General features: G+C 58.8%; 53 protein-coding genes (1 of these 53 running past the window's edge). 35 read left to right on the top strand and 18 right to left on the bottom strand.

Annotated elements, in window-relative coordinates:
- Both katE and BLO80_RS20180 read right to left on the bottom strand, forming a co-directional pair.
- Positions 1–757, bottom strand: the start of a protein-coding gene (gene katE / locus BLO80_RS20185) for a catalase HPII (protein ID WP_092333463.1). Its footprint begins 1,382 nt before the window's first position; the window shows 757 of its 2,139 coding nt (coding positions 1–757); it begins with the start codon at positions 755–757; its stop codon lies beyond the left edge, outside the window.
- Positions 758–959: 202 nt separating this feature from the next.
- Positions 960–2,846, bottom strand: a complete 1,887-nt coding sequence (locus tag BLO80_RS20180) for a ricin-type beta-trefoil lectin domain protein (RefSeq protein WP_139197066.1) — start codon at positions 2,844–2,846, stop codon at positions 960–962.
- 411 nt (positions 2,847–3,257) lie between these two features.
- Here BLO80_RS20180 and BLO80_RS20175 point away from each other — a divergent pair, with 411 nt between their 5' ends.
- The 4 genes from BLO80_RS20175 to BLO80_RS20160 all read left to right on the top strand — a co-directional run bounded on the left by BLO80_RS20175 (position 3,258) and on the right by BLO80_RS20160 (position 6,880).
- The gene (locus BLO80_RS20175) at positions 3,258–4,265 is read left to right on the top strand and encodes a methionine ABC transporter ATP-binding protein (RefSeq protein WP_092333467.1); all 1,008 of its coding nucleotides are present in this window, start codon (positions 3,258–3,260) and stop codon (positions 4,263–4,265) included.
- Entirely contained in the window at positions 4,265–4,939 is a 675-nt protein-coding gene (locus tag BLO80_RS20170; protein ID WP_003196204.1) for a methionine ABC transporter permease, read from the top strand. The genes BLO80_RS20175 and BLO80_RS20170 overlap by 1 nt, the downstream gene beginning before the upstream one ends.
- A gap of 79 nt (positions 4,940–5,018) precedes the next feature.
- Positions 5,019–5,792, top strand: a complete 774-nt coding sequence (locus BLO80_RS20165) for a MetQ/NlpA family ABC transporter substrate-binding protein (protein WP_092333469.1) — start codon at positions 5,019–5,021, stop codon at positions 5,790–5,792.
- A 248-nt stretch (positions 5,793–6,040) separates the two neighbouring features.
- On the top strand, positions 6,041–6,880 hold the full coding sequence (locus BLO80_RS20160) for a DUF3800 domain-containing protein (RefSeq protein ID WP_092333471.1): 840 nt from the start codon (positions 6,041–6,043) through the stop codon (positions 6,878–6,880).
- Positions 6,881–6,973: 93 nt separating this feature from the next.
- On the opposite strand, the gene BLO80_RS20155 is transcribed toward BLO80_RS20160, so the two are convergent.
- A complete protein-coding gene (locus BLO80_RS20155; RefSeq protein ID WP_092333473.1) occupies positions 6,974–7,333 on the bottom strand; it encodes a DUF6124 family protein in 360 nt (119 codons plus the stop codon).
- Between the two features lie 687 nt (positions 7,334–8,020).
- Between BLO80_RS20155 and BLO80_RS20150 the strand changes: the two genes are divergently transcribed.
- Positions 8,021–8,395 (top strand): lysozyme inhibitor LprI family protein, encoded by a 375-nt coding sequence (locus tag BLO80_RS20150; RefSeq protein WP_092333475.1) that lies wholly within the window; start codon positions 8,021–8,023, stop codon positions 8,393–8,395.
- Between the two features lie 224 nt (positions 8,396–8,619).
- Here BLO80_RS20150 and BLO80_RS20145 read toward each other — a convergent pair whose 3' ends face one another.
- Positions 8,620–9,315 (bottom strand): glutathione S-transferase, encoded by a 696-nt coding sequence (locus BLO80_RS20145; RefSeq protein WP_092333477.1) that lies wholly within the window; start codon positions 9,313–9,315, stop codon positions 8,620–8,622.
- A 150-nt stretch (positions 9,316–9,465) separates the two neighbouring features.
- Here BLO80_RS20145 and BLO80_RS20140 point away from each other — a divergent pair, with 150 nt between their 5' ends.
- The 4 genes from BLO80_RS20140 (at position 9,466) to BLO80_RS20125 (ending at position 12,548) form a co-directional block, all read left to right on the top strand.
- Positions 9,466–10,029: a TetR/AcrR family transcriptional regulator gene (locus tag BLO80_RS20140; RefSeq protein ID WP_092333479.1), complete on the top strand. Its 564-nt coding sequence runs from the start codon at positions 9,466–9,468 to the stop codon at positions 10,027–10,029.
- A 185-nt stretch (positions 10,030–10,214) separates the two neighbouring features.
- Positions 10,215–11,339, top strand: coding sequence for a GGDEF domain-containing protein (locus tag BLO80_RS20135; RefSeq protein ID WP_092333481.1), 1,125 nt, complete (start codon positions 10,215–10,217; stop codon positions 11,337–11,339).
- A 389-nt stretch (positions 11,340–11,728) separates the two neighbouring features.
- Complete coding sequence (locus tag BLO80_RS20130; RefSeq protein WP_003196182.1) at positions 11,729–12,148, top strand: organic hydroperoxide resistance protein; 420 nt, start codon at positions 11,729–11,731, stop codon at positions 12,146–12,148.
- A 31-nt stretch (positions 12,149–12,179) separates the two neighbouring features.
- Positions 12,180–12,548 carry a hypothetical protein gene (locus BLO80_RS20125; protein ID WP_092340967.1) on the top strand — a complete coding sequence of 123 codons (369 nt, stop codon included), beginning with the start codon at positions 12,180–12,182 and terminating at the stop codon, positions 12,546–12,548.
- A 115-nt stretch (positions 12,549–12,663) separates the two neighbouring features.
- On the opposite strand, the gene BLO80_RS20120 is transcribed toward BLO80_RS20125, so the two are convergent.
- The 4 genes from BLO80_RS20120 to BLO80_RS20105 form a co-directional block, all read right to left on the bottom strand.
- Complete coding sequence (locus BLO80_RS20120) at positions 12,664–13,452, bottom strand: SDR family NAD(P)-dependent oxidoreductase (RefSeq protein ID WP_092333861.1); 789 nt, start codon at positions 13,450–13,452, stop codon at positions 12,664–12,666.
- A gap of 271 nt (positions 13,453–13,723) precedes the next feature.
- Positions 13,724–14,449 carry a hypothetical protein gene (locus BLO80_RS20115; RefSeq protein WP_092333859.1) on the bottom strand — a complete coding sequence of 242 codons (726 nt, stop codon included), beginning with the start codon at positions 14,447–14,449 and terminating at the stop codon, positions 13,724–13,726.
- A 350-nt stretch (positions 14,450–14,799) separates the two neighbouring features.
- Positions 14,800–15,687 (bottom strand): lysophospholipid acyltransferase, encoded by an 888-nt coding sequence (locus tag BLO80_RS20110; RefSeq protein ID WP_092333857.1) that lies wholly within the window; start codon positions 15,685–15,687, stop codon positions 14,800–14,802.
- Positions 15,688–15,730: 43 nt separating this feature from the next.
- Positions 15,731–16,288, bottom strand: coding sequence for a DNA-3-methyladenine glycosylase I (locus BLO80_RS20105; protein WP_092333855.1), 558 nt, complete (start codon positions 16,286–16,288; stop codon positions 15,731–15,733).
- 81 nt (positions 16,289–16,369) lie between these two features.
- Here BLO80_RS20105 and glyQ point away from each other — a divergent pair, with 81 nt between their 5' ends.
- The 4 genes from glyQ (at position 16,370) to BLO80_RS20085 (ending at position 20,771) form a co-directional block, all read left to right on the top strand.
- Positions 16,370–17,323, top strand: coding sequence for a glycine--tRNA ligase subunit alpha (glyQ, locus tag BLO80_RS20100; RefSeq protein ID WP_003177094.1), 954 nt, complete (start codon positions 16,370–16,372; stop codon positions 17,321–17,323).
- Positions 17,320–19,374 carry a glycine--tRNA ligase subunit beta gene (glyS, locus tag BLO80_RS20095; protein ID WP_092333853.1) on the top strand — a complete coding sequence of 685 codons (2,055 nt, stop codon included), beginning with the start codon at positions 17,320–17,322 and terminating at the stop codon, positions 19,372–19,374. Before glyQ ends, glyS begins: the two co-directional genes overlap by 4 nt.
- A gap of 3 nt (positions 19,375–19,377) precedes the next feature.
- Positions 19,378–19,911: a D-glycero-beta-D-manno-heptose 1,7-bisphosphate 7-phosphatase gene (gmhB, locus tag BLO80_RS20090; RefSeq protein ID WP_060739901.1), complete on the top strand. Its 534-nt coding sequence runs from the start codon at positions 19,378–19,380 to the stop codon at positions 19,909–19,911.
- Between the two features lie 80 nt (positions 19,912–19,991).
- Positions 19,992–20,771, top strand: a complete 780-nt coding sequence (locus tag BLO80_RS20085; RefSeq protein ID WP_092200166.1) for a lysophospholipid acyltransferase family protein — start codon at positions 19,992–19,994, stop codon at positions 20,769–20,771.
- A 190-nt stretch (positions 20,772–20,961) separates the two neighbouring features.
- Here BLO80_RS20085 and BLO80_RS20080 read toward each other — a convergent pair whose 3' ends face one another.
- Positions 20,962–22,476 carry a sensor histidine kinase gene (locus BLO80_RS20080; protein WP_092333851.1) on the bottom strand — a complete coding sequence of 505 codons (1,515 nt, stop codon included), beginning with the start codon at positions 22,474–22,476 and terminating at the stop codon, positions 20,962–20,964.
- A gap of 232 nt (positions 22,477–22,708) precedes the next feature.
- Here BLO80_RS20080 and BLO80_RS20075 point away from each other — a divergent pair, with 232 nt between their 5' ends.
- Positions 22,709–23,443 carry a response regulator transcription factor gene (locus tag BLO80_RS20075; RefSeq protein WP_092333849.1) on the top strand — a complete coding sequence of 245 codons (735 nt, stop codon included), beginning with the start codon at positions 22,709–22,711 and terminating at the stop codon, positions 23,441–23,443.
- A 128-nt stretch (positions 23,444–23,571) separates the two neighbouring features.
- Here BLO80_RS20075 and gabP read toward each other — a convergent pair whose 3' ends face one another.
- The 5 genes from gabP to dnaA form a co-directional block, all read right to left on the bottom strand.
- Positions 23,572–24,966 carry a GABA permease gene (gene gabP / locus BLO80_RS20070; protein ID WP_092333847.1) on the bottom strand — a complete coding sequence of 465 codons (1,395 nt, stop codon included), beginning with the start codon at positions 24,964–24,966 and terminating at the stop codon, positions 23,572–23,574.
- A 302-nt stretch (positions 24,967–25,268) separates the two neighbouring features.
- Complete coding sequence (gene gyrB, locus BLO80_RS20065; protein ID WP_092333863.1) at positions 25,269–27,686, bottom strand: DNA topoisomerase (ATP-hydrolyzing) subunit B; 2,418 nt, start codon at positions 27,684–27,686, stop codon at positions 25,269–25,271.
- Between the two features lie 5 nt (positions 27,687–27,691).
- On the bottom strand, positions 27,692–28,795 hold the full coding sequence (recF, locus tag BLO80_RS20060) for a DNA replication/repair protein RecF (protein ID WP_003196148.1): 1,104 nt from the start codon (positions 28,793–28,795) through the stop codon (positions 27,692–27,694).
- A 20-nt stretch (positions 28,796–28,815) separates the two neighbouring features.
- A complete protein-coding gene (gene dnaN / locus BLO80_RS20055) occupies positions 28,816–29,919 on the bottom strand; it encodes a DNA polymerase III subunit beta (protein WP_092333845.1) in 1,104 nt (367 codons plus the stop codon).
- Positions 29,920–29,957: 38 nt separating this feature from the next.
- Positions 29,958–31,487, bottom strand: a complete 1,530-nt coding sequence (gene dnaA, locus BLO80_RS20050) for a chromosomal replication initiator protein DnaA (RefSeq protein ID WP_092257036.1) — start codon at positions 31,485–31,487, stop codon at positions 29,958–29,960.
- 567 nt (positions 31,488–32,054) lie between these two features.
- Here dnaA and rpmH point away from each other — a divergent pair.
- From rpmH to mnmE, 5 genes are all read left to right on the top strand, one after another.
- On the top strand, positions 32,055–32,189 hold the full coding sequence (rpmH, locus tag BLO80_RS20045) for a 50S ribosomal protein L34 (protein ID WP_003213577.1): 135 nt from the start codon (positions 32,055–32,057) through the stop codon (positions 32,187–32,189).
- 16 nt (positions 32,190–32,205) lie between these two features.
- Positions 32,206–32,607, top strand: a complete 402-nt coding sequence (rnpA, locus tag BLO80_RS20040) for a ribonuclease P protein component (protein WP_218130119.1) — start codon at positions 32,206–32,208, stop codon at positions 32,605–32,607.
- Entirely contained in the window at positions 32,600–32,845 is a 246-nt protein-coding gene (yidD, locus tag BLO80_RS20035; RefSeq protein WP_010465488.1) for a membrane protein insertion efficiency factor YidD, read from the top strand. Before rnpA ends, yidD begins: the two co-directional genes overlap by 8 nt.
- Positions 32,846–32,847: 2 nt before the next feature.
- Positions 32,848–34,530, top strand: a complete 1,683-nt coding sequence (yidC, locus tag BLO80_RS20030; protein ID WP_092333843.1) for a membrane protein insertase YidC — start codon at positions 32,848–32,850, stop codon at positions 34,528–34,530.
- Between the two features lie 79 nt (positions 34,531–34,609).
- Positions 34,610–35,980 carry a tRNA uridine-5-carboxymethylaminomethyl(34) synthesis GTPase MnmE gene (gene mnmE / locus BLO80_RS20025; RefSeq protein ID WP_092200186.1) on the top strand — a complete coding sequence of 457 codons (1,371 nt, stop codon included), beginning with the start codon at positions 34,610–34,612 and terminating at the stop codon, positions 35,978–35,980.
- Between the two features lie 36 nt (positions 35,981–36,016).
- Here mnmE and BLO80_RS20020 read toward each other — a convergent pair whose 3' ends face one another.
- The 3 genes from BLO80_RS20020 to BLO80_RS20010 form a co-directional block, all read right to left on the bottom strand.
- Entirely contained in the window at positions 36,017–38,452 is a 2,436-nt protein-coding gene (locus tag BLO80_RS20020) for a TonB-dependent siderophore receptor (RefSeq protein ID WP_092333841.1), read from the bottom strand.
- Positions 38,453–38,571: 119 nt separating this feature from the next.
- Positions 38,572–39,516 carry a FecR domain-containing protein gene (locus tag BLO80_RS20015; protein ID WP_092333839.1) on the bottom strand — a complete coding sequence of 315 codons (945 nt, stop codon included), beginning with the start codon at positions 39,514–39,516 and terminating at the stop codon, positions 38,572–38,574.
- On the bottom strand, positions 39,516–40,022 hold the full coding sequence (locus BLO80_RS20010; protein WP_092333837.1) for a sigma-70 family RNA polymerase sigma factor: 507 nt from the start codon (positions 40,020–40,022) through the stop codon (positions 39,516–39,518). The genes BLO80_RS20015 and BLO80_RS20010 overlap by 1 nt, the downstream gene beginning before the upstream one ends.
- Positions 40,023–40,576: 554 nt before the next feature.
- Here BLO80_RS20010 and mnmG point away from each other — a divergent pair.
- The 16 genes from mnmG (at position 40,577) to glmS (ending at position 56,374) form a co-directional block, all read left to right on the top strand.
- On the top strand, positions 40,577–42,475 hold the full coding sequence (gene mnmG / locus BLO80_RS20005) for a tRNA uridine-5-carboxymethylaminomethyl(34) synthesis enzyme MnmG (protein ID WP_092333835.1): 1,899 nt from the start codon (positions 40,577–40,579) through the stop codon (positions 42,473–42,475).
- Between the two features lie 5 nt (positions 42,476–42,480).
- On the top strand, positions 42,481–43,116 hold the full coding sequence (rsmG, locus tag BLO80_RS20000; protein WP_170842301.1) for a 16S rRNA (guanine(527)-N(7))-methyltransferase RsmG: 636 nt from the start codon (positions 42,481–42,483) through the stop codon (positions 43,114–43,116).
- 18 nt (positions 43,117–43,134) lie between these two features.
- The gene (locus BLO80_RS19995; protein WP_092333833.1) at positions 43,135–43,932 is read left to right on the top strand and encodes a ParA family protein; all 798 of its coding nucleotides are present in this window, start codon (positions 43,135–43,137) and stop codon (positions 43,930–43,932) included.
- Positions 43,933–43,941: 9 nt separating this feature from the next.
- Entirely contained in the window at positions 43,942–44,814 is an 873-nt protein-coding gene (locus BLO80_RS19990; RefSeq protein ID WP_092333831.1) for a ParB/RepB/Spo0J family partition protein, read from the top strand.
- 148 nt (positions 44,815–44,962) lie between these two features.
- On the top strand, positions 44,963–45,370 hold the full coding sequence (locus BLO80_RS19985; RefSeq protein ID WP_053126821.1) for a F0F1 ATP synthase subunit I: 408 nt from the start codon (positions 44,963–44,965) through the stop codon (positions 45,368–45,370).
- A 16-nt stretch (positions 45,371–45,386) separates the two neighbouring features.
- Positions 45,387–46,256, top strand: a complete 870-nt coding sequence (gene atpB / locus BLO80_RS19980) for a F0F1 ATP synthase subunit A (RefSeq protein ID WP_039593180.1) — start codon at positions 45,387–45,389, stop codon at positions 46,254–46,256.
- 131 nt (positions 46,257–46,387) lie between these two features.
- Complete coding sequence (atpE, locus tag BLO80_RS19975; protein ID WP_003097235.1) at positions 46,388–46,645, top strand: F0F1 ATP synthase subunit C; 258 nt, start codon at positions 46,388–46,390, stop codon at positions 46,643–46,645.
- A gap of 58 nt (positions 46,646–46,703) precedes the next feature.
- Positions 46,704–47,174: a F0F1 ATP synthase subunit B gene (locus BLO80_RS19970; protein WP_047230097.1), complete on the top strand. Its 471-nt coding sequence runs from the start codon at positions 46,704–46,706 to the stop codon at positions 47,172–47,174.
- Between the two features lie 12 nt (positions 47,175–47,186).
- Positions 47,187–47,723 (top strand): F0F1 ATP synthase subunit delta, encoded by a 537-nt coding sequence (locus BLO80_RS19965; RefSeq protein WP_060739913.1) that lies wholly within the window; start codon positions 47,187–47,189, stop codon positions 47,721–47,723.
- A 21-nt stretch (positions 47,724–47,744) separates the two neighbouring features.
- A complete protein-coding gene (atpA, locus tag BLO80_RS19960; RefSeq protein WP_053126819.1) occupies positions 47,745–49,289 on the top strand; it encodes a F0F1 ATP synthase subunit alpha in 1,545 nt (514 codons plus the stop codon).
- A gap of 50 nt (positions 49,290–49,339) precedes the next feature.
- Positions 49,340–50,200: a F0F1 ATP synthase subunit gamma gene (gene atpG / locus BLO80_RS19955; RefSeq protein ID WP_072343713.1), complete on the top strand. Its 861-nt coding sequence runs from the start codon at positions 49,340–49,342 to the stop codon at positions 50,198–50,200.
- 27 nt (positions 50,201–50,227) lie between these two features.
- Entirely contained in the window at positions 50,228–51,604 is a 1,377-nt protein-coding gene (atpD, locus tag BLO80_RS19950; protein WP_003187186.1) for a F0F1 ATP synthase subunit beta, read from the top strand.
- A 45-nt stretch (positions 51,605–51,649) separates the two neighbouring features.
- On the top strand, positions 51,650–52,075 hold the full coding sequence (locus tag BLO80_RS19945; RefSeq protein ID WP_072407653.1) for a F0F1 ATP synthase subunit epsilon: 426 nt from the start codon (positions 51,650–51,652) through the stop codon (positions 52,073–52,075).
- Positions 52,076–52,189: 114 nt separating this feature from the next.
- Entirely contained in the window at positions 52,190–53,557 is a 1,368-nt protein-coding gene (gene glmU, locus BLO80_RS19940) for a bifunctional UDP-N-acetylglucosamine diphosphorylase/glucosamine-1-phosphate N-acetyltransferase GlmU (protein ID WP_092333829.1), read from the top strand.
- Between the two features lie 206 nt (positions 53,558–53,763).
- Positions 53,764–54,540, top strand: coding sequence for a DeoR/GlpR family DNA-binding transcription regulator (locus BLO80_RS19935; protein WP_060739917.1), 777 nt, complete (start codon positions 53,764–53,766; stop codon positions 54,538–54,540).
- 1 nt (position 54,541) lies between these two features.
- Positions 54,542–56,374 (top strand): glutamine--fructose-6-phosphate transaminase (isomerizing), encoded by a 1,833-nt coding sequence (gene glmS, locus BLO80_RS19930; RefSeq protein WP_092333827.1) that lies wholly within the window; start codon positions 54,542–54,544, stop codon positions 56,372–56,374.
- Between the two features lie 439 nt (positions 56,375–56,813).
- Here glmS and gatB read toward each other — a convergent pair.
- Positions 56,814–57,671: Asp-tRNA(Asn)/Glu-tRNA(Gln) amidotransferase subunit GatB (gene gatB / locus BLO80_RS19925; RefSeq protein ID WP_092340922.1), on the bottom strand; the 858-nt coding region annotated here is incomplete at its 5' end.

Here is a 57,671-nt window from a genome sequence, read left to right as displayed (position 1 = left end):
TGACGAAGCTGCTTTTGCCTTCGGCGTTGATCATGCGGAAGGTGTGCACCCCAAAACCCTGCATGGTGCGTAGGCTTTTTGGAATGGCCCGGTCAGACATCGCCCAGATCACCATATGAGCCGATTCCGGCACCAGCGAGACAAAATCCCAGAACGTATCGTGGGCCGAGCCGCCTGTAGGAATTTCGTTATGGGGCTCGGGTTTTACCGCGTGGACAAAGTCCGGAAACTTCACCGCGTCCTGAATGAAAAACACCGGCATGTTGTTGCCCACCAGGTCGAAGTTGCCTTCGTCGGTGAAGAACTTCACCGCGAAGCCGCGCACGTCCCGCACGGTGTCGCCGGAACCCCGCGGACCTTGCACGGTGGAAAAGCGCACGAACACGGGGGTTTTCTTGCTCGGGTCCTGTAGGAAACCAGCCTTGGTCAGCGCCGAATGCGCTTCATAGCTCTGGAAGTAGCCATGGGCACCGGTCCCGCGGGCGTGCACGATGCGTTCCGGGATACGCTCATGGTCAAAGTGCGTGATTTTTTCACGCATGATGAAGTCTTCCAGCAGCGAGGGCCCACGGGGGCCGACGCGCAGGGTGTTCTGGTTATCGGCGATCTTCACGCCCTGGTTGGTGCGCAACGCCTGTTCGGTGGCATCGGAACGGAACTGTTCCAGGCTTTCGAGCTTGGCGTTGGTGTTGCCGCGATCCAGGGTGTCGGTCCCGGCCAGTTGGCTCTTGTTGGCCGGTGGCTTGTTGATACTCATCAGATAAGCTCCTCATTTCGGTCCTTTCCAGGCTGAGCCCTCCAGACGGGCTCGCCGGGCGGTGGCATCCAGGCGTTGGAAGTGGCTTATGTAGTGACTGATGAGGGTGCAAGCCGTTCCCTCGGAAATGCGCCCGGATTTTCAGGCCAGCGCCAACCCAGCGATGACGTGCCTCACCGTCGGGTTGGCGGAACTTCAGCGGTCAGATGCCATCGCGCAGAATCTCGATTCTCCACCTCTGGCGCGTATCCACGCCTCGATAGCGGTCGACCCATTCCGGGCTGATCTGAGGCGACGGGCCCAGGTGGTTGGGCATCACATCATGGATGGACGGTGCCCGTGGATAGCTGGCCCAAGGAATGTTCAGCGGGTTGAACACGTTCTTGGGCGTGTCCTGGAAGTGCATGGAGCCGTCCGGAATGACTTTCAGCCGGCTGTTATTGGCATAAAGGCGCCAGTCGCGGTTGTACAGCGAATGAATCCGATCCGCTTGCCACTCCCACTGCTGCCGGTTATCCAGGGCGCAGCGATCGGTGATCAGGGCGCCATCCGTTTCGCGCACGCTCAGGCACCGGTTCGACGCCCGATTGACGTACCGGTTCTCCGAATCCAGGCCCCACAGCTGATTGGCGTTCGAGGCCGCACAGGATTCAAGAGAAACACTTGAGTTGGCATTTTCAGACATGCATTTGCCGACGCCATCGGCGGAGCGAATCAGCACGGTCATCTCGCGTGTCAGGAAGGGACTATTCAAGTCCAGCGTGTAATGCTGGGTGGCATTGTAGACATCGGTGACATGAAGGGACTTGACCTGAGTCCGATCCCACCACCACTCACGCCGATTCAAATCATAGCCGCCTCCAATGCTCACTGTTGCCGCACCGGTATAATTGCCAGGCAACTCCCACAAGGTATAAGACTCAAGCGATGCCGAGCGCATCATTGGCGTCATTCGCGCCTCGGATAAAATAGGCATGCCGGCAGTGAGCCTGTCGACCAATACAGCCTTCAACTTGGGATCTATGGGTGCGTTCCACGTCAACTTCGAACCGTTCTGCGATGCGATCAACGAGTAGTCCTGGAATGCGTAACTCATGGTCTTGGAATGTGAATAACTCAGGCCGAAATTCACATTGAACGGTGATTTAGCGGCATAGGTGATGTTTTCGGCTTTCGTTCCGCCAAACTCGCTACCCAATGTTCCGCCAATGGAAAAGCCATTGGTTTTCGTCTCGCTGTAATTGAAATCCGTCCTCGAATCGCTGGCTGGCGCCGAATTGACCAACACCGGAACAACCTGTTGGGCGGTCAGTTGGTGAGTGAACCGGTATGCATGCGGCAGGTACGCGCCCCACAGATTAGCGCCACTGCCCCCCGGCCCGAATCCACCGATGGTGATGCCATTTTTTGTGGAGCGCGTTGTCGTTGGCGATGTTTTGATGGACACGAACTTCTTGTCCTGGCTTCGCTCTGCGCTCCTGATGACATCGATATTCACCACGGAAGTCATTGCCTGGTTCGGGCTTTGAAGATTGATGTTGTAGGTCAGTTTTGGCAGGCCAATGAAATCGCCTTCCTCCCGGGGGGACCAGCCCTGTGCCTGCAGTTCCGTGATCAGCAACCGCACCGCTTCCAAGACGGCTTCATCCTGATAACCTTCCAGGCGATAGACATTGATCTCCGAATTGCTCACCCGGTGAAACAAGGCATAGTCGAATGCGCCGGAGATTCCGAATATGTTGCTTACTGTTTTCGCAAGCTCCGTCGCCTGGTAACCCATCTTCAACAGCACCGGTTTCCCCGAGCGGAAAATCGCCGTTGCTTTCTCGATGGCTGCCTCATCCTCCTTCACTGCGGCGATATCCAGATAGGCCAGGGAAGGAAATCTGTTGTCGGCAAGTCGCGCCTTGAATTCTTCCTCAGGCATTGCCGCGACGGACAGGGCCTGGTATTGGGGCAGGGTCATCTGCACATCGGGAAGTTTCCCGAATATCATTAAAGTGTCCGAGTTTGTCGAACTTGCAGCCACTGCATTGGCCATTACGCTCAATGTAAACAGTCCTGCAAAAATAGCGTTATGCTTTTTCACATTAAACTCCTTTTAAATGTTTCCCCGCCGCTGCTAGGCCGGTTTTACTACGCTGCGGCGGACGGCAATCAGTAACTTACCAGACACTTAACCATGGACAACTGGAAGTACTATTCGAAATGAAACCGAGTATGTGTATATATTTAACAGCTAACTTTAAATACTCTTGGGCAGGATGGATGAACGATCCTTTGCCTGTCAGGCGGCGACTGCTACATGGCGCGCGGCCCCGGCAGTGGCGCGGATGGGTGCCCAACGACTGATAGCCAGGCTTGCTGACCTTCAATCGCGTTATTGCCAAATGGCAGCCAGATTGCGAAATAAATGCTAATGACCTCTATACAGACAGGCTAAAATGCGCCCCCGGCTAACCGCTGCCCCTTTTCCAACGCGCCCCACAAGGTTCGCTACGTGATCGAGTTTCAAAACGTCCATAAAACCTACCGGGTCGCCGGTAAGGATATCCCCGCTCTGCACCCGACCAGTCTGACGATCGAGAACGGTCAGGTCTTTGGCCTGATTGGCCATTCCGGTGCAGGAAAAAGTACCCTGCTGCGCCTGATCAATCGCCTGGAAGACTCCAGCGGCGGCAAGATCATCGTCGACGGCGAAGAAGTCACCGCCCTGGACGCCAGCGGCCTGCGGCGTTTCCGTCAACAGGTCGGGATGATCTTCCAGCACTTCAACCTGCTGGCGTCCAAGACCGTGGCCGACAACGTGGCGCTGCCGCTGACGCTGGCGGGCGAATTGTCCCGCAGCGAAATCGACCAGCGCGTCGCCGAGTTGCTCGCCCGCGTCGGTTTGTCCGACCACGCCAAGAAGTACCCGGCGCAACTGTCCGGCGGCCAGAAGCAGCGCGTCGGCATCGCCCGCGCCCTGGCGACCAAACCCAAGATCCTGCTGTGCGACGAGGCCACCAGCGCCCTCGACCCGCAGACCACCGCCTCGGTCCTGCAACTGCTGGCGGAAATCAACCGCGAGCTGAAGCTGACCATCGTGCTGATCACCCATGAAATGGACGTGATCCGCCGCGTTTGCGATCAAGTGGCGGTGATGGACGCCGGCGTGATCGTCGAGCAGGGCCCGGTGGCCGAGGTGTTCCTGCACCCCAAGCATCCGACCACCAAGCGTTTTGTCCAGGAAGACGAGCAGATCGACGAAAGCGAACAGCGCGACGACTTCGCCCACGTGCCCGGGCGCATCGTGCGTCTGACGTTCCAGGGCGACGCGACCTACGCGCCACTGCTCGGCACCGTCGCCCGGGAAACCGGTGTGGACTACAGCATCCTGGCCGGTCGCATCGACCGCATCAAAGACACCCCCTACGGGCAACTGACCCTCGCCATCACCGGCGGTGACATGGAGGCGGCGTTCGCCCGCTTCACCGCGGCCGATGTCCACATGGAGGTGCTGCGCTAATGGAACTGTTGAGTTCGTTCTTCTCCAACATCGACTGGCTGGAAATCTGGCTGGCCACCGGCGACACCTTCCTGATGTTGTTCGGTTCGCTGCTGTTCACCGTGCTGCTCGGCTTGCCCCTGGGCGTGTTGCTGTTCCTCTGCAGCCCGCGCCAGTTGCTCGAGGCCCGCGGTGTGTATGCACTGCTGTCGCTGATCGTGAACATCCTGCGTTCGCTACCGTTCATCATCCTGTTGATCGTGATGATCCCGTTCACGGTATTGATCACCGGCACCTCCCTGGGCGTGGCCGGCGCGATCCCACCGCTGGTGGTCGGCGCGACACCGTTCTTCGCCCGCCTGGTGGAAACGGCCCTGCGCGAAGTCGACCGGGGCATCATCGAAGCGACCCAGGCCATGGGCGCCACCACGCGGCAGATCATCGTCAACGCCTTGCTGCCGGAAGCCCGTCCAGGCATCTTTGCCGCGATTACGGTGACAGCGATTACGCTGGTGTCCTACACGGCCATGGCCGGTGTGGTCGGCGCCGGTGGCTTGGGCGACCTGGCGATCCGCTTCGGCTACCAGCGTTTCCAGACCGATGTGATGGTGGTCACGGTGGTGTTGCTGCTGGTGCTGGTCCAGGTGCTGCAAACCGTGGGCGACAAATTGGTTGTGCATTTTTCTAGAAAATAAGGCCTTGCGGCCAATAAACCATGAGCCGGCCATTCGCTGGCAGGCGCCGAGAGCAGGCGCCTCACAAGGAGTTAGCTGAATGAAGAAACTACTGGTTGCCTTCGCTGCCGCCGCAGCGTTTTCCGCCCACGCCGCCGACACCCTGACCGTCGCCGCAACGCCGGTGCCGCACGCGGAAATCCTCGAATTCGTCAAACCGGCCCTGGCCAAAGAAGGCGTCGACCTGAAGGTCAAAGTCTTCACCGACTACATCCAGCCGAACGTACAGGTCGCAGAAAAGCGCCTGGACGCCAACTTCTTCCAGCACCAGCCGTACCTGGATGAGTTCAACAAGGCCAAGGGCACAAACCTGGTGAGCGTGGCCGGTGTGCACCTGGAGCCCCTGGGCGCGTACTCCAGCAAGTACAAGAAGCTCGACGAACTCCCAGGCGGCGCCAACGTGGTGATCCCGAACGACGCCACCAACGGCGGCCGTGCGTTATTGCTGCTGGCGAAGGCTGGGGTGATCAAGCTGAAAGATCCCACCAATATCCTGTCGACCACCAAAGACATCACCGAAAACACCAAGGATCTGAAATTCCGTGAGCTGGAAGCCGCGACCATTCCGCGGGTGCTGACCCAGGTGGATCTGGCGTTGATCAATACCAACTATGCGTTGGAGGCGAAGCTTGATCCTTCCAAGGATGCGCTGGTTATCGAAGGTAACGACTCGCCGTATGTGAATATTCTGGTTGCCCGTGAGGATGACAAGGACAGTGAGGCGATGAAGAAGTTGGTTGCGGCGCTGCATACGCCGGAAGTGAAGGCTTTTATTCTTGAGAAATACAAAGGCGCGGTTTTGCCGGCATTTTGAGCTGATTAGGTGGTGAAAAAACGGGGCTGCGTGGGAATGTAGGCCCGTTTTTTTGCTCGGAAGTATGCGGCGTTAAGGAAAGGCCCTCAAGATCATGGGCATCCATCAACGTGATTGACATAGCGATTGTTCCGCAATAATAATTGCCCCAACGCATGAGGGTGTGACTCTCGTGCCTACCTTCCGAGGCCCGCTTGAGAGAAATCTCTGCGGGCTTTCGTGTTTCTCTGACAAGGAATCCAGTCACTATGGCGCATTACGTCGCGTACCTGGACGAATTCGGGCACGTCGGCCAGTACGTCTCACGTCACCATCCAAGGTACAAAACCCATCCCGCTTTCGGATTTGCTGGCCTGATCCTTCCGGCTACCGAAATCCGCGAGTTCGCAATCTATTTCTACAAGCTCAAATGCCATCTCCTAGCATTCGATCTCGCGAACGATAATCCCAAGAATCTGCCAGCATATCAGTGGGAGAAAAAGGGCTCTCAGCTCTACGCCCTCCGGAACGTCACCAAGTACGAGCAGCTCCGGCGCTCCACGTTCCGCCTCCTCAGCCACATTGAAAAAATCGGCGGCCACGTGTTCTACACGGGGGAGCACAAGACCACTGACCCTGATGCCCATGATTCCACTGAGACGTTCAAACGGCAGCTTCTGCAGGCAGTGCGCAAAATAGACCGATTCTGCGTACAGAGCGGCTCAACCTTCATGTTGATGCTCGATGAACAACGCTGCGGAAACGAATGGCGAGAAACTAACGTGGAGGTCTGCACGCTGGCCATGTTTGAGGATGCCTCGCAGAAATGTAGGGCACTCATTGAGCCGCCAATTCAGGCCGAAAGCCACTTGTTCCAAACCATCCAGTGCGCCGACTGGATCTGCGGCCTTATCGGGCGCCTGACAGCCTTGTTGGTTGCACCTGATGAATATCCGGAATTGGAACCGTTCGACAAGTATTTTTCAGATCGTATCGCCAAAGTCACAATGCCCAGCAGCGGCCTAGAACATCAGAAGACCGCTGAGGTACCCGCCGAGCGGGCCGGAGAGGCCATACCCGACGCAACTGGTGCCCTCGCAGGCAACTAATGCCCCTCATGATTGTTGTTCCCTTGAAACAAGCACAAATAAAGCAAACCCGACACGGATGCCGGGTTTGCTTTTTAAGAGGATGCTTACCCGCTATCGCGGATCAACGTTATCCAACACCCGATTCGCCAACAATGAACTCAATTCGATCAATTGCTGGATACCGAGAGCAATATGACGGCGAGGTCCTTCCAAGTCGAAGGCCAGGTTGCTGACCATCGCGTCGGCTGCCGCCAGGGTTTCGCTGAGGTTGACGAGGAGGGATTCGTTGTCAGCGTTTTTGGCGACGGTGAAGAGCTGGCCCGGTTGGGACGCATCCTCTGATTTTTCCGGTTTTGGTAGCAGGTAGTAATCCAAGGCGCGATTGGTGGCTTCGTCGTGCTTTTTGGCCTGGGACTTTGTGTACCGGGAAGTCTGATCCGCCTCTGGCGGATTCGGAGTCGGTTTGAACATTGGGACTTTCCTTCTAGTAGGGCCGCACCATCTCGCTACTAAACGAAAAGGAGGCAGCTGTGCGCAAGTTAGTAGACCGGTAAAGTCACCAAACCCGGCGCGCCCGAAGGCGCCTTGCGCACAGCCACCATCAAGTGCAGGCGAACGCCTGACTGGATGACACTCATGCAACCGTAGATGACTAACCGAGCTACTAAACCCGACCACTGATGGGCAGTGGCAGGGAAACGATAGAACCCGGGGACAAGGCGCACAAGCGGGCGGATTCTGGCGTAGTTGTAGGCAAAGGCGCAAGGTTGGGTAGCCTGGTGGAAGGGTTGGGGTTGGAGGATAAACAGGTGACGTTTATTCCCTGTAGTTCGGGGATAGAGGGGTGCTTGCGAATGGGCGGCGTGGCTGGTGGGGTTGGTCTGTAGGAATGTGTTTGGCTGGTTTGGGGCTGCTGCGCAGCCCAGCGGGAGCAAGCTCCCTCGCCACGGGGATTGGGGGATAGAGGAAGTGGGGGCAATCGCATCGGCGGGATCGATGCTGCCTTTTTTAGCAATCGCTTGCTCCCGAACCCTGTCAGGATTCGCCCATTGTCCGGGCCGAATGAACCATAGGATCTACTTCATTGTTCAACAACCCTCATGATAAATTCCCCGCCGCGACCTCTAATCAATAGAGGGCATTCAGGGAGAGAAGTAAGTGATCAAGTCTTTGTTGGTTGGGACATTGCTGGCAATGGCATCAGCATCGGCATCCGCGATGAGTTGCGATAACCCTAGAAACGCCTATGACAGAACCTATTGCGCGTCGCTGAAAATGGTTCAGTCGGATCAGGAAATCAATGATCAATACAAGAAGACCATGAGTGCCCTGAACCCGGATCAAAAGAAAAAAGTGAAAGCCGCTCAAATCCAGTGGATCAAAAATCGTGACAGCGCCTGCTCCAACGATGGCCTGCTCTACCTGGACTGTGCCAATGAGAAGACCGAGGCGCGTATCGTCATACTCAAAGCTGTCGAGCGCGAGTGCCGTGCTGCCGGTTGCGACGATGCCAAGCTGTCGCAAGTCGAGTAACCCGTAAGCAATGAGCACGTCGGGCTTGCCCTAATGCCAAGCCCAAATCCGTGGGAGCAAAGCTTGCTCGCGATGGCGGCGGACCAGTCAACGCGCTGTCGACTGGCTCACCCCAATCGCGAGCAAGCTTTGCTCCCACAGGTTTTGTGTCGTTTGATCCTTAACTGACTGGCATTAGCCCTTGTCCCTTTTTCATGCCGGGCGCTAGCTAGTCACTATCCGTGCTACGCAGCGCCACGCTCGACCATGGCACGCCATGTCTGGACGCTGGAGCGCTCCTGCATCCTGGCGTGCCATGCTCGAAGCGCCACGCACTCTTCAGGCACGGGGAGTTGCACCAGCGAGGCGAAGATCATGCCGCCCAGTACCGCAATGTCGGCCATCGAAAATTTGTCGCCCGCCACAAAGGGCCGGTCTTTGAGAAGATTGTCGAAATAGCGCATGCCCCTGATCGCCTTATCGCGCATCCGGGCGCCCCACTCGGCATTCTGGTACAGCTCGACATCGGGGCCGAGGCCCGGCGTGGCATGGTGGAAGTACACGCTGACGGCGTCGAGAAACTCAATCTCGGCACGTTTGGTCATCATATGGATGATGCCTTTCTCAACAGGCGTTTCCCCCGTCAGCGTCGGATGACCGTCCAGGCTATCCAGGTACTGGGTGATCGCCGTGCACTCCGCGATCCGCGTTCCATCGTCCAGCTCCAGCACGGGCAGTGTCCCGGAGTAATTGATGGCCAGGAACTCGGGTTTCTTGTGCTCACCGGCCCAGAGATTCACCGCTACGAATTCGATGTTCGACAGCAATCCTTTTTCCGCCAGCGCAATGCGCACTCGGGCGGGGTAGGGGCCGTTGAACCAATCGTAGATTTTCATCGTAGGAACAGTGGGAACATCAACGCGCTGTGGTGAAGAAGTCATGATTCGAGTACCTGCCTGTCAATTGGTAGGTAAAGATTGAACCGCCGATTTAGCGCTGTCAACCCCCTACCTGACAATTGGCAGGCAAACCAATCTGCGCGTAGAATCGCGGTTACCTGAGTGAGTCGAATCTCGAAACGAGGCTGCAACGTGAACGAAAATGCTCGAGAAGCTATCTTGGCGGCAGCGAAAGCCGCTGCCCAACTGCACGGTTACAGCGGAATCAATTTCCGTAGCATTGCCGACCAGGTAGGCATCAAGAACGCCAGCATTTACTACCACTTTCCGAGCAAGGCAGGCCTGGCTGCGGCGGTTGCTGAACGCTACTGGCAGGATGCGCTGCGCATGCTCGAAGAGATACGCGCCGCCAATACCGATCCGAAGATGTGCGTGCGGCTGTACTCCTCCATTTTTCGAAAGTCGCTCGAGGACGGTAACAGGCTTTGTCTGTCCAGCTTCATGGCAGCCGAATACGAAGACCTTCCCGATGAAGTGTCGCGAGAGGTCAGGGCTTTTGCGGACGTTAACGTGGCGTGGCTTGCCCAGGTGCTGGCAGATGCGGGAACAGGTAGCGCAGAAGAATGTGAACGCCGAGCCCGCGCCATTTACACCGCTGTCGCGGGTGCTCAGTTAATCGCGCGGACTCGGGCGGATGTCAGCCTGTTCGATGATCTGATTTTGAGCTACCGGGAAGCAGGATTGATTCCAGCCTGATCCTGTAAAACAGATGATGCCGTTTGGCTGTAGGAATGGTTGCGGCTGCTTCGCAGTCCAGCGGGAGCAAGCGCCCTCGCCACGGGTATTGGTTCAATCGGAGCCGTAGGTGTAATTCAGTTGTTTGCATTGGTGGCAGGGTGCCACAATCGCCGCTTTCGTTGCGTCACGATCAGGTGGATCACATGCATGGCCCAAGATCACGGAATGACCAGGCGCTTTTCATAGCCAAGCAGGTACGAACTGACCGATTGCAGCAACTGTTTCGCCAATCCGTGTCTGCGGTATTTGGCAGTTATCTCGCTGCCGTCATGCTGAGTTGGCTGTGCTGGGATCGTTTTGAACACGGCGTCATCTTTTGGTGGCTGGCCCTGCTGACCGGATCGACGCTGTTGCGCATCGCGCTGTTTGTTGCCTATGTTCGCAGCGACGAAAGTGAACGCACACCTGAACGCTGGGAGCGCAAATACTGGATCACGCTCGTGCTGTCCGCCAGCATCTGGGGCGCAGGCGCGTTAGCGGTCATGCCGGCAGACGATCTTTTGTCGCAGGCATTGGTCATGCTCTTTACTGTCGGGATGTCCGTCAGCGCGGTGTCTTGCTACTCCGCTTACCGCAATATGACACTCGTCTCCATTGGCCTGGTTCTGTTGCCGTGCACCGCCTGGCTGCTGTTTCAACCGTCTCCGATTCAAGTTGGCATGGCATTGTCGATCGTGGTGTTCACCGCATTTGCTGCCCGCGCTACGAGCAAAATGTCCCAAGCATTGGAAACCGCTTTTCGACTCACCCGTGAAATGGAACAGGCGAACAGCATTTCAACCCGTGCCGCACAAACCGATGAACTGACCGGCCTGAAGAGTCGGCGGGCTTTTTTCGAGCATGCCCAGCGGCTTTATGACGAATGCAAGACCAACCGGTTGGGGTTGTGCGCCGTCATGTTGGACATGGATCACTTCAAGCACATCAACGACACCTACGGCCATCAGGTCGGGGATCAGGTTTTACGCGAGATGGGGATGGTCATCAGTGCATCGTTTCGGGCGACGGACATTCACGGCCGGCTGGGTGGGGAAGAGTTCGCCATTCTGCTTCCGGACACGTCCATCGAGGTCGCCACCCAGATTGCGGAACAGCTCATCGATACGATTGCGGGTTTGATGATCGAGCCTGTTCACTGCATAACCGCCAGCCTTGGCGTCGCGTCGACGGAGGCCTGCAATAAGGATCTTCATAGCTTGATGAACGATGCGGATAAGGCCCTGTATCGGGCGAAGGCGTTGGGGCGCAATCGAGTGGCTGTTGCTTAGTCGGGTTGGCTTTGCATCATTAGACCACCCCCACGCTGCATCACATTCCAGAAGCGGAACGCTGGGCGTCCCTGGCGACGTTCCCAAGCGGGAGCGTGGGAACGATCGAGAAACCCTGAACGCCCTCTCTTCAAAGGCCTGCAACTACGCAGGCACTGACCCCTGGCACCTCCTTCTCCTTGGCTCACCTCGCGGCGGGTGATACTGCGCGGCCCCGAAAATAAATTCCTTTTTAGATCAACTGGTTAATTCAAAAGTGATAATTTTTTGAAAATTTATCTTGCGCGCAAAGTATTTGAGCGTTAATTTTGTCTCAACTGGTTAGCGCACAAATATTTAGCGCATACCAAGCCCGAACTCGATCAGCCCATTCAGCAAGAGGAAACACCATGAACGTTCTCTACACCGCAGTCGCAACCTCCACCGGTGGCCGTGATGGCCGTGCTGTTTCCAGCGACAAGATTCTCGACGTGAAACTGGCCACGCCAAAAGCCTTGGGTGGTGCCGGTGGTGAAGCCACCAACCCTGAGCAACTGTTCGCAGCCGGCTACTCGGCCTGTTTCATCGGCGCACTGAAGTTTGTCGCCAGCCAGAGCAAACGCAGCATTCCTGCCGACGCTTCGATCACCGCACACGTTGGCATCGGCCAGATCCCTGGCGGTTTCGGCCTGGACATCGACCTGCACATCAACCTGCCAGGCCTGGATCAAGCCGATGCCCAAGCGCTGGTCGACGCGGCTCACCAGGTCTGCCCGTACTCCAACGCGACACGCGGCAACGTCGACGTCCGTTTGCACGTCACCGTCTAACTCACTCACATACGAATAAAAGGATCAGGACATGAACACTTTCCGCAAAACTCTCGTTGGCTCGCTTCTGGCACTGTCCCTCGGCAATGCGTTCGCAACTTCTTTTGTTCAACCCACGTTCGCTGAAGGTGGCTCGGATCGACTGATCGAAAAACGTGTGGCCGAAGGCGGCTCGGATCGACTGATCGAAAACCGTGTAGCCGAAGGCGGCTCGGATCGACTGATCGAAAAACGCGTAGCCGAAGGCGGCTCGGATCGACTGATCGAAAAACGCGTAGCTGAAGGCGGCTCGGATCGACTGATCGAAAAACGCGTAGCTGAAGGCGGTTCGGATCGGTTGATAGAAAACCGTGTGGCCGAAGGTGGCTCGGATCGACTGATGGAAAACAGAGTGGGCTGAACCATCCCTTCACCACTCCAACGCCGGTCGAATCAACCCATGTTGCTTCCAAAACAAAAAACGCCGCTTATCTCTCATGAGGAAGCGGCGTTTTTTTGCAACGTGTCATAGCCCTCTAAACGATGCTATCCACCACACCCCCATCAACACGCAACGCCGCACCCGTGGTGGCCGAGGCCTGCTCCGAGCTGGCGTAGATGATCATGTTGGCGACCTCCTCGACGCGCGCCGCGCGCTGGATGATCGAGGTGCTACGGTGCTCATTGACGAAATCTGCCGCCACCTTTTCCAGGCTTTCCCCGCTGCGCTCCACATCTGCTTGGAGCATCTGGGCAACCCCTTCGGAAAGCGTCGGCCCAGGCAACACCGAGTTCACCGTCACGCCCGTGCCGGCGAGGCGCTTGGCCAGGCCGCGAGCGATGGACAGTTGGGCGGTCTTGGTGAAGCCGTAGTGGATCATGTCGGCAGGAATGTTCACGCCCGATTCCGACGAGATAAACACGATCCGTCCCCAACCGCGCTCGACCATGCCTTGCGCGTAGGCCCTGGAAACCCGCACGCCCGACATCACGTTGGTTTCGAAGAAGCGCTGCCATTCGCTGTCCGGTGTTTCGAAGAAATCCTCCTGTTTAAAAATGCCCAGGTTGTTGATGACGATATCGAAGCTGGGGTGCTTGGCGATCAGTGCCTGGCAGCCTGATTCATTGCTCAGGTCGCCAACGAAACCGACGGCATTTGAAGCAAGGGCGCCCAGGCGCTGCAATGCGTCGTCCACGCTGCTCTGGCTGCGACCGTTGATGACTACATGGGCGCCGGCTTCGAGAAAGCCTTTGGCGGTCGCGAAACCGATACCGCTGGTGGACCCGGTGACAAGGACCTGACGTCCGGTGAAATCGATGTTCATGAAGGAGACTCCTTGATTAATGAACCAGAGGAAGTGCGATATTTCTGACTGGGTGGTAGTCCGACGGATTTAGAGATGGCTTTGCCATCCCACGTCGCCGATATCGCAGGCCCTTAATCATGGACACGATTGAGGCTTTGCGCCTCCTCGTGATCAATCAACCATCAGGAAGCCGACCACACCGCCAGCTCATAGCTGGTCATGGAGAAGGGCTGCTGCGCAGCCCGGCGGGAGCAAGCTCCCTCGCCACACGATTCGGTAGACCCGGCTTTCAGGCCTGCGCGCTGAATCGCTGCGCAGCACGCCGTTCAAACATCGCGGCCTCCGTCTCTTCGGTCGCCAGTTCGCCTTTGTGCGCCAGTTGATTGAAGAACAACCCGTCCGAAAACTCCTGGGGCGGCACCGAGCCAGAGCGCTTGAGCAGCGGTGCCAGGTCGATGGTGCTGGCGAAGTTTTCCTTGGTCAGGTTGTAGCGACCCAGGTAGCTGCCAGACCAGGGCGAGTCAGCATCCACCATGTCGATGGAAGCGTCGCGGAAGGCGCTGGCTGCGGCTTTCAAGTCATTGGATTCATTGAGCAGATCGGTGAGGCGCTGGGTCTCCGAGGTGCTGAGTTGGCCGGCGGTGTTGAGCACTTTCAGCTTGCCATCGGCCTCGACGGTGAAGCCGTATTTCTTGCTGGCCAAATCCGGGTGGGTTGCCGACAGCTGTGACTGGAATGCCTCGAAAGAGGTTTTCAATGTGTTTTTTGCGCTCTCGGTGATCGCGACATAGCGAGGAAAATCTGGCGATTGGGAGCGACCGACCCAGGTGGTAATGGCCACCAGTGGTTGCTCTGCGGTCTGGATTTCTTCACTGGGATGGTAGATGGCCGCTGGGCCAGCGCTTACCAGTTCTTTTACAGAGCCTGTTGGTGGATGAGTGACCAACTTCTGATCGGAGCGGGTGAGGTGGGTGTTGGCGGGTGCAATGGAGGCAGCGCTAAGGGAGAGTTCCATTTCATCGGTCCATGATTGGCGGATACATCGGGTTATCGACTGCCGTGGACCGAGCTTTAGGAGGGAGATGGCGTGGGGTGAGGTCAGTTAGTTATGTGGCGACTGTTAGGGCGCTATCGCGAGCAAGCTCGCTCCCACAGGGGTTCATGATGGACGCAATGTCTGTAAACAGCCCGGAAAAACGGTGAGAGCGAGCTTGCTCGCGATAGCGGTGGGTCTGCTTGCATCGAAGTTGAGTGTGCCGCCGTCATCGCGAGCAAGCTCGGCTCCCACATAGGTACTTGGGTGCTCACAGATCCCGTATTCACCACAAATCCCAAGCACCCCCACTCATATGAAGCAACAGGTCTTCAGTACCACCGCGCCTCACCCGGCGGGCGCTTCTTGAAGCGTTTCATGCTCCACATGTACTGGCTCGGGTAGGCCCGCACGTAGCGCTCCACCACTTGGCTCATGGCGGCGCAGGCGGTTTCGGTGTCGGTGCTGTACATGGCCTCTGGCGCGGCTTCGAGGATGACTTTGTAGCCGGAGCCGTCCGGCAGGCGCAGGGCGTGAAGGAAGACGCCGACCGCCTTGCCGCCGGCGAGCATGTTCGGCACGAACTTGCTGGTCAGGGCCTGGGTGGCGAAGAAGGGCACGAAGATGCCGGCGGATTCGGCCGGCTCCGGGTCGGCGGGGATGCCCACCTGGCCGCCCTTGCGCACTTCCTTGATGACGCTGAGGATGCCTTCCTTGGTGGAGGCCGCGACTTTGTTGCCCAGTTGCACACGTTGCTTTTGCAGCAATTCATCCACCGCCTTGAGCTTGGGCGGGCGGTAGAAAATGATCGGTTTGCACTGGCTGCAATAGAAGTGGTTGAGCACTTCCCAGTTGCCCAGGTGGCTGGTGATGCCCACCACGCCCTTACCGGAGGCCAGGGCTTCTTTCAGCACTTCCAGGCCTTCGACTTCGCGCACCAGGTCGATGGAGCGCTGAGCCGGCCAGATCCAGGCGCAGGCGCTTTCGGTCAGGGATTTGCCGATGTCCTTGAGGCTCTGGCCCACCAGGCGTTCGCGCTCGACCGGGTCCATCTCGGGAAAGCACTTGGCGAGGTTGATCCGCACCACGTCGCGGGAACGGTTGGGAAATTTCCACATGAGCCAGCCGATCGCCGAGCCCACCGCCTGCACCGCTCGCCAGGGCAGCAGCGCAAACAACCGCAGAGCGCCGACCAGCAAGGCGCCTTTCAACTTATCCACAGGTCACTCCTGAATGTATGGGCCGTGTTGCGAGCCGGCTATTCTAACCGCCGTTTACCAACTCGGCGTAGCGGTCGCAGTCTTGGGTGTGATCCATGACCATGCCCGAGGCCTGCATCAAGGCGTAGCAAATGGTCGGCCCGACGAAAGTGAACCCGGCTTTTTTCAAGCCTTTGCTCATCGCCAGGGCCTCGGGCGTGATGGCCGGCACTTCGCTGCGGTCCTTGAAATGGTTGATGATGGGTTTGCCGTCCACGAACGACCAGAGGAACGCCACCGGGTCGTCCAGCACCAGCCAGGCCTGGGCATTGCGACGGGCGGCCTTGAGCTTGAGGCGGTTGCGGATGATGCCCGGGTCGAGCATCAGCTCATCGATTTCCGCGTCGCTCATCTGCGCCACGCGCTGCACATCGAAGCCGTACAACACTTCCCGGTAGCGCTCGCGCTTGCGCAAAACGGTGATCCAGGACAGCCCGGCCTGGAACCCTTCGAGCAAAAGCAACTCGAACAAACCCTGCGCATCGCGCAGCGGCGTGCCCCACTCCTGATCGTGATAAGCCATGTACAACGGATCGTCAGAACACCAAAAGCAGCGTGGCATAAGGCTCCAGGGGGCGTGCGCACGAACGAATCGGGTATACTCCCGCTCTTTAAATCGCAGCCCAAGAAACAGGTGAATTTCGTGAGCCAGCCTACGCCAGCCGTGCGTACCTTCCAAGACTTGATCCTCGCCCTCCAGCAATACTGGGCCGAGCAAGGTTGCGTGGTACTTCAGCCCTACGATATGGAAGTAGGCGCCGGCACTTTCCACACTGCCACGTTTCTGCGTGCCATCGGCCCGGAAACCTGGAACGCCGCTTATGTGCAGCCCAGCCGCCGCCCGACTGACGGCCGCTACGGCGAAAACCCGAACCGCCTGCAGCACTACTACCAGTTCCAGGTGGTCCTGAAGCCGAACCCGGAAAACTTCCAGGAACTGTACCTGGGCTCCCTCAAGCACGTGGGCCTCGACCCACTGGTGCACGACATTCGTTTCGTCGAAGACAACTGGGAATCGCCGACCCTGGGCGCCTGGGGCCTGGGCTGGGAAGTCTGGCTCAATGGCATGGAAGTGACCCAGTTCACCTACTTCCAGCAAGCGGGCGGCATCGAGTGCTACCCGGTCACCGGCGAGATCACCTACGGCCTGGAACGCCTGGCCATGTACCTGCAGGGCGTGGACTCGGTCTACGACCTGGTGTGGGCCGACGGCCCGTTCGGCAAAGTGACCTATGGCGACGTGTTCCACCAGAACGAAGTGGAGCAGTCGACCTACAACTTCGAACACGCCAACGTCGAGAAGCTGTTCGAGCTGTTCGATTTCTACGAGAGCGAAGCCAAGCGCCTGATCGAGCTGGATCAGCCGCTGCCGTTGCCGAGCTATGAAATGGTGTTGAAGGCGTCCCATACCTTCAACCTGCTGGACGCACGCCGGGCGATTTCCGTGACCGCGCGCCAGCAATACATCCTGCGTGTACGCACCCTGGCGCGTTCCGTTGCGCAAGCCTACCTGCTGGCTCGTGCCAAGCTGGGCTTCCCGATGGCGACCCCGGACCTGCGTGATGAAGTGTTGGCTAAGCTGGAGGCTGCACAATGAGTGCTCAAGATTTTCTGGTTGAACTGGGCACCGAAGAACTGCCACCCAAAGCCCTGAACACCCTGGCCGATGCGTTCCTGGCCGGTATCGACAAAGGCCTGCAAGCCGCCGGCCTGAGCTACGAAGCCAAACAGGTGTACGCCGCGCCGCGCCGCCTGGCCGTGCTGATCACCGCCCTGGCGACCCAGCAGCCGGACCGCAGCATCAACCTCGACGGCCCGCCACGCCAGGCCGCGTTCGATGCCGACGGCAATCCGACCCAGGCCGCCCTGGGCTTCGCCAAGAAGTGCGGCGTGGACCTGAGCGAAATCGACCAGAGCGGTCCGAAGCTGCGCTACAGCCAGAGCATCAAGGGCAAGCCGACCGCCAGCCTGTTGCCGACCATCGTCGAAGACTCCCTCAATGACTTGCCGATCCCCAAGCGCATGCGCTGGGCCGCGCGCAAGGAAGAATTCGTACGTCCAACCCAGTGGCTGGTGATGTTGCTCGGTGACCAGGTCATCGATTGCACGATCCTGGCCCAGAAAGCCGGTCGCGATTCCCGCGGTCACCGCTTCCATCACCCGCAGAGCGTGCGCATCACCTCGCCGGCCAACTACCTGGCCGACCTGCGTGCCGCCTACGTGCTGGCCGACGCCAACGAGCGGCGCGAGCTGATCAGCAAGCGCACCGAAGAGCTGGCCACCCTGCAGGAAGGCACCGCCATCGTGCCGGCCAACCTGCTGGACGAAGTGACCGCGCTGGTGGAATGGCCAGTGCCGCTGGTGTGCTCGTTCGAGGAACGTTTCCTTGAAGTGCCGCAGGAAGCGCTGATCACCACCATGCAGGACAACCAGAAGTACTTCTGCTTGCTGGACGCCGAAGGCAAGTTGCTGCCGCGCTTCATCACGGTTGCCAACATCGAAAGCAGGGACCCGCAGCAGATCATCGCCGGTAACGAAAAAGTCGTTCGCCCGCGCCTGACCGATGCCGAGTTCTTCTTCAAGCAAGACAAGAAACAGCCCCTGGAAAGCTTCAACGAGCGCCTGCGCAACGTGGTGTTCCAGGAAAAACTCGGCAGCGTCTACGACAAGGCCGAGCGCGTTTCGAAACTGGCGGCGTTCATCGCCCCACGCATCGGCGGCGACGCCCAGCGCGCGGCCCGTGCCGGCATCCTGTCCAAGTGCGACCTGTCCACCGAGATGGTCGGTGAGTTCCCGGAGATGCAAGGCGTCGCCGGTTACTACTACGCCCTCAACGATGGCGAGCCGCAGGATGTGGCCCTGGCCCTGAACGAACAGTACATGCCCCGCGGTGCCGGCGCTGAACTGCCAACCACCCTGACCGGTGCGGCCGTGGCGATCGCCGACAAGCTCGATACCCTGGTCGGCATCTTCGGCATCGGCATGCTGCCCACCGGCAGCAAAGACCCGTATGCCTTGCGTCGTGCGGCCCTGGGCGTGTTGCGGATCCTGATCGACAAGCAACTGGACCTGGACCTGAACGACGCCGTGGCGTTCGCCGTCAACGCGTTCGGCGGCAAGGTCAAGGCTGCCGGCCTGGCCGATGCGGTGCTGGAATTCATCTTCGACCGCCTGCGTGCGCGTTATGAAGACGAAGGCGTCGACGTCGCCACCTACCTGTCGGTGCGAGCCCTGAAACCGGGTTCGGCCCTGGACTTCGACCAGCGTGTACAAGCGGTGCAAGCCTTCCGCAAATTACCGGAAGCCGCCGCGCTGGCAGCGGTGAACAAGCGGGTATCGAACCTGCTGGGCAAGGCCGAAGGCAACATCGCGGCCACCGTCGAAGCCAAGTACTTCGACAACGCCAACGAGTTTTCCCTGTACTCGGCGATCCAGCAGGCGGACCAGGCGGTCCAGCCAATGGCGGCGGCGCGTCAGTACAGCGAAACCCTGGCGCGCCTGGCGGCACTGCGCGAACCGGTGGATGCGTTTTTCGAGGCGGTGATGGTCAACGCCGAAGATGCCAAAGTACGGGCCAACCGTTACGCGCTGCTGGCGCGTCTGCGTGGGCTGTTCCTCGGCGTCGCCGATATTTCGTTGCTGGGGTAACGCTTGAAACTGCTGATTCTCGATCGGGACGGGGTGATCAATCACGACTCCGACGCTTACATCAAATCGGTGGAGGAGTGGTTGCCACTGCCCGGTTCGATCGAAGCCATCGCGCAGTTGAGCAAGGCCGGCTGGACGGTGGCGGTCGCCACCAACCAGTCGGGCATTGCTCGCGGTTATTATGACCTCACCGTCCTGGACGCCATGCATGAGCGCCTGCGCGCCCTGGTGGCGGAGCAGGGCGGGGAAGTCGGCTTGATCGTTTATTGCCCGCATGGGCCGGACGACGGCTGCGATTGCCGCAAGCCCAAGCCGGGCATGTTGAAAACCATTGCCGCGCATTACGATGTGGCCTTGGCAGGTGTGTGGTTCGTCGGTGACAGTCTCGGTGACCTGGAGGCGGCCAAGGCCGTCGATTGTCAGCCAGTTTTGGTAAAGACCGGAAAAGGCGAGAAGACCCTGGGCAAGACCCTGCCGGTGGGCACCTTGATTTTTGACGACCTGGCGGCGATTGCCGCTGAACTTATCCACAATTAGAGCTCCCAAGACAACCTGATCAAGGACTGTTCGGGAAGCGCTTAAACAGGCGGGCATTGCCCGCAACGGTAAACGCCGCTATGTCGATATTGCAGGCCATCAGAAGCTTTCTCTTTTACCTGCTGCTGGGCACCAGCTCCTTGCTGTGGTGCACCCTGAGTTTTTTTATCGCGCCATTCATGTCGTTCAAGGCGCGCTACCGTTTCATCAATGTGTACTGGTGCCGTTGCGCACTGTGGCTGAGCAAGGTGTTCCTGGGCATCCGCTATGAAGTGAAAGGCGCCGAGAACGTGCCGGACCGGCCCTGCGTGATCCAGTCCAACCACCAGAGCACCTGGGAGACGTTCTTTCTCTCGGCCTATTTCGAACCGTTGAGCCAGGTCCTCAAGCGTGAGCTGCTGTTCGTACCGTTCTTTGGCTGGGCCATGGCCATGCTGCGTCCGATCGCCATCGATCGCGACAATCCCAAAGTGGCGCTCAAGCAAGTGGCGAAAAAGGGCGACGAACTGCTCAAGGACAACACCTGGGTGCTGATCTTCCCCGAGGGCACCCGTGTTCCTTACGGGACGATTGGCAAGTTTTCCCGCAGCGGTTCCGCATTGGCGGTGAACGCGAACCTGCCGGTGCTGCCGATTGCACACAATGCCGGCAAATTCTGGCCCAAGGCAGGTTGGATCAGAACACCAGGCGTCATCACCGTGGTGATCGGCGCACCGATGTATGCCGAAGGCACTGGGCCCCGCGCCATCGCCGAGCTCAATGACCGCGTACAAGCCTGGAATGAACAGGCACAACGGGAAATGGGCTCGCTTCCTCCAGGCCCTGTCGCGGAAGTCTCCACGGAACAAGCCGCTGTTTGAGATCTGTGGATAACCTGTGTACCGTTTTTTCGAAATCCGTTGCTTTTATGTCGTAACTACATGTTTTTTATACATATTTCATAAACACATAAAACCCACGTTCAGGTGCATAAGTTTTTATAGCAGCAAAAAATCCCAGCCTTCGGGGATTGGATACGTCCTGTAGGAGCTGCCGAAGGCTGCGATCTTCTCAATCTTCCAATAACGGGAAGCGCAGGCTGAACGTCGTGCCTTTACCCACCACGCTCCGACACTCGATTTTCCCCTCGTGATGGTCGACCACGGCCTTGACCATCGATAATCCCAAACCAATGCCATCGACCCCGTGAGCCGAGGAAAACCGTCGGTACTGACTGAACAGGTCCGGCAGTTCTTCGGCGCTGATGCCCTTGCCCTGGTCGGCGACATTGCAGATCAACCAACCCGAGATGCAATGAACCTGCAGGGAAATGCAGGCGTCGGGCGGGCTGTACTTGATGGCATTTTCCAGCAGATTGAAGAGGGCACGGGTCAATAACGATTGATCCGCCCTCACCATCGCGTCTTCATCCTCGATTTCGTGAACCAACTGGATACGCTTTGCCTGGGCGATGGGCAGCGCCTGATCGAGCACGTCCAACACCAACATGGCGAACAGCGTCGGCTGGAACTGATAGGCCTCGGATTCGGCCTTGGCCAGTTGTACGAAACCCTCGGTCAGGTCCAGGGCGCGCCGTACCTGGCGCTCGATCTGGTCGAACAGCGGATGATCGCCACCGGTCTGATGCCGCTGCACATCGAGCAGCGCAAGGATCGCCGAGTGAGGGGCGCGCAAGTCATGGGAGAGGAACCGCAGCATGACACTGCGCTGTTCTTCCGCCTCACGTTCGGCGCTCAGGTCCGTGAGGCTCAGCAACCAGCCAATCGGCGCATCGCCCTCCACCGGCAACAGCGCAGCCCGTTCCAGGCGCAAGCTGCGCTCGCGAATGTCGCGAAACTCCACCAGGGGCAAGGTGGATAAGCGGTGATGCGTCCCGTGCTCCAGCCCCGGATAACCCAGTTGCCCAAGGTGCTCCAGCACATCGCCACCCGCCAGGCCATGACCGAACAGCTCGCGCGCCTTTCGATTACCCAGCAGCAGTTTGCCTTGGGGATCGCTGATCATGGTTGCCACCGGCAAGTATTCCAGGCCGTCGGCAATGAAGCGCCGGGTGTCGCGGGTTCGGCTCATGGCTTGTTCCAGGGCCATGATCTGGCCCTGTAAACGGTCACTACCGGTGTAGGAGGCGCGGCGACGCTCCGGGAAGACCTTGGGCTCGGCGTCCAGCCGTGCCAGTTCCCAACCGAAGTAGGCCAACACCACGCTCAGCCGTCGCCAGTTCCAGATCAGGTAGCCGAACATGATCCCCAGCACACTCGCCATGGGTGACCACCACCACCCTCGCGCGCCCAGCATGGCGCTGATCAACAGGGCCAGGCTCATACCACCCACCGTTGTCCACAGGGCCAGACGCGGGCGCAACAGCAGCAAGCCCAACACACAACCCACCAGGCACACCGACAACAACGCGGCGCTTGAATGGCCTGTGGATTGGCTGCTCAATGACAACAAGGCCGTCAGCGGCAACAGCAGCAGACTTATCCACAACCACTCCCGCACCAACTGTCGAAACAACCGCTGAACCTGGGTGGGTTCACGACTTTCACGGCGACGCTGGTTACTCATAGGCCTCCTGGCCGAACTCAAGACTGTGGATATTTTCACTGGCCTGCTTCAGTCGACAGGCTTGAAAGCCCACGACTATAACGGACTCGATGGGTGGCGCGCTGCTGCCTTTCCCTCTGTGTCGCGAGCCGGTATTGTCGCAGCCAGCGACAGGTCAATGAATCAACCACTGGCTGCCTTTCATTGCCACCTGAAGATGTCCGTTACTCTCGAGATCAAGGAATCGCATTCCATGCGTGTCGCCATACTGGACGATGAACCGGCCGAGTTGCGCCGGGTAGAACAGACGTTGCAACAAATCCCCGGCAAAGGCGAGCAAGCCTGGACCCTGCACAGTTTTGAACGCGGGGAAGACTTGTTGCGACAACTGCGGCGGGAAACCTTCGACTTGCTGATCCTCGACTGGCAACTGCCCGACATCAGCGGGCTTTCATTGCTGCGCTGGACCCGCGAGCACATGGATTCACCACCGGCCGCCATCATGCTGACCAGCCGCGACGGTGAGCACGACATCGTCCAGGCCCTCAACAGCGGTGCCGACGACTACGTGAGCAAACCCTTCAGGCCTAACGAGCTCAAGGCCCGGGTCACCGCCGTGCTGCGCCGTCACAACCTGCAACGCGCGCCTGCCAGCGACGTGCTGGTGTTCAACGACCTGGCGTTCGACGACGCCGAGCTGACCATCACCCGCGCCGGCATCCCCATCAGCCTGACCGAACGGGAATACCGCCTGGCCCGGTGCCTGTTCGCCAACCTGGGCCGGCCGCTGTCCCGGGAATACTTCTACGAACGCTTCTGGACCCACGAGGAAATGACCTCGTCCCGCCCCCTCGACACCCACATCTATCGCCTGCGCAACAAGCTCGGGCTGACGGCGGATCGGGGTTGGCAGTTGCTGACGATCTACGGGTATGGGTATCGGTTGGAGAGTGTGGTGGCGGGGAGTGAGGCGTCGGTGGCCAGTTAGGGAACCGACTGCTCATATTGAATGGCCTCTGTGGCGAGGGAGCTTGCTCCCGCTGGGCTGCGCAGCAGCCCCTTTTATTAGCGCTTCGCACTCGAGCGGGAGCAAGCTCCCTCGCCACACAATGGATATCACCCGATCGTCGGTACCAAGCTTTCTGCTTTTGCGATCCGACGACGCTGTATCAGCACGCCGGATATCACCACCAGAACACTCAGCAGCCCGGTCGCGAGGATCTCCACGCGATGGGCTTCCTGGAACAGCATGATGGTCAAGGCGCCGACGATGAAGATAATCACCGCGTAGGTCAGGCCGGGAAACAGCCACATGCTGAAAGCGATTTTTTCACCGCGAGCCATACGTTGTTTGCGCATACGCAGCTGCGAAATCGCGATGACCAGGTACACCAGCAACGCAATGGCGCCAGAGCTGGCCAACAGGAATTCGAAGACCGCCGCCGGTGCCACGTAGTTGGCGAACACCGCCAAAAAGGCCGCGCCGGTCGACAGCATCACCGCCCAATGAGGCGTGCCGCTCTTGTTGGTGCGCTGGGAAACGGCCGGCGCATCACCGCGCTTGCCTAACGAGAACATCATGCGCGAAGCCGTGTACAACGCCGAGTTCAGGCAGCTGGTGACCGCCACCAGGACCACGATATCGACGATCAGCTTGGCATTGGGGATGCCCATGCGCTCCAGCACCGTCTGGTAGGAGCCGACACTGGCCAGGAGTGGGTCATTCCATGGCACCAGGGCAACGACGATGAAAATGGAGACGAGATAGAACAAGCCAATCCGCCAGATCACCGAGTTGGTTGCCTTGGAAATCTGCTGGCCTGGGTTCTTCGATTCGGCCGCGGCGATGGTCACGATCTCAGTGCCCATGAATGAAAACATGGTGGTCAGGATCGCCCCCAGCACCGCGCCCATGCCGTTGGGCAGGAAGCCCTGGGTGTCGAACAGGTGCGAAACCCCGCTGACTTGGCTGGTTGGCAGAAAACCGAATATCGCCATTACACCCAGCCCGATGAAGCCGATGATCGCCACCACCTTGACCAGGGCGAACCAGAATTCGAACTCTCCGTAATTTTTCACGCTGAACAAGTTGGTGACCGTCAGCAGCAGGGTGATGACCAATGTGAAGACCCAGATCGCCACGTTCGGGAACCAGGCGTGCAGGATCGTTGCAGCAGCGTTGGCCTCCAGCGGAATCACCAGGACCCAGAACCACCAGTAGAGCCAGCCGATGGTGAAACCCGCCCAATGACCAATCGCCCGGTCCGCATACGTCGAGAAGGAACCCGTGTCCGGCGACGCCACCGCCATTTCGCCCAGCATCCGCATCACCAGCACCACCAAGGCACCTGCGGCAGCGTAGGCCAACAACACAGCCGGACCGGCCGCTGCGATCGCATGGCCGGAGCCGACGAACAGACCGGCGCCAATCACACCGGCTATGGAAAGCATCGTCACATGACGGGGCTTGAGCCCTTGCGCCAGATTATCGGAAGTTTGCGTACCGCTCATTGAGACTACCCTTGGCATTGGATTTATTCGTACACCTTGACCCATCGCTTTCTGTAAATTTAAAAAAACGATGTGTAAGTTATTAAACACGCAAGTTTTGCGCCAGGAAATCCAAAGTACCCGGTAGCCGGGGCCTTCATCCAAATCCTAACCCATTGACAATGAAGGCTTTATGCCAGGGTGTTACCCAGTTACCCCGTTTTTGACCAGTGGGTCTTAGAAGGAGTGGGTATTTTTCAGCGTAAAAAAAAGCCAACGCATGTGCGTTGGCTTTTTTGTTTGGGCGGGATGCTGCGCAAGGATCAGAAATCCAGGTTGGACACCGCCAACGCATTGCTCTCGATGAAGTCACGACGAGGCTCGACCGCATCACCCATCAGGGTGTTGAAGATCTGGTCCGCGCCAATGGCGTCTTCGATGGTGACTTTCAGCATCCGGCGCGAGCTTGGGTCCATGGTGGTTTCCCACAGCTGATCCGGGTTCATTTCACCCAGACCTTTGTATCGCTGGATGGTGTGGCGCTTGGTGCTTTCCGCCATCAGCCATTCAAGGGCTTCCTTGAACTCGGTCACGGCTTTCTTGCGCTCACCCCGTTGGATGTACGCACCTTCGTCCAGCAGCGTGCTCAGTTGCGCGCCAAGGGATACGACGGTCTTGTAGTCGTTGCTGCCGAAGAAGTCGCGGTTGAAGGTGACGTAGTTCGACAGGCCGTGGGAGATCAGTTCGACCTCCGGCAGCCAGACGTTACGTTCACGGTCTTCGCGCAGGCTGGCTTTGTAGACCAGGCCGGATTTTTCGACGGTGCGCAGGCGTACTTCGTACTGAGCCAGCCAATCCTGCATCGCAGCGTGATCGGACAGTTGCTCCAGGCTCACGGCAGGCAGGTAGATGAAGTGCTCGGTCAGTTCCTGTGGGTACAGGCGCGACAGGCGCTTGAGGGTCTTCATCACCAGGCGGAAGTCGTTGACCAGGCGCTCGAGGGCTTCACCGGAAATACCCGGGGCGTCTTCGTTCAGGTGCAGGCTCGCGTCTTCCAGGGCCGATTGCGTCATGTACTCTTCCATGGCGTCGTCGTCTTTGATGTATTGCTCTTGCTTGCCTTTCTTGACCTTGTACAGCGGCGGCTGGGCGATGTAGATGTAGCCGCGCTCGATCAGCTCCGGCAACTGACGGAAGAAGAACGTCAGCAGCAGGGTACGGATGTGCGAACCGTCGACGTCAGCATCGGTCATGATGATGATGTTGTGATAGCGCAACTTGTCGATGTTGTACTCTTCGCGGCCAATGCCGCAGCCCAGGGCGGTGATCAAGGTGCCGACTTCCTGGGAGGAAATCATCTTGTCGAAGCGCGCCTTCTCGACGTTGAGGATCTTGCCCTTGAGCGGCAGGATGGCCTGGGTGCGACGGTTGCGACCCTGCTTGGCGGAACCGCCAGCAGAGTCACCTTCCACCAGGTACAGCTCGGACAGGGCAGGGTCCTTTTCCTGGCAGTCGGCCAGTTTGCCCGGCAGGCCAGCGATGTCCAGCGCGCCTTTGCGGCGGGTCATCTCACGGGCCTTGCGCGCGGCTTCACGGGCACGGGCGGCGTCGATCATCTTGCCGACCACCAGCTTGGCTTCGTTCGGGTTTTCCAGCAGGAAGTCGGAGAAGTACTTGCCCATTTCCTGTTCGACCGCGGTCTTCACTTCGGAGGACACCAGCTTGTCTTTGGTCTGGGAGCTGAACTTCGGATCCGGCACCTTCACCGAAATGATCGCCGTCAGGCCTTCGCGGGCATCGTCACCGGTCGTGGCGACTTTATGCTTCTTCGCCAGGCCTTCCTGTTCGATGTAGTTGTTCAGGTTACGGGTCAACGCCGAACGGAAGCCCACCAGGTGGGTACCGCCGTCGCGCTGCGGAATGTTGTTGGTGAAGCACAACAGGTTCTCATTGAAGCTGTCGTTCCACTGCAGGGCGATTTCCACGCCGATGCCGTCTTCGCGCTGGACGTTGAAGTGGAAAACCTGGTTGACCGCAGTCTTGTTGGTGTTCAGATACTCAACGAACGCCCGCAGGCCACCTTCGTACTTGAACAGCTCTTCCTTGCCGCTGCGCTCGTCCTTGAGAACGATGCCGACACCGGAGTTGAGGAAAGACAGTTCACGAATCCGCTTGGCCAGGATGTCCCAGCTGAAGTGGATGTTCTTGAAGGTTTCGCTCGATGCCTTGAAGTGGATTTGGGTACCGGTGGACTCGCTGTCGCCAACGATCGCCATCGGTGCCTGAGGCACGCCATGGACGTAGGTCTGTTCCCAGATCTTGCCGCTGCGGCGCACCGTGAGAACCAGCTGTTCGGACAGCGCGTTCACCACCGATACACCTACGCCGTGCAGACCGCCGGAGACCTTGTAGGAGTTATCGTCGAACTTACCGCCAGCGTGGAGGACGGTCATGATGACCTCGGCGGCGGAAACGCCTTCCTCTTTGTGCACGTCTACCGGGATGCCACGGCCGTTGTCGCGAACGGTGATGGACTCATCCGGGTGGATGATAATGCTGATGTCGTCGCAATGGCCGGCGAGGGCTTCGTCGATGGAGTTGTCGACCACCTCGAACACCATGTGGTGCAGACCGCTGCCATCGTCGGTGTCACCAATGTACATACCGGGACGTTTGCGTACGGCATCCAGGCCTTTCAGCACTTTAATGCTCGTTGAGTCGTACGTATTTTCTTCGCTCAATGCCTTCACTCCCGATGGTCGTGGGTCTGGGTGATACGGCCCTGTTCCACGTGGAACAGGGCGACTGGCGTTTCCGTCTGCCAGCCTTCCCTCAATAATTCGTGGTCTACACAGGTGATGAACACCTGGCAGCGTAAGTCTTCCAGCAAGCGGCACAACGCGCGGCGGTGGGCTTCGTCCAGCTCGGACGGCAAGTCATCCACCAGATAAATACACTGACCGCGCCGGGCCTGGCTGACCAGATGCCCCTGGGCGATACGCAAGGCACACACCACTAACTTCTGCTGCCCCCGGGACAAGATGTCCGCGGCGTTATGTGCGCCCAATCTGAGGCGCAAGTCAGCGCGTTGTGGTCCAGCCTGGGTATGGCCCATCTGCTGGTCCCGCTGCAGCGAGCCAGCCAGCACGGTGCTCAGTTCCCGGTCCTTGTCCCAGCCTCGGTAATAGCTGAGCGTCAGGCCCTCAAGCTCAACCAGTTCGCTCAAGGTCTGCTCGAAGACCGGTTTCAAGGCTTTGATGTAAGCGCGGCGGTATTCATCGATTTCAGCGCTGGCCTGGCACAGTTCCCTGTCCCAAACCGCTTGCGAAACGGCGTCAAGTGTACCATGTCGCAGCCAAGAGTTTCTCTGGCGCAGCGCCTTCTGCAGGCGTTGCCAAGTCGTCATGAAGCGCGGTTCTACGTGGAACACGCCCCAGTCGAGAAATTGCCGGCGAATCTTCGGCGCGCCTTCCAAAAGGCGGAAGCTGTCCGGGTTGATCAGTTGCAACGGCAGGATCTCAGCCAGCTGTGCAGCGCTGCGGGCGTTCTGCCCATCGATGCGGATCTGGAATTCCCCTTGCCGGTCCCGCGAAATCCCCAGGGCGCTATGGCCACCCTCCGCCAGTTCCACCTGTCCGAACACCGTGCACGCCAGTTGATCGTACTGGATGACCGGTAGCAGACGAGTGCTGCGGAACGAACGGGCAAGCCCCAGCAGGTGCACGGCTTCCAGGACGCTGGTTTTGCCGCTGCCGTTGGCGCCGTAAAGGATATTGATGCGGGGGGAGGGGGAGAAGGTCACCGGGTGCAGATTGCGCACCGCGGTGACCGAGACGCGACTTAAGGACATCTAGCTTCTGCTGGGCATGATTACAGACGCATCGGCATGACAACGTAGGCCGAATCGTCGTTATCGGACTCTTGCACCAGCGCACTGCTGTTGGAGTCAGATAGGATCAGACGCACTTGCTCGGTGGTCATCACGCCCAGCACGTCGAGCAGGTAGCTGACGTTGAAGCCGATTTCCAGGGAGCCGCCGTTGTACTCAACGCCTACTTCTTCTTCCGCTTCTTCCTGCTCCGGGTTGTTCGCCTGGATCTTCAACTGCCCGTTGGCCAGTTGCAGACGAATGCCGCGGTACTTTTCGTTGGACAGGATCGCGGTACGGCTGAAGGCTTCGCGCAGGGCCTGGCGATCGCCCAGGACCAGCTTGTCACCGCCTTTTGGCAGCACGCGCTCGTAGTCTGGGAACTTGCCGTCCACCAGCTTCGACGTGAAGGTGAACTCACCGGTGGTGGCACGGATGTGGTGTTGGCCCAACACGATGCTGACGGCGCCGTCTGGCTCGGTCAGCAGGCGGGCCAGCTCCAGGATACCTTTACGCGGCACGATCACCTGGTGGCGATCCGGCTGACCGATATCGGCCTGCATCGAGCACATGGCCAGGCGGTGACCGTCGGTGGCGACGGCGCGGATAACGCCGGCCGACACCTCCAAGAGCATGCCGTTGAGGTAATAACGCACGTCCTGCTGGGCCATGGCGAAACTGGTGCGTTCGATCAGGCGACGCAATTTGCTCTGGTCCAGGCTGCAGGTCAGCGAACCCGGACCTTCTTCAACGGTCGGGAAATCGTTGGCGGGCAGTGTGGACAAGGTGAAGCGGCTGCGACCGGCCTTGACCACGAGCTTCTGCTCATCGACCTTGATGTCGATCAGCGCGTCGTTGGGCAGGCTCTTGCAGATGTCCATCAGCTTGCGCGCCGGCACGGTGATGGAACCCGGATCGGCCGGTTCCTCAAGTTGCACACGACCGACCAGCTCGACTTCCAGGTCGGTACCGGTCAGCGACAATTGCTGGCCTTCGACAACCAGCAGCACGTTGGAAAGTACCGGCAAGGTCTGGCGGCGTTCGACGACGCCTGCGACCAGTTGCAGGGGTTTCAACAGGGCTTCGCGTTGAATGGTGAAATGCATGGTCTAGTCCCTTGCCTTAATAGCTGCGCTGGTGGTCATCAAGTGGTCAGTGTACGCAGCAGGTTCTTGTAGTCCTCGCGGATGTCCGCGTCGGATTCCTTAAGTTCGTTGATCTTGCGGCACGCGTGCAGCACGGTGGTGTGGTCGCGTCCGCCAAACACATCGCCGATTTCCGGCAGGCTGTGGTTGGTCAGCTCCTTGGACAGGGCCATGGCCACCTGACGCGGACGTGCCACCGAACGTGAACGGCGTTTGGACAGCAGGTCGGATATCTTGATTTTGTAGTATTCAGCAACCGTTCGCTGAATGTTATCCACAGAAACCAATTTGTCCTGGAGCGCCAACAGGTCCTTCAAGGATTCGCGAATCAGCTCGATGGTGATGTCGCGGCCCATGAAGTGCGAATGGGCGATGACCCGCTTGAGGGCACCTTCGAGTTCACGCACGTTCGAGCGGATACGCTGAGCGATGAAGAATGCCGCGTCGTGAGGCAGCTCGACCTTGGCCTGGTCGGCCTTCTTCATCAGGATCGCGACCCGGGTCTCCAGCTCCGGCGGCTCGACGGCCACCGTCAGGCCCCAGCCGAAACGCGACTTGAGGCGTTCCTCGAGGCCTTCGATCTCTTTCGGGTAGCGGTCACTGGTGAGAATGACCTGCTGCCCGCCTTCAAGCAATGCGTTGAAGGTGTGGAAAAACTCTTCCTGGGAACGTTCCTTGCGGGCGAAGAACTGAATGTCGTCGATCAGCAAAGCGTCTACCGAACGGTAGAAGCGCTTGAATTCGTTGATGGCGTTCAGTTGCAGCGCCTTGACCATGTCGGCCACGAACCGCTCGGAATGCAGGTACACGACCTTGGCATTCGGGTTCTTCTTTAATAGATGGTTGCCCACGGCGTGCATCAAGTGGGTCTTACCCAAGCCGACGCCGCCATAAAGGAAGAGCGGGTTGTAACCGTGCTTGGGGTTGTCCGCGACCTGCCAGGCCGCCGCGCGGGCCAGTTGGTTGGACTTACCTTCGACGAAATTCTCGAAGGTAAAGGTCCGGTTCAGGTAGCTGGTGTGCTTGAGCGCGCCTTCGACCTGGACGGTGCGCTGTTCGGCCCGCACCGGAGCCTGCTGGGAGCTGGCACCGGCCATGGGGTCGAAGCTGTCCCGGGAAGGCTCTTCGCTGACTTCGGCGACTTTTTGCGTGTTGCGTTTGCTCGGGGCAGGCGCGGGCGCCGGGGCGGCGTGGTTGTTCACGGGGGCCGGGGCAGCAGCCTGCTGGGCCTGTGACGCCGCGGCGGCCAGCGGCGCATTGGGCGCGGCGCGGGGTGCCGAACTGCGTTTGCTGCCTATTAATAAGGACAACGCAGGCGCCATGCCATTGCCGTGCTCGTCGAGCAGTTCCATGACCCGGCCCAGGTACTTTTCGTTGACCCAGTCGAGAACGAAACGGTTCGGTGCATAGACACGCAACTCGTCGCCTTCGGCTTCGACCTGTAGTGGACGGATCCAAGTGTTGAATTGTTGGGCAGGCAGCTCATCGCGCAAAAGCTCCACGCATTGCTGCCAAAGTTCCACTGACACGGATATCCCCTAAGTTGAAAGCCGGTGAGGCAAAAACAAGCGGCCATTGTAGCGAGCAGACGTGCACTTATCCACACGCAGGTTGCTCATTGCCCATGATTTATCAATGCGTTAACCGAGAGAAAGACGACCGACGGTCGGTGGATAAGCTCTGTGGATAACCGAGCCTGAGGTCGTTGCACAAGTGGGGGCGAAACTCGGTGGATAACCGCCCTGTGGATAACAGGCCATTCCACCCACAGCTTATCCGACAGCGCAGCACAGGCTGGCCACTGCTTTCCCCTGTAGTTGTCATTCTCTGTACATGGCGGATTACAAGGCCTTGGCATGGTTATCCACAGTCAGGTGGCGACCTTGCTTTTATAAGCTTTACAGAAAAGCTTTAAATAATTCCCTTCTTTATTTCTATATCTAGCGCGGTGTGATGAATCGGCCGAAAGGGGCTGGATATCTATTTAAAGGAAACGCTGGTTGGAAATTGACCTAGAGGCTTGCTTTCTCTAGAATCCCCGGTCTCTTAAAACGGGGGCCATTCCGGCCCGTTGTGGACGAACCAGGTAACACGACATGAAACGTACTTTCCAACCAAGCACTATCAAACGCGCTCGTACCCACGGTTTCCGTGCTCGCATGGCTACCAAGAACGGTCGTGCCGTCCTGTCGCGTCGTCGCGCCAAAGGTCGTGCGCGTCTGGCAGTTTGATAATCCGGCACTGGAGGTGAGTCAGGACTTCAGTCGGGAAAAGCGTCTGCTTACACCCCGGCATTTCAAGGCAGTCTTTGACTCCCCTACCGGCAAGGTTCCGGGGAAAAATCTCCTGCTCCTTGCGCGCAACAACGATCTCGATCACCCCCGACTAGGGCTGGTTATCGGGAAAAAGAGCGTCAAGCTCTCCGTTGAGCGCAATCGCCTCAAACGTCTGATGCGCGAATCGTTTCGCCTGAACCAGGATTCACTGGTTGGATGGGACATCGTTATCGTCGCGCGCAAAGGTTTGGGTGACGTAGAAAACCCCGAATTGATTCAGCATTTCGGCAAGCTCTGGAAACGTCTGGCGCGCAACAAGCCAGTACCGGCAGTCAACACCGAAACTGTAGGGGTAGACAGTCCCGATGCGTAAACTGGCACTCGTTCCGATCCAGTTTTATCGCTATGCCATTAGTCCTTTGATGGCCAGTCACTGTCGTTTCTACCCCAGTTGTTCCTGCTACGCGTACGAAGCCATAGAAAATCATGGCCTCCTGCGCGGTGGCTGGCTGACCTTTCGTCGTTTAGGTCGCTGTCATCCGTGGAATCCCGGCGGTTATGACCCGGTTCCGCCTATCCCTACCTCCCGTTCTTCTTCGATGGCCGAGTAATCATGGATATCAAACGCACGATCCTGATCGTCGCCCTGGCAATCGTGTCCTACGTCATGGTCCTTAAGTGGAACCAGGACTATGGCCAGGCTGCCCTGCCGACTCAGAATGTTGCAGCCAGCAATACCGCACCGAGCCTGCCGGATGCTCCCGTTGGCAACAACGCTGCCAGCAATGACGACATCCCACGCGCGGCAAGCGATACCAGCGCGCCTGCCGAAGCCCCTGTGGCCGCAAGCAAAGATCTCATCCAGGTCAAGACGGACGTGCTCGAGCTGGCAATCGATCCACAAGGTGGTGACGTCGCCCAGCTGAAGCTGCCGCTGTACCCGCGTCGCCAGGATCATCCAGACATCCCGTTCCAGTTGTTCGACAACGGTAACGAGCGCACCTATCTGGCCCAAAGTGGCCTGATTGGTAGCAATGGCCCGGATTCGAACCCGGCCGGTCGCCCGGTCTACTCTGCCGAGAAGAAGACTTATCAACTGGCTGACGGTCAGGACCAATTGGTCGTGGACCTGAAGTTCAGCAAGGACGGTGTCAACTACATCAAGCGTTTCACCCTGAAACGTGGCCTGTATGACGTCACCGTCTCTTACCTGATCGACAACCAGAGCGCCCAGCCTTGGTCCGGTGCGATGTTCGCGCAACTCAAGCGTGACGCCAGCGACGATCCTTCCTCCAGCACCGCCACCGGCACCGCGACTTACCTGGGCGCCGCCCTGTGGACAAGTTCGGAGCCGTACAAGAAAGTGTCCATGAAGGACATGGACAAGGGTCAGCTCAAGGAAACCGTACAAGGTGGCTGGGTTGCCTGGCTGCAGCACTATTTTGTAACAGCCTGGATCCCGCAGAAGGGCGACAGCAACGTTGTCCAGACGCGTAAAGACAGCAAGGGCAACTTCATCATCGGTTACACCGGCCCGACATTGACCGCCGCGCCAGGTGCGAAAGTCGAAACCAGCGCCATCCTGTATGCCGGCCCAAAAAGCCAGGCGGTGCTGAAACAGTTGTCCCCAGGCCTGGAACTGACCGTGGACTACGGTTTCCTGTGGTTCATTGCCCAGCCGATCTTCTGGCTGCTGCAACATATCCACAGCATCGTCGGTAACTGGGGCTGGTCGATCATTTTCCTGACCATGCTGATCAAGGGGATCTTCTTCCCATTGTCGGCCGCCAGCTACAAATCCATGGCACGCATGCGTGCAGTGGCGCCGAAACTGGCCGCCCTGAAAGAACAGCATGGCGATGACCGGCAGAAAATGTCCCAGGCCATGATGGAGCTGTACAAGAAAGAGAAGATCAACCCGCTGGGTGGATGCTTGCCGATTCTTGTGCAGATGCCAGTGTTCCTGTCGCTGTACTGGGTGTTGCTGGAAAGCGTGGAGATGCGTCAGGCACCGTTCATGCTGTGGATTACCGACCTGTCGATCAAGGATCCGTTCTTCATCCTGCCGATCATCATGGGCGCCACCATGTTCATCCAGCAGCAACTGAACCCGACGCCTCCGGACCCGATGCAGGCGAAGGTCATGAAAATGATGCCAATCATCTTCACCTTCTTCTTCCTGTGGTTCCCGGCGGGTCTTGTGCTGTACTGGGTTGTGAACAACGTGTTGTCCATCACTCAGCAGTGGTACATCACGCGTAAGATCGAAGCGGCGACTAAAAAAGCCGAGGCGTAACTTGCTCTGTGGATAACCACACAAAACGCCCCCTAGTGGGGCGTTTTGCTATCTGCCATTTTTGTCTGGATACCGGTTTATGAGCGCACCGCGTGAAACCATCGCCGCCGTTGCCACCGCCCAAGGTCGCGGCGGTGTCGGCATCGTCCGTATTTCGGGGCCCTTGGCCAGTGCCGCGGCCAAGGCTATCAGCGGTCGTGAACTCAAGCCGCGGTTCGCGCATTACGGCCCGTTTTTCAGTGATGACCAGCAGGTGCTTGACGAAGGGCTGGCCTTGTATTTCCCCGGGCCGAATTCGTTCACCGGCGAAGATGTGCTGGAACTGCAAGGCCACGGTGGCCCGATCGTGTTGGACATGCTGCTCAAGCGCTGCCTGGAATTGGGTTGTCGACTGGCCCGGCCGGGGGAATTCAGCGAGCGGGCGTTCCTCAACGACAAGCTCGACCTTGCCCAGGCTGAAGCAATTGCCGATTTGATCGAAGCCAGTTCTGCACAGGCTGCGCGCAACGCGTTACGTTCCCTGCAGGGAGCGTTTTCCCAGCGTGTGCATAACCTCACCGAACAATTGATCGGCCTGCGGATCTACGTCGAGGCTGCGATCGACTTCCCGGAAGAGGAAATCGACTTCCTCGCCGATGGCCACGTGCTGAGCATGCTCGATAAAGTGCGCGACGAGTTATCCACAGTACTGCGCGAAGCCGGGCAGGGTGCCTTGTTGCGCGATGGGATGACCGTGGTGATCGCTGGACGACCGAATGCCGGCAAATCCAGCCTGTTGAATGCCCTGGCCGGCCGCGAGGCGGCGATTGTCACCGAAATCGCCGGCACCACCCGGGACATCCTCCGCGAACATATCCACATCGACGGCATGCCGCTGCACGTGGTGGATACGGCCGGTTTGCGCGACACCGAGGACCAGGTGGAAAAGATCGGCGTCGAACGCGCACTCAAGGCCATCGGTGAAGCCGACCGGGTATTGCTGGTGGTGGATGCCACCGCACCGGAAGCAGACGATCCCTTTGCCTTGTGGCCTGAGTTCCTTGAGGTCCGCCCGGATCCGGCGAAAGTCACCCTGATTCGCAACAAGGCCGACCTGACTGGGGAGTCGATTGCCCTGGAAGTCAGCGCTGACGGGCACGTAACCATCAGCCTGAGCGCGAAGTCGGCGGGTGAAGGCCTGGAGCTGCTACGCGAGCACCTCAAGGCCTGCATGGGCTACGAGCAGACCTCGGAAAGCAGTTTCAGCGCTCGCCGGCGACATCTGGAAGCCTTGCGCCATGCCAGTGCCGCCCTGGAGCACGGTCGCGCTCAACTGACTTTGGCCGGTGCCGGCGAACTGCTCGCCGAAGACCTACGCCAGGCCCAGCATGCATTGGGCGAAATCACCGGCGCTTTCAGCTCCGATGATTTGCTGGGACGCATCTTTTCCAGCTTCTGCATCGGCAAATGAAAAAAGGGCTGTGGACAATTTATCCACAGCCCTTTTTTACCAGTTATAGGAAACCGTGCCGAGCAGCGTTCGATCTTCCCCCCAGTAGCAGCGCCCCGCATCGTTGCATCCCGACACATATTCCTTGTCGAACAGGTTTTTTGCATTCAGGTCGACGCTCCAATGGGTGTCGATCTGGTAGCCAATGGCGGCGTCCACCAGGGTGACGTCGCCGGCATCGAGTTTTCCATACAGGGTGGGCGAGGTGTAGGCGAATGCACTGTCGAAGTAGCGCACGCCACCTGCCACATACAGGCCCTTCAGGTCACTTTCGAGGAAGCGGTATTTCGCCCAGACGGACGCCTGGTTTCGTGGCACGCCGGTCATCTGGTGTCCTTTTACCAAAGAGGTCGCCGCATCCTTGGTGACCCGGGCATCGGTGTAGGTGTAGGCGGCCGTGACATTCAGACTGGGCGTGAGATTGCTATTGAGCTCCAGCTCCACGCCTTTGGCGCGGCTTTCACCCACCTGGCGATAGGTGGACGTGGTGGCGTCGAAGTACGTGTCGTCTTTCTTGCGCAAATCGTAGACGGAAGCGGTGAAAGCAGTGTCCCAGCCATTGGGCTCGTACTTGAGGCCGACTTCGTACTGGCTGCTGGTAATCGGTTCGAGGGGGGTGCCAGCGTTGGAAATCTGCTGCACCGGGACGAACGCCGTCGAATAACTGACGTAAGGCGTCATGCCGTTGTCGAACTGGTACATCAGCCCACCCTGGTAGGTGAATTTCTTGTCCTTTGAGCTGAGGTTCCCTGCGCTGGCGACCTTGTCACGGAAATCGCTGTCGACCCAATCCTGGCGCCCGCCAAGCAGGAACAACCAACGGTCGTACTTGCTTTGCAGCTGTGTATAAACCCCTTTCATCTGTTGTTCGAGCAGGGTGTTTTGCACAGCGATCGGCGTCTGTGGATCGCCGATGTACACAGGATCGTAGATATCCACAGGCCCTACGAATCCGGCATTCCAATCCTGATTGAACGATGTGCGGTCATAACTGGCACCGAACAACAGGGTATTTTCCAGGCCACCGACTTTGAATTTGCCCTCCAACTGGTTATCCAGGGAATACACCATCGATTTGTTGAAACGGTCATAAGCGGTGACGTTCACGCGGCGGCCGAAGCCGCCATTGTTCAAATTGCCGGGCCAGGTTTCGTGGCGGGTGATGCGTGACTGCAGGTAGCGCGAATTCTGGCGGAACTGCCAATCGTCATTGAAGCTGTGACTGTATTCGTAGCCGGTGCTCCAGGTTTCTCGCTCGAATGTGTTCCAGTCCGGATCGCCGAGCATGGTGTCCTTGGGTAACTGGCCGTTCGGGTTGCTCAGCAGCGTACCGGCGGCCGGCAGCCCAAGCTCCATGTTGGTGTGGTCCTTCTGATAGTTGGCCAGCAGGGTCAGCGTGTTGAAATCATCGAAATCAAGCGTCAGGGACGGCGCGATGTAGAGGCGGTCGTCCGGTACATGGTCGGTCTGGGTATCCGCGTTACGGCCCAACATCACGATCCGGCCCTGGATGTTGTCGTTCTCCGCGAGCGGCCCGGAGACATCCACACCCAGTTGGCGTCGGTTGTGGGAGCCGTAGCCCAGCTGGACTTCGCCTTGTGGCACGGCAGTCGGGCGCTTGCTGACGAGATTGACCAGGCCACCCGGCGCGTTCTCACCGTAAAGCAGCGAGGAAGGCCCGCGGAACACCTCGACCCGCTCCAGGCCGTACGGCTCCGAACTGGTGTCGTAGCGATTACCCTGGACTCTCAGGCCGTCGCGCAGCAGACCATAGCCGTAATCCGTGGCGTTGAACCCGCGAATGTAGAACAGGTCCCCGGCCAGGCTGTCGCCGGCGGCGAAAGGCGGGGCAAAGATTCCAGGGACATAACCCAAGACATCGGTCAGGGTCTGGGACTTCTGGTCTTTTATGCGCTGGCCGGTGACCACCGATACCGAGCGCGGCGTTTCCGACAAAGGCGTGCTGGTTTTCGTGCCGATCCGGCTGTTTTTCGCCTTGTAGCCCACATCAGCGCTGTAATCCAGGTCCATCGGGTTGGCCGCCGACGCGCTGATGCTCGTGGGTGCCAATTCGATCGAGGCGTTCGCCGGCAACGCGAACAGGGTATAGCTGCCAGGTGCCTGAGCCACGGCCTGGAGTCCCGAGCCTTGCAACAATTGCGCGAATCCCTGTTCAACGGAGTAGTCGCCGGTCAATCCCGGGCTACGCATCTGGCCGGTCTGTTGAGGAGAGAATGAGAGAATGACATTGGCCGTCGCGGCGAACTGGCTCAGGACGTTGTCCAGCGAGCCGGCGGCAATGGCGTAATGTTGCGTGGCGGTGCTGGCAAAAGCGTTGGAGGCGATCAGCAGGCCGCTTGCGGCCCCCGTCATCAACAGGCTGTAGGCGATGCAATGCTGGGATAAACGTTGACGAAACGTAGGAAGGCGCATGAGTGGGTAAGCCCTGGAGGTTGGCAAAGAGCCGCGTTATCGCGATTACCTGAAGGGCCGGATCAGCACAAAAAAAGATAACCTTGTGGCCTGTTTATTTTCCTTTCTGCGGGTTTTTCTCAATCCACCCGTGTGATCGATACCCAATACCGGGTGAAATACCGAACCTGAATGGGTAACGACGCCTGGAGGTTGGCCAACACGGCATCCGTGGAATCCAGGCGTAACGTACCGGACACGCGCAGATGCCGTGCCCGCTCCTGACATTGCAGAACACCGGGGCGATAACGCCCCAGCTCGTCAATGACGTCGCCTAGGGGCGTATCGAGGACGATGAGCTGGCCGTTCACCCACGCCGCCTGCGAGGACGGGTAGGCGTGGATGGGCCCCATGCCCTGACCGTTGAAATCAGCTTGCTCACCGGCTTTCAGGATACCGGCGCTGCCCAGGGCCCCATCTGGCGCCACGCTGACCCGATCCTCCAGCACGCCCACCCGGGTCGCGTCGGACAGTTGGCGTACGGTGAATCGCGTGCCCAGCGCCTGGATGCGACCATCACCGGTCTCGACGAAAAAGGGCCGCGCGTCCTGGCGCTTGCCGGTCTGGACCAGGATTTCCCCGCTGAACAACCGGATCAATCGTCGATGGGCGTCGAACGAAACATCGATGGCTGTCTCGGTGTTGAGATGAACCCGGCTACCGTCCGCCAGATCGAGGGTGCGACGCTGACCCACTGCCGTTTTGTAATCGGCCCAGACCGAGGTCAACCGCGTGTGCTCCTGGAGATTCCACCCCACATAACCCGTGCCGGCCAGCAGCAACAGCAGCTTGAGCATTTGCCGCCGGTGTTGTCCGGCGCTCAATGCACGACGTGAAAGGGCCTGAGGCAACGTACCGAGATGGCGTTGCAACTGTTCGATCTGCTGCCACGCGGCCTGGTGGGCAGGGTCGCTGTCGAGCCAATCCTGCCAAGCCTGGCGCTCGGCGTGCGTAGGGGATTGGTCCTGGAACTGCACGTACCAACTGGCAGCCGTTTCGAAGACTTTGCGATCCGGGGCCGGCATCAGCGTTCGGCCATGACCAGTGCGCATTCGGTGAGTGCGCGCACCATGTGCTTTTTTACAGTGGTCAGGGAAACCTTCAATTGCAGGGCGATCTGTTGATAAGTCAGCCCATCGATCTGCGACAGCATGAAAATTCTCTGGGTCCGTGCGCCCAATCCCGCCAAGGCTTTATCCACAGCGACCAGCGTCTCGATGATCAATGCCTTGTCTTCTTCACTGATAGCAGTGGCTTCGGGGCGCGCTGAAAGGGATTCCAGGTAGGCCGCTTCGATAGCGTGCCTTCTATAGCGATCAATCACCAAGCCTCGGGCGACCGTGGCCAGGTAATCCCGCGGTTCGCGAATCTGCACGGCATTGCGTGCTCCGAGGATCCGCACAAAGGTGTCATGCGCAACATCAGCGGCATCGCAAGCGTTATGCAACTTGCCCTTGAGCCACCCGTACAGCCACGAGTGATGTTGCTCATAAATTTGCTCGATGGCAGCGGTGTGGGAAGACAGAGGCATAGTGGGAGGAGGCGTTAATGATAATAGCTATTATTAGCCTCTGTTACGTTTTCTCACAATAGCCCTTTCGCCTCGTTCAAGCTTTCAGTCGTAGCCGGGTGCAACGCTCTTCACAAGGTGTTCGAAAAGCACGATTAAGCCCTGTGAATAACTGCCCCTGAGATCCGTTGATAACCCCCCTTGAAAACCGAGGATAATCCCATCTGTGGATAACTACCCCATTCATCCACAGGCTTACACCGGTTATCCAACCCCCTCCTGAGCACATGACCACAGCCTTTAGGATCTCTGTACACATTGAATTTAAAGGCTTACAGAGGTTTATCCACAGAAAGGGTGGTGCATAAGAATAAACATAAAAACAAAGGTTTTATAAATTTCTTTCTTTTTTATTTTTTTAACCGCGAGTTCTCCACAGCTGGTTAAATTTTGTGCAAAGGGTTCTTTAGAAAGGCCGAAGTCCCTATACTTGCCGACCTGGCTCGAAAAACGCCCAGGGCCAGACTCAAAACCTATTTCCGAATTACCTGAATAAAGCAGGCACGAGGTGCGTGGTGGATTTCCCTTCCCGTTTTGAAGTGATCGTCATCGGCGGCGGTCATGCCGGTACCGAGGCAGCACTTGCATCAGCGCGCATGGGGGCAAAAACCCTGTTGCTGACGCATAACGTGGAAACCCTCGGCGCCATGAGTTGCAACCCTGCCATTGGTGGCATTGGCAAAAGCCACCTGGTCAAGGAGATCGACGCCCTTGGGGGCGCGATGGCCGTGGCCACCGATAAGGGTGGCATCCAGTTTCGCGTATTGAACAGCCGCAAAGGCCCCGCCGTTCGCGCGACTCGCGCCCAGGCCGACCGAATCCTGTACAAGGCCGCTGTCCGTGAAATCCTGGAAAACCAGCCGAACCTGTGGATATTTCAACAAGCGGCCGATGACCTGATCGTCGAACAGGAACAGGTACGCGGTGTCGTGACGCAGATGGGCCTGCGTTTCTTCGCCGATTCCGTGGTGTTGACCACCGGGACATTCCTCGGTGGACTTATCCACATTGGTTTGCAGAACTTTTCCGGCGGTCGCGCTGGTGATCCGCCGTCGATCGCTCTGGCTCACCGTTTGCGTGAGCTGCCACTGCGTGTCGGGCGCTTGAAAACCGGTACGCCACCGCGTATCGACGGTCGGTCTGTGGATTTCTCGGTGATGGCCGAGCAGCCTGGCGATACGCCGATCCCGGTCATGTCGTTCATGGGCAACAAGGAACAGCATCCACGGCAAGTCAGTTGCTGGATCACCCACACCAATGCCCGCACCCATGAAATCATTGCGGCGAACCTCGATCGTTCGCCAATGTATTCCGCTGCCGGTGAAATCGAAGGCATCGGCCCGCGTTATTGCCCGTCGATCGAAGACAAGATCCATCGCTTTGCCGACAAGGAAAGCCATCAGGTCTTCATCGAACCGGAAGGCCTGACCACACACGAGCTGTACCCGAACGGAATCTCCACCTCCCTGCCGTTCGATGTGCAGCTGCAGATCGTGCAATCGATTCGCGGCATGGAAAACGCCCATATCGTTCGCCCCGGCTACGCCATCGAATATGACTATTTCGATCCGCGTGACCTGAAGTACAGCCTGGAAACCAAAGTCATCGGCGGCCTGTTCTTCGCCGGGCAGATCAACGGCACCACCGGTTACGAAGAGGCCGGCGCCCAAGGGTTGTTGGCCGGTACCAACGCGGCACTGCGTGCCCAGGGCAAAGACAGCTGGTGCCCGCGCCGCGATGAGGCATACATCGGTGTGCTGGTGGACGACCTGATTACCCTGGGGACCCAGGAACCGTATCGGATGTTCACGTCCCGCGCCGAATATCGCCTGATCCTGCGTGAAGACAACGCCGACCTGCGCCTGACCGAGAAAGGTCGCGAGCTGGGTCTGGTGGATGACGTGCGCTGGGCCGCGTTCTGCACGAAACGCGAGCGTATCGAGCTGGAAGAGCAACGCCTGAAAAGCACCTGGGTTCGCCCCGGTACCGAGCAGGGCGATGCCATCGCGGCGAAATTCGGTACGCCGCTGACCCACGAATACAACCTGCTCAACCTCTTGAGCCGTCCGGAAATCGATTACGCAGGGCTGGTGGAAGTGACCGGCCAGGGCGCGGAAGATCCGCAGGTGGCCGAACAGGTCGAGATCAAGACCAAGTACGCCGGTTACATCGACCGCCAGCAGGATGAAATCGCCCGCCTGCGCGCCAGCGAAGACACCAAGCTGCCTGTGGATATCGATTACACCGGCATTTCCGGGTTGTCGAAAGAAATCCAGAGCAAGCTCGGTGCGACCCGCCCAGAGACTCTGGGCCAGGCCTCGCGCATTCCCGGCGTCACGCCCGCGGCGATTTCCCTGTTGATGATTCATTTGAAAAAACGCGGCGCGGGCCGCCAGTTGGAGCAAAGCGCTTGAGTTCGATGGTCACCTCGCAACACGCTGAAGAGTTATCCACAGGTGCCCGTGAACTCGGCGTCAGCCTGAGCGAAGCCCAGCATGCGCAATTGCTGGGTTATCTGGCGCTGTTGATCAAATGGAACAAGGCCTACAACCTGACCGCCGTGCGCGATCCGGATGAAATGGTCTCGCGGCATTTGCTCGACAGCCTCAGCGTCATGTCCTTCATCGAAAACGGTCGTTGGCTGGACGTTGGCAGTGGCGGTGGCATGCCGGGAATCCCCTTGGCGATCCTGTTTCCCGACTCGCAAGTGACCTGCCTGGACAGCAACGGCAAGAAAACCCGCTTCCTGACCCAGGTCAAACTCGAACTCAAACTGGATAACCTGCAAGTTATCCACAGCCGTGTCGAAGCGTTCCAGCCTGCCGAGCCTTTCAACGGGATCATTTCCCGGGCGTTCAGCAGCATGGAGAACTTCAGCAACTGGACTCGCCACCTGGGCGACGCCGATACGCGCTGGCTGGCAATGAAGGGCGTTCATCCGGCCGATGAGCTGGTAGCATTGCCGGCAGACTTCCACCTCGATAGCGAACACGCCTTGGCCGTACCCGGTTGCCAAGGCCAACGCCATCTGCTGATACTGCGCCGCACGGCATGATTGGGAACACAAGCAAGAATGGCTAAGGTATTCGCGATAGCGAACCAGAAAGGTGGTGTGGGCAAGACCACCACCTGCATCAACCTCGCAGCATCCCTGGTCGCGACCAAGCGCCGGGTGCTGTTGATCGATCTCGATCCACAGGGCAACGCCACCATGGGCAGCGGTGTGGATAAACATGGCCTGGAAAACTCCATCTACGACGTCCTGATCGGCGAATGCGATCTGGGCCAGGCCATGCACTTTTCCGAACATGGCGGTTATCAACTGCTGCCGGCCAACCGTGACCTGACGGCGGCCGAAGTGGTGCTGCTGGAAATGCAGATGAAGGAAAGCCGCCTGCGCAGCGCCTTGGCGCCGATCCGGGAAAACTACGACTACATCCTGATCGACTGCCCACCGTCGTTGTCGATGCTGACACTCAACGCCCTGGTGGCCGCCGATGGAGTTATTATCCCCATGCAGTGCGAGTACTTCGCCCTGGAAGGGTTGAGCGACCTTGTGGATAACATCAAGCGCATCGCCGAACTGTTGAACCCGGACCTGAAGGTCGAAGGCCTGTTGCGGACCATGTACGACCCGCGCCTGAGCCTGATGAACGATGTCTCGGCCCAGCTCAAGGAACATTTCGGCGAGCAGCTTTACGACACCGTCATTCCTCGTAACATCCGTCTGGCCGAAGCGCCGAGCTACGGCATGCCGGCCCTGGCCTACGACAAACAATCCCGTGGTGCGCTGGCTTACCTGGCCCTGGCGGGCGAGATGGTTCGTCGTCAGCGCCGCACCCCACGCACCGCTGCAGCCCAGCCAACTTAAGGAAACCCCATGGCCGTCAAGAAACGAGGTCTCGGACGTGGACTGGATGCACTGCTCAGCGGTCCGACTGTCAGCTCGCTGGAAGAACAGGCCGTACAGGCCGACCAGCGCGAGCTGCAGCACTTGCCCCTGGACCTGATCCAGCGCGGCAAATACCAGCCGCGCCGGGACATGGACCCGCAGGCGCTGGAAGAATTGGCCCAATCGATCAGGAGCCAGGGCGTGATGCAGCCGATCGTGGTCCGGCCGATCGCCAATGGACGCTTCGAGATCATCGCTGGCGAACGTCGTTGGCGCGCCAGCCAGCAGGCCGGCCAGGAAACCATCCCGGCGATGGTCCGCGATGTGCCGGATGAAACGGCCATCGCCATGGCGCTGATCGAGAACATCCAGCGTGAAGACCTCAACCCGATCGAGGAAGCCGTGGCCCTGCAGCGCTTGCAGCAGGAATTCCAACTGACCCAGCAACAGGTCGCCGAGGCGGTGGGCAAGTCTCGCGTGACCGTGGCCAACCTGCTGCGCCTGATTGCGTTGCCGGAAGTCATCAAGACCATGCTGTCCCATGGCGACCTGGAAATGGGTCATGCCCGGGCATTGCTCGGTTTGCCGGAAAATCAACAGGTTGAAGGGGCGCGACACGTTGTCGCACGCGGTCTCACCGTGCGCCAAACCGAGGCACTGGTTCGCCAGTGGCTCAGTGGCAAACCGGCACCTGTCGAGGCTCCCAAGACCGATCCGGATATCGCCCGCCTCGAACAACGCCTGGCCGAGCGCCTGGGCTCTGCGGTGCAGATTCGTCACGGAAAGAAGGGCAAGGGCCAATTGGTGATCGGTTATAACTCCCTCGATGAGTTGCAAGGTGTCCTTGCACACATTCGCTGAAACAATTGCTCTTGTAGCGCGCAGTCGGAAATCACTACCTGACAGTTGAATAGGGGCAGAACCGCCCCTATACTCTGCGCGCATTTTGTCGGCACAAATTATGCCAAGTTATTGAATTATGGCGGCCGACTATTGGAGAGCAAAAGCGATGGAAACCCGCACGCCAAACCGCTTGCCGTTCCATCGTCTGGCAGTTTTCCCGGTTCTGATGGCTCAATTCACCGTCGTACTGATCGCCACATTGGCGCTCTGGCAATGGAAAGGAGTCGTCGCCGGATACTCAGGCCTTTGCGGAGGCCTGATAGCCTTGCTTCCCAATATTTACTTCGCTCACAGGGCCTTTCGGTTTTCCGGCGCCCGAGCAGCCCAGGCTATCGTCCGGTCTTTTTATGCCGGCGAGGCGGGGAAACTGATTTTGACGGCAGTGCTGTTTGCACTGACGTTCGCAGGTGTGAAGCCATTGGCGCCGCTGGCTGTATTCGGCGTCTTCGTGCTGACCCAACTGGTCAGCTGGTTCGCTCCCCTGCTAATGAGAACAAGACTTTCGAGACCTTAGGGCGTTTGAGGCAACCATGGCAGAGACAACCGCTTCGGGCTATATCCAGCACCACTTGCAGAACCTGACCTTTGGTCAGCTACCCAACGGCGGCTGGGGCTTTGCCCACACCGCAGCAGAAGCCAAGGAAATGGGCTTCTGGGCTTTCCACGTCGATACCCTCGGCTGGTCGGTCGCACTGGGCCTGATTTTCGTTCTTCTTTTCCGCATGGCGGCGAAGAAGGCGACCTCCGGTCAGCCAGGTGCACTGCAGAACTTCGTTGAAGTACTGGTCGAATTCGTCGATGGCAGCGTGAAAGACAGCTTCCATGGCCGCAGCCCGGTGATCGCGCCGCTGGCACTGACCATCTTCGTCTGGGTGTTCCTGATGAACGCCATCGACCTGGTACCGGTCGACTGGATTCCTCAGCTGGCCATCCTGATCTCCGGCGATGCACACATCCCCTTCCGCGCCGTGTCGACCACCGACCCGAACGCGACCCTGGGCATGGCATTCTCGGTTTTCGCACTGATCATTTTCTATAGCATCAAGGTCAAGGGCATCGGCGGCTTCATCGGCGAACTGACCCTGCACCCGTTCGGCAGCAAGAACATCCTCGTTCAGGCCCTGCTGATTCCGGTGAACTTCCTGCTGGAATTCGTGACCCTGATCGCCAAGCCGATTTCTCTGGCACTGCGTCTGTTCGGCAACATGTATGCCGGCGAACTGGTGTTCATCCTGATCGCTGTGATGTTCGGCAGCGGCCTGCTCTGGCTCAGCGGCCTGGGTGTAGTTCTGCAGTGGGCATGGGCTGTGTTCCACATCCTGATCATCACCCTGCAGGCGTTCATCTTCATGATGCTGACCATCGTCTACCTGTCGATGGCGCACGAAGAAAACCATTAAGGCCAGTCTCGACTAGTCTGATGTCCTTCCCGGTCAAACGGGAAGGAGCCCGAACTGGGCTGAGAAACGATTTGTTTTACCGCTTTAATCTAAAAAACCTAAACCATACGACGTAAAAGTCGGGAGGAAAGATGGAAACTGTAGTTGGTCTAACCGCTATCGCTGTTGCACTGTTGATCGGCCTGGGCGCACTGGGTACCGCAATTGGTTTCGGCCTGTTGGGCGGCAAGTTCCTGGAAGGCGCAGCGCGTCAGCCAGAAATGGTTCCAATGCTGCAAGTCAAAATGTTCATCGTGGCCGGTCTGCTCGACGCCGTGACCATGATCGGTGTTGGTATCGCGCTGTTCTTCACCTTTGCGAACCCGTTCGTTGGTCAAATCGCTGGCTAATTACTCGGATGTCTCGAGTAGATTGGTGTGATGGACAACGTAACTGCGAGGTGTTGGCGTGAACATTAATGCGACCCTGATTGGCCAGTCCGTTGCGTTCCTGATTTTTGTACTGTTCTGCATGAAGTTCGTATGGCCTCCGGTCATTGCGGCATTGCACGAACGTCAAAAGAAGATCGCTGATGGTCTGGACGCTGCCAGCCGTGCAGCTCGCGACCTGGAGTTGGCCCATGAGAAAGTGGGTCAGCAACTGCGCGAAGCGAAAGCTCAGGCAGCTGAAATCATCGAGCAAGCCAAGAAACGCGGTACCCAGATTGTCGACGAAGCCCGTGAACAGGCTCGCGTCGAAGCTGACCGTGTGAAGGCTCAGGCTCAAGCCGAGATCGAACAGGAACTCAACAGTGTCAAAGACGCGCTGCGTGCCCAAGTGGGTGCTCTGGCCGTTGGCGGTGCTTCGAAGATCCTGGGTGCCACAATCGATCAAAACGCGCACGCAGAGCTGGTAAACAAACTGGCTGCTGAAATCTAAGCGAGGGCGATCATGGCAGAACTGACCACGTTGGCCCGACCTTACGCTAAGGCGGCCTTCGAGCACGCTCAGGCCCACCAGCAACTGGCCAATTGGTCAGCCATGCTCGGCCTGGCAGCAGCGGTGTCGCAAGACGGCACCATGCAGCGCGTGCTCAAGGCCCCGCGACTGACGAGCGCAGAAAAGGCCGCCACGTTCATTGACGTGTGCGGCGACAAGTTCGATGCCAAGGCACAGAATTTCATCCATGTCGTTGCCGAAAACGACCGTCTCCCGCTTCTGCCGGAGATCGCCGCTCTTTTCGACCTGTATAAGGCCGAGCAAGAGAAATCGGTAGACGTGGAAGTCACCAGTGCTTTTGCATTGAACCAAGAACAGCAAGACAAACTCGCCAAGGTTCTCAGTGCACGACTCAACCGGGAAGTGCGCCTGCAAGTCGAGGAAGACAAGTCCCTGATTGGGGGCGTTGTCATCCGCGCCGGCGACCTGGTTATCGATGGCTCGATTCGCGGCAAAATCGCGAAACTTGCCGAAGCATTGAAATCTTGAGTTTGAAGGGGCAGCAGAGCAATGCAGCAACTCAATCCTTCCGAAATAAGTGAAATTATCAAGGGCCGCATCGACAAGCTCGATGTGACCTCCCAAGCCCGTAACGAAGGCACTGTCGTCAGCGTATCTGACGGCATCGTGCGGATTCACGGTCTGGCCGACGTCATGTACGGCGAGATGATCGAGTTTCCGGGCGGCGTCTACGGTATGGCCCTCAACCTGGAGCAAGACTCTGTAGGTGCCGTGGTACTGGGCGCATACACGACGCTGGCTGAAGGCATGAGCGCCAAGTGCACCGGCCGCATCCTCGAAGTTCCGGTAGGTAAGGAACTGCTGGGTCGCGTTGTCGACGCACTGGGTAACCCTGTTGACGGCAAAGGTCCGCTGAACAACACCGAGACCGACGCGGTCGAGAAAGTTGCTCCAGGCGTGATCTGGCGTAAGTCGGTAGACCAGCCTGTACAGACTGGCTACAAGGCTGTCGATGCCATGATCCCTGTCGGCCGTGGCCAGCGTGAGCTGATCATCGGCGACCGTCAGATCGGTAAGACCGCTCTGGCGATCGACGCGATCATCAACCAGAAAAACAGCGGCATCTTCTGCGTCTACGTGGCCATCGGTCAGAAGCAATCGACCATCGCCAACGTGGTTCGCAAGCTGGAAGAAAACGGTGCGCTGGCTAACACCATCATCGTTGCCGCCAGTGCGTCCGAATCGGCCGCACTGCAGTTCCTGGCACCGTACTCCGGTTGCACCATGGGCGAATACTTCCGCGACCGCGGTGAAGACGCGCTGATCGTTTATGACGATCTGTCCAAGCAAGCAGTGGCCTACCGCCAGATTTCCCTGCTGCTACGCCGTCCACCAGGCCGTGAAGCCTACCCAGGCGACGTGTTCTATCTCCACTCCCGTCTGCTGGAGCGCGCATCCCGCGTTTCGGAAGAGTACGTAGAGAAGTTCACCAACGGCGCAGTGACTGGCAAGACCGGTTCCCTGACCGCGTTGCCGATCATCGAAACCCAGGCTGGCGACGTTTCCGCGTTCGTTCCGACCAACGTGATTTCCATCACCGACGGTCAGATCTTCCTGGAATCGGCCATGTTCAACTCGGGCATCCGTCCTGCTGTGAACGCCGGTGTTTCGGTATCCCGTGTGGGTGGTGCCGCTCAGACCAAGATCATCAAGAAGCTGTCCGGTGGTATCCGTACCGCCCTGGCCCAGTACCGTGAACTGGCGGCATTCGCCCAGTTCGCTTCTGACCTGGACGAAGCGACCCGTAAGCAACTTGAGCATGGTCAGCGCGTTACCGAGCTGATGAAGCAGAAGCAATACGCACCAATGTCGATCGCTGACATGGCGCTGTCGCTGTATGCCGCTGAGCGTGGGTTCCTGACTGACATTGAAATCGCCAAGATCGGCAGCTTCGAACAAGCGCTGATCGCTTTCTTCAACCGCGATCACGCCGATTTGATGGCCAAGATCAACGTTAAAGGTGACTTCAATGACGAAATCGACGCTGGCCTCAAGGCCGGTATCGAGAAGTTCAAGGCCACCCAAACCTGGTAAGCCGCAGCGGGAGCCGCAAGGCTCCCGCTTGCTAACCTGATAGGTGTTACATGGCAGGCGCAAAAGAGATTCGCAGTAAGATTGCGAGCATCAAAAGCACGCAAAAGATTACCAGCGCCATGGAAAAAGTGGCGGTCAGCAAAATGCGCAAGGCACAAATGCGCATGGCTGCTAGCCGTCCTTATGCGGAGCGCATCCGCCAGGTGATTGGTCATCTGGCCAACGCCAACCCGGAATACCGCCACCCGTTCATGATCGAACGCGCCGTCAAGCGCGTCGGTTACGTTGTGGTGAGCAGTGACCGTGGTCTGTGCGGTGGCTTGAACACCAACCTGTTCAAGGCCCTGGTCAAGGACATGGCGGTAAACCGCGAACAAGGCGTCGAGATCGATCTGTGCGTGGTCGGTAGCAAGGGTGCGGCTTTCTTCCGCAACTTCGGCGGTAACGTCGTCGCTGCTATCAGCCACCTGGGTGAAGAACCGTCGATCAATGACCTGATCGGCAGCGTCAAGGTGATGCTGGATGCTTACCTGGAAGGCCGGATCGACCGCCTGTCCGTGGTATCCAACAAGTTCATCAACACCATGACGCAACAGCCGACCGTGGAGCAGTTGATTCCACTGGTGGCGACCCCGGAACAGGAACTCAAGCACCACTGGGACTATCTCTACGAACCGGATGCCAAGGAGCTGCTCGACGGCTTGATGGTCCGCTACGTGGAGTCGCAGGTCTACCAGGCGGTGGTCGAGAACAACGCAGCTGAACAAGCGGCGCGGATGATCGCGATGAAGAACGCTACCGACAACGCCGGTGATTTGATCAGCGATTTGCAGCTGATCTACAACAAGGCGCGTCAGGCTGCGATCACCCAAGAGATCTCGGAAATCGTCGGCGGCGCTGCCGCGGTTTAACGGTTCAAATATTCAGAGGATCCAGCTATGAGTAGCGGACGTATCGTTCAAATCATCGGCGCCGTTATCGACGTGGAATTCCCACGCGACAGCGTACCGAGCATCTACGACGCCTTGAAGGTTCAAGGCGCCGAAACCACCCTGGAAGTTCAGCAGCAGCTGGGCGACGGCGTGGTTCGTACCATTGCGATGGGCTCCACCGAGGGCTTGAAGCGCGGTCTGGACGTCAACAACACTGGCGCAGCCATCTCCGTACCGGTCGGTAAAGCGACCCTGGGCCGGATCATGGACGTACTGGGCAACCCGATCGACGAAGCTGGCCCGATCGACACCGAAGAACGCTGGGGCATTCACCGTCCTGCGCCAACCTTCGCTGAACAGGCCGGTGGCAACGAACTGCTGGAAACCGGCATCAAGGTTATCGACCTGGTTTGCCCGTTCGCCAAGGGCGGTAAAGTCGGTCTGTTCGGTGGTGCCGGTGTAGGCAAGACCGTAAACATGATGGAACTGATCCGTAACATCGCCATCGAGCACAGCGGTTATTCCGTGTTCGCCGGTGTGGGTGAGCGTACTCGTGAGGGTAACGACTTCTACCACGAGATGAAGGATTCCAACGTTCTGGACAAAGTGGCACTGGTCTACGGCCAGATGAACGAGCCGCCGGGAAACCGTCTGCGCGTAGCCCTGACCGGCCTGACCATGGCCGAGAAGTTCCGTGACGAAGGTAACGACGTTCTGCTGTTCGTCGACAACATCTACCGTTACACCCTGGCCGGTACCGAAGTATCCGCACTGCTGGGCCGTATGCCTTCGGCAGTAGGTTACCAGCCGACCCTGGCTGAAGAGATGGGCGTGCTGCAAGAGCGCATCACTTCCACCAAGCAAGGCTCGATCACCTCGATCCAAGCGGTATACGTACCAGCGGACGACTTGACCGACCCGTCGCCAGCGACCACCTTCGCCCACTTGGACGCCACCGTCGTTCTGTCCCGTGACATCGCTTCCCTGGGTATCTACCCAGCGGTAGACCCGCTGGACTCGACTTCGCGCCAACTGGACCCGAACGTGATCGGCCAGGAGCACTACGACACCGCTCGCGGCGTCCAGTACGTGCTGCAGCGTTACAAGGAACTGAAGGACATCATCGCGATCCTGGGTATGGACGAGCTGTCGGAAGCCGACAAGCAGTTGGTAAACCGTGCTCGTAAGATCCAGCGCTTCTTGTCGCAGCCGTTCTTCGTGGCTGAAGTCTTCACCGGTGCTTCGGGTAAATACGTTTCCCTGAAAGACACCATTGCTGGCTTCAAAGGCATCCTCAACGGTGACTACGACCACCTGCCAGAACAAGCGTTCTACATGGTCGGCGGCATCGAAGAAGCGATCGAGAAAGCCAAGAAACTGTAATCCCGGCGCCCGGCAACGGGCGCTAATTTAGGTTGAGGCAATCAGATGGCTATGACAGTCCATTGCGATATCGTCAGTGCGGAAGGGGAAATCTTCTCCGGTCTGGTCGAGTTTGTGGTTGCGCACGGTGAGCTGGGTGATCTTGGTATCGCCCTGGGTCACGCACCGCTGATCACCAGCTTGAAGCCAGGTCCGATTACTCTGACCAAGCAGGGCGGGGAAAGGGAGGTGTTCTACATCTCCGGTGGTTTCCTCGAGGTTCAACCGAACATGGTCAAGGTCCTTGCCGACACTGTGCAACGTGCTGCCGACCTGGACGAAGCCTCCGCTCAGGAAGCCGTCAAGGCTGCCGAGAAGGCTCTGAACGAAAAAGGCGCAGACTTCGACTACGGTTCTGCTGCCGCACGTCTGGCCGAGGCCGCAGCCCAGCTGCGTACCGTCCAGCAGATCCGCAAGAAGTTCGGCGGCTAAGCCGTCTGCTTTCTGTGCGATTGATTAAAAAGGGTAGCCTCGGCTACCCTTTTTCTTTTCCCCCTATTCATTATCTGGTCGCAGCCGCTGACCACCCAGGATTGGTAGCCAGTCATGTCTCTTGAAATCGTTATCCTCGCGGCCGGCCAAGGCACCCGCATGCGTTCGGCGTTGCCCAAGGTCTTGCACCCGGTGGCCGGCAATTCCATGCTCGGTCATGTTATCCACAGCGCGCGGCAACTTGATCCACAGCGCATTCACGTGGTCATCGGCCACGGTGCCGATGCGGTACGCGAACGCCTGGCGGCGGATGACCTGAATTTCGTCCTGCAGGACAAACAACTGGGTACTGGCCATGCCGTGGCCCAGGCCGTGCCGTTCATCACGGCCAATACGGTGTTGATTCTCTACGGCGATGTGCCGCTGATCGAAGTCGAGACCTTGCAGCGTCTGCTCAAGCACGTTGCCCCGCAGCAGTTGGGTCTGCTGACCGTCGAGCTGGATGACCCCACCGGTTACGGCCGCATTGTGCGCAACGCCGACGGCCAGGTGACGGCGATTGTCGAGCAAAAGGACGCCAACGAAGCCCAGCGTGCGATCACCGAGGGCAACACTGGAATTCTTGCCGTGCCGGCCGAGCGCCTGGGCGACTGGATGAGCCGTCTGTCGAACAACAATGCCCAGGGCGAGTACTACCTGACCGATGTGATTGCCATGGCGGTCGCTGACGGGCTGGTGGTGGCTACCGAGCAACCGTTGGACGCCATGGAAGTGCAGGGCGCCAACGATCGCCGGCAACTGGCCGAGCTGGAGCGCCACTATCAATTGCGCGCCGCCCGCCGCCTGATGGCCCAAGGCGTGACCCTGCGCGATCCGTCCCGTTTTGACGTGCGCGGTGAAGTCAGCGTGGGTCGCGACGTGGTCATCGATATCAACGTCATCCTCGAAGGCAAGGTCGTCATCGAAGACGACGTGGTCATCGGCCCGAACTGCGTGATCAAGGACAGCACCCTGCGCAAAGGCGTGGTGATCAAGGCCAACAGCCATCTCGATGGCGCGGTCATGGGTGAAGGCAGCGACGCCGGTCCGTTTGCGCGGTTGCGTCCAGGCTCCGTGCTGGAAGCCCGTGCCCATGTGGGTAACTTCGTCGAACTCAAGAACGCTCATTTGGGCGAAGGCGCCAAGGCCGGCCACCTGACCTACCTGGGGGACGCTGAAGTCGGCGCCCGCACCAACATTGGCGCTGGCACCATCACCTGCAACTACGATGGCGCCAACAAGTGGAAAACCGTTGTGGGTGAGGACGTATTCATCGGCTCCAACAACTCACTGGTGGCACCGGTGACTATCGCAGATGGTTCAAACACAGCCGCAGGTTCGACTATCAATCAGGATGTGGATAAGTCCCAACTCGCTGTGGCGCGTGCCCGACAGCGCAATATCGACGGCTGGAAGCGGCCGGTAAAAATCAACAAAAGCTAAGTTATCCACAACTCTGTGGGAGCGGGCTTGCTCGCGAAAGCGGTGTATCAGGTAAAGCTGTAATTGCCTGGTCTGACCCCTTCGCGAGCAAGCTCGCTCCCACAGTGATGAGAGGATTTCTGAATTTTTCTCTGGGCGCCTTGACGATATCGCCGCAATAGGTTTTGATTGCTTACGTTATCTTTCGGATCGAAACTTAAGCCGCCATGTCGAAACGCAATACGCCACAGCGCCGTCACAACATCCTTGCTTTGCTCCAAGAGCAGGGCGAGGTCAGTGTGGATGAGCTGGCCAAGCGCTTCGAAACCTCGGAGGTTACGATTCGCAAGGATCTCGCCGCCCTGGAAACCAATGGCCTGCTACTGCGTCGCTACGGTGGCGCGGTGCCAATGCCGCAGGAGTTGGTGGCCGATAACGGGCAGACCGTCTCCAAGTACAAACTCGCCATTGCCCGGGCCGCCGTGAAGCGGATCCGCGAACACGCGCGCATCATCATCGACAGCGGCAGCACCACCGCCGCCATGATCCCCCAACTCGGCCAACAGCCAGGCCTGGTGGTGATGACCAATTCCCTGCACGTCGCCAATGCCTTGAGCGAACTGGAGCATGAGCCGGTGCTGTTGATGACCGGCGGCACCTGGGACCCTCACTCCGAGTCGTTCCAGGGCCAGGTGGCCGAGCAGGTTCTGCGTTCCTACGATTTCGACCAGTTGTTCATCGGCGCCGACGGCATCGATCTGGTTCGAGGTACCACCACCTTCAACGAACTGCTGGGCTTGAGCCGCGTGATGGCTGAGGTTGCCCGGGAAGTGATCGTGATGGTGGAGGCCGACAAGATCGGCCGCAAGATCCCCAACCTGGAGCTGCCGTGGAGCAGCGTCCATACCCTTATTACCGATGATCGCCTGCCCGTAGAGGCCCGCGATCAGATTCAGGCCCGCGGCATCACCGTGATCTGCGCGCCTGTCAGCCAGGAGAAATAGCATGTGTGGAATTGTCGGCGCCGTTGCTGAACGCAACATCACAGCAATCTTGCTCGAAGGCCTCAAGCGCCTGGAATACCGCGGCTACGATAGCGCCGGTGTGGCGGTGTTCACCAACGAGGAGAAGCTCGAGCGCATGCGGCGTCCGGGCAAGGTCAGCGAGCTGGAGCAGGCGCTGGACGCCGAACCGCTGCTCGGTCGCCTCGGTATCGCTCACACCCGTTGGGCCACCCATGGCGCGCCGTGCGAGCGTAACGCTCACCCGCATTTCTCCGGCGATCTGGCGGTGGTGCACAACGGCATCATCGAAAACCACGAAGCCCTGCGTGAACAGCTCAAGGCGCTCGGTTATGTGTTCACTTCGGACACTGACACTGAAGTCATCGCCCATCTGCTCAACCACAAGCTCAAGGACCTGGCGGACCTGACCGTGGCCCTCAAGGCCACCGTCAAGGAACTGCACGGTGCCTATGGCCTGGCGGTCATCAGCGCGAAACAACCTGATCGCCTGGTCGCAGCCCGTAGCGGCAGCCCATTGGTGATCGGCCTGGGCCTGGGGGAAAACTTCCTGGCTTCCGATCAGTTGGCGCTGCGTCAGGTCACCGACCGCTTCATGTACCTGGAAGAAGGCGATATCGCCGAAATTCGCCGCGACAGCGTGCAAATCTGGGACATCGACGGCAAAGCCGTGGAGCGCGAGACCGTTCAATACCGCGACGGTGCCGAAGCCGCCGACAAGGGCGAGTTCCGCCACTTCATGCTCAAGGAAATCCACGAACAACCGGCCGTGGTGCAGCGTACCCTGGAAGGCCGCATGAGCCAGAACCAGGTGCTGGTCCAGGCGTTCGGCCCACAGGCGGCCGAACTGTTCGCCAAGGTGCGTAACGTGCAAATCGTTGCCTGCGGCACCAGTTATCACGCCGGGATGGTCGCCCGTTACTGGCTCGAAGAACTGGCCGGTATTCCGTGCCAGGTCGAAGTGGCCAGTGAGTTCCGTTACCGCAAGGTGGTGGTGCAGCCGGACACCTTGTTCGTCACCATTTCCCAGTCCGGGGAAACCGCCGACACCCTGGCGGCCCTGCGCAACGCCAAGGAACTGGGCTTTCTCGCCAGCCTGGCGATCTGCAACGTCGGCATCAGCTCGCTGGTGCGCGAGTCCGACCTGACCCTGCTGACCCAGGCCGGCCGTGAGATCGGCGTGGCGTCGACCAAAGCGTTCACCACGCAACTGGTGGGCCTGTTGCTGCTGACCCTGTCCCTGGGCCAGGTCCGCGGTACTCTGGGCGAGGGCGTCGAGGCCAAACTGGTGGAAGAACTGCGCCGCCTGCCGGCCCGTCTGGGCGAAGCCTTGGCCATGGACAGCACCGTGGAAAAGATCGCCGAGCTGTTCGCCGAGAAGCACCACACCCTGTTCCTCGGGCGTGGTGCGCAATTCCCGGTGGCGATGGAAGGGGCCTTGAAGCTCAAGGAAATCTCCTACATCCACGCCGAGGCCTACCCGGCCGGAGAACTCAAGCACGGCCCGCTGGCACTTGTGGATAACGACATGCCGGTGGTCACCGTGGCGCCGAACAACGAACTGCTGGAAAAGCTCAAGTCCAACCTGCAGGAAGTGCGCGCCCGCGGCGGCCAGTTGATTGTCTTTGCAGACGAGCAAGCCGGCATGACCAACGGTGAAGGCACCCACGTGGTGCACATGCCGCACATCCACGACATCCTGTCGCCGATCCTCTACACCATCCCGCTGCAGTTGCTGTCGTACTACGTCGCGGTGCTCAAGGGGACTGATGTGGACCAGCCGCGTAACTTGGCGAAGTCTGTGACGGTGGAGTGAGTCGTCCACCAAGGGCCAGGTGGTGCTGGTTCTAGACAATAGATTTTGACAACAGACAAAATATTCTGACACCAGACAATAGATTTTGACTCGGGCATCCTAATGTCCATTAGTAGCGGGTTGATCATTGCGGTCAGAGGTATAGCGGAGAAGAATATGGACATTTAGGTTGAAAGAGGCTTTCTGAACCACGTCGCCCGCGAGCGGGACTGAGGTGGTTCACTGAATAGCGAGACATGTGGCTTTGTCCGGCGCTGAAAGCACGATTACACGGGTCTTTACATCTCTCCCACAAAAGAACGCAAATCCGAATCAGAAGTCGGTACGAGCGTTGGCACTTGGCAAGTGGCCCCCGTAGTACGCGTTTTTTCGAAGCGTTCGTTTGCTCGGTCCGGCCCCGTCAGGACACAGGAAAGGTTGCTGATCAGCAAAGCGTCAATCAGCCTTCGAGCTTGCTTTTCAGCAGTTCGTTGACCTGCTGCGGGTTGGCCTTGCCCTTGGAGGCTTTCATGGCCTGGCCGACGAAGAAGCCGAACATCTTGCCCCGCTTGGCTTCGTCTGCCGCCCGGTATTGTTCGACCTGCTCGGCGTTGGCCGCGAGCATTTCATCGAGCACGGCGGAAATGGCGCCGGTGTCGGTGACCTGCTTCAAGCCGCGCTTCTCGATGATCTCGTCGGCGCTGCCTTCACCGTTGGCCATGGCTTCGAACACCATCTTGGCGATCTTGCCGGAAATGGTGTTGTCCTTGATCCGCACCAGCATGCCGCCCAACTGCTCGGCCGACACTGGCGACTGCTCGATCTCCAGGCCTTGCTTGTTCAGCAAGCTGCCCAACTCGACCATCACCCAGTTGGCCGCCAGCTTGGCGTCGCCGCCGATGCTCACGACTTTTTCGAAGTAATCGGCCTGTTCGCGGCTGGTGGCCAGGACGTTGGCGTCGTAGCTCGACAGGCCGAACTGCGCCTGGAAGCGCTCGCGTTTCTGCGGCGGCAGTTCCGGCAGGGTGGCGCGCACGTCATTGAGGAACGAGTCCTCGATGACCACTGGCAGCAGGTCCGGGTCGGGGAAGTAACGGTAGTCGTTGGCTTCTTCCTTGCTGCGCATCGGACGGGTCTCGTCCTTGTTCGGGTCATACAGGCGGGTTTGCTGGATGACCTTGCCGCCGTCCTCGATCAGTTCGATCTGGCGCTGGATCTCGCTGTTGATCGCCTTCTCGATGAAGCGGAACGAGTTGACGTTCTTGATCTCGCAGCGGGTGCCGAACTCGACCTGGCCCTTGGGCCGGATCGACACGTT

It is taken from the genome of Pseudomonas sp. NFACC56-3, from assembly GCF_900100025.1.
GTDB classification, from domain to species: domain Bacteria; phylum Pseudomonadota; class Gammaproteobacteria; order Pseudomonadales; family Pseudomonadaceae; genus Aquipseudomonas; species Aquipseudomonas fluorescens_AA.
The sequence above is the reverse complement of the archived record's forward strand: the minus strand, read 5'-3'. Positions and strand labels throughout refer to the sequence as shown.

Excerpts from the sequence above, each read along its gene's own strand:
- BLO80_RS20170 (WP_003196204.1), top strand. The coding sequence starts at position 4,265 with ATGGAACTGTTGAGTTCGTTCTTCTCCAACATCGACTGGCTGGAAATC.
- BLO80_RS20165 (WP_092333469.1), top strand. The coding sequence starts at position 5,019 with ATGAAGAAACTACTGGTTGCCTTCGCTGCCGCCGCAGCGTTTTCCGCC.
- BLO80_RS20160 (WP_092333471.1), top strand. The coding sequence starts at position 6,041 with ATGGCGCATTACGTCGCGTACCTGGACGAATTCGGGCACGTCGGCCAG.
- BLO80_RS20155 (WP_092333473.1), bottom strand. The coding sequence starts at position 7,333 with ATGTTCAAACCGACTCCGAATCCGCCAGAGGCGGATCAGACTTCCCGG.
- BLO80_RS20145 (WP_092333477.1), bottom strand. The coding sequence starts at position 9,315 with ATGACTTCTTCACCACAGCGCGTTGATGTTCCCACTGTTCCTACGATG.
- BLO80_RS20135 (WP_092333481.1), top strand. The coding sequence starts at position 10,215 with ATGCATGGCCCAAGATCACGGAATGACCAGGCGCTTTTCATAGCCAAG.
- BLO80_RS20130 (WP_003196182.1), top strand. The coding sequence starts at position 11,729 with ATGAACGTTCTCTACACCGCAGTCGCAACCTCCACCGGTGGCCGTGAT.
- BLO80_RS20125 (WP_092340967.1), top strand. The coding sequence starts at position 12,180 with ATGAACACTTTCCGCAAAACTCTCGTTGGCTCGCTTCTGGCACTGTCC.
- BLO80_RS20120 (WP_092333861.1), bottom strand. The coding sequence starts at position 13,452 with ATGAACATCGATTTCACCGGACGTCAGGTCCTTGTCACCGGGTCCACC.
- BLO80_RS20115 (WP_092333859.1), bottom strand. The coding sequence starts at position 14,449 with ATGGAACTCTCCCTTAGCGCTGCCTCCATTGCACCCGCCAACACCCAC.
- BLO80_RS20105 (WP_092333855.1), bottom strand. The coding sequence starts at position 16,288 with ATGCCACGCTGCTTTTGGTGTTCTGACGATCCGTTGTACATGGCTTAT.
- glyS (WP_092333853.1), top strand. The coding sequence starts at position 17,320 with ATGAGTGCTCAAGATTTTCTGGTTGAACTGGGCACCGAAGAACTGCCA.
- BLO80_RS20085 (WP_092200166.1), top strand. The coding sequence starts at position 19,992 with ATGTCGATATTGCAGGCCATCAGAAGCTTTCTCTTTTACCTGCTGCTG.
- BLO80_RS20080 (WP_092333851.1), bottom strand. The coding sequence starts at position 22,476 with ATGAGTAACCAGCGTCGCCGTGAAAGTCGTGAACCCACCCAGGTTCAG.
- BLO80_RS20075 (WP_092333849.1), top strand. The coding sequence starts at position 22,709 with ATGCGTGTCGCCATACTGGACGATGAACCGGCCGAGTTGCGCCGGGTA.
- gabP (WP_092333847.1), bottom strand. The coding sequence starts at position 24,966 with ATGAGCGGTACGCAAACTTCCGATAATCTGGCGCAAGGGCTCAAGCCC.
- recF (WP_003196148.1), bottom strand. The coding sequence starts at position 28,795 with ATGTCCTTAAGTCGCGTCTCGGTCACCGCGGTGCGCAATCTGCACCCG.
- dnaN (WP_092333845.1), bottom strand. The coding sequence starts at position 29,919 with ATGCATTTCACCATTCAACGCGAAGCCCTGTTGAAACCCCTGCAACTG.
- rpmH (WP_003213577.1), top strand. The coding sequence starts at position 32,055 with ATGAAACGTACTTTCCAACCAAGCACTATCAAACGCGCTCGTACCCAC.
- yidD (WP_010465488.1), top strand. The coding sequence starts at position 32,600 with ATGCGTAAACTGGCACTCGTTCCGATCCAGTTTTATCGCTATGCCATT.
- yidC (WP_092333843.1), top strand. The coding sequence starts at position 32,848 with ATGGATATCAAACGCACGATCCTGATCGTCGCCCTGGCAATCGTGTCC.
- mnmE (WP_092200186.1), top strand. The coding sequence starts at position 34,610 with ATGAGCGCACCGCGTGAAACCATCGCCGCCGTTGCCACCGCCCAAGGT.
- BLO80_RS20020 (WP_092333841.1), bottom strand. The coding sequence starts at position 38,452 with ATGCGCCTTCCTACGTTTCGTCAACGTTTATCCCAGCATTGCATCGCC.
- BLO80_RS20015 (WP_092333839.1), bottom strand. The coding sequence starts at position 39,516 with ATGCCGGCCCCGGATCGCAAAGTCTTCGAAACGGCTGCCAGTTGGTAC.
- BLO80_RS20010 (WP_092333837.1), bottom strand. The coding sequence starts at position 40,022 with ATGCCTCTGTCTTCCCACACCGCTGCCATCGAGCAAATTTATGAGCAA.
- rsmG (WP_170842301.1), top strand. The coding sequence starts at position 42,481 with ATGGTCACCTCGCAACACGCTGAAGAGTTATCCACAGGTGCCCGTGAA.
- BLO80_RS19995 (WP_092333833.1), top strand. The coding sequence starts at position 43,135 with ATGGCTAAGGTATTCGCGATAGCGAACCAGAAAGGTGGTGTGGGCAAG.
- BLO80_RS19990 (WP_092333831.1), top strand. The coding sequence starts at position 43,942 with ATGGCCGTCAAGAAACGAGGTCTCGGACGTGGACTGGATGCACTGCTC.
- BLO80_RS19985 (WP_053126821.1), top strand. The coding sequence starts at position 44,963 with ATGGAAACCCGCACGCCAAACCGCTTGCCGTTCCATCGTCTGGCAGTT.
- atpB (WP_039593180.1), top strand. The coding sequence starts at position 45,387 with ATGGCAGAGACAACCGCTTCGGGCTATATCCAGCACCACTTGCAGAAC.
- atpE (WP_003097235.1), top strand. The coding sequence starts at position 46,388 with ATGGAAACTGTAGTTGGTCTAACCGCTATCGCTGTTGCACTGTTGATC.
- BLO80_RS19965 (WP_060739913.1), top strand. The coding sequence starts at position 47,187 with ATGGCAGAACTGACCACGTTGGCCCGACCTTACGCTAAGGCGGCCTTC.
- atpA (WP_053126819.1), top strand. The coding sequence starts at position 47,745 with ATGCAGCAACTCAATCCTTCCGAAATAAGTGAAATTATCAAGGGCCGC.
- atpG (WP_072343713.1), top strand. The coding sequence starts at position 49,340 with ATGGCAGGCGCAAAAGAGATTCGCAGTAAGATTGCGAGCATCAAAAGC.
- atpD (WP_003187186.1), top strand. The coding sequence starts at position 50,228 with ATGAGTAGCGGACGTATCGTTCAAATCATCGGCGCCGTTATCGACGTG.
- BLO80_RS19945 (WP_072407653.1), top strand. The coding sequence starts at position 51,650 with ATGGCTATGACAGTCCATTGCGATATCGTCAGTGCGGAAGGGGAAATC.
- glmU (WP_092333829.1), top strand. The coding sequence starts at position 52,190 with ATGTCTCTTGAAATCGTTATCCTCGCGGCCGGCCAAGGCACCCGCATG.
- BLO80_RS19935 (WP_060739917.1), top strand. The coding sequence starts at position 53,764 with ATGTCGAAACGCAATACGCCACAGCGCCGTCACAACATCCTTGCTTTG.
- glmS (WP_092333827.1), top strand. The coding sequence starts at position 54,542 with ATGTGTGGAATTGTCGGCGCCGTTGCTGAACGCAACATCACAGCAATC.